The 54,711-nt window shown below is 68.5% G+C and carries 53 protein-coding genes and 3 riboswitches (1 of these 56 only partly in view); of the genes, 22 read left to right on the forward strand and 31 right to left on the reverse strand.

Annotated features, from left to right (window positions below; genetic code table 11):
- Nucleotides 1-368 precede the first annotated feature (368 nt).
- The 4 genes from MFF01_RS14530 to otsB form a co-directional block, all read right to left on the reverse strand.
- Nucleotides 369-812 (reverse strand): UCP034077 family protein, encoded by a 444-nt coding sequence (locus tag MFF01_RS14530; RefSeq protein ID WP_238226527.1) that lies wholly within the window; start codon nt 810-812, stop codon nt 369-371.
- Nucleotides 813-1,020: 208 nt separating this feature from the next.
- Nucleotides 1,021-1,536, reverse strand: a complete 516-nt coding sequence (locus MFF01_RS14535) for a hypothetical protein (RefSeq protein ID WP_238226529.1) — start codon at nt 1,534-1,536, stop codon at nt 1,021-1,023.
- A 6-nt stretch (nt 1,537-1,542) separates the two neighbouring features.
- Nucleotides 1,543-2,553 (reverse strand): glucokinase, encoded by a 1,011-nt coding sequence (locus tag MFF01_RS14540; protein WP_238226532.1) that lies wholly within the window; start codon nt 2,551-2,553, stop codon nt 1,543-1,545.
- A gap of 60 nt (nt 2,554-2,613) precedes the next feature.
- Nucleotides 2,614-3,381, reverse strand: a complete 768-nt coding sequence (gene otsB / locus MFF01_RS14545) for a trehalose-phosphatase (protein WP_373319764.1) — start codon at nt 3,379-3,381, stop codon at nt 2,614-2,616.
- Nucleotides 3,382-3,506: 125 nt separating this feature from the next.
- Between otsB and MFF01_RS14550 the strand changes: the two genes are divergently transcribed.
- The gene (locus MFF01_RS14550) at nt 3,507-4,001 is read left to right on the forward strand and encodes a DUF427 domain-containing protein (protein WP_238226534.1); all 495 of its coding nucleotides are present in this window, start codon (nt 3,507-3,509) and stop codon (nt 3,999-4,001) included.
- 162 nt (nt 4,002-4,163) lie between these two features.
- Nucleotides 4,164-5,390 carry a serine hydrolase domain-containing protein gene (locus MFF01_RS14555; RefSeq protein ID WP_238226536.1) on the forward strand — a complete coding sequence of 409 codons (1,227 nt, stop codon included), beginning with the start codon at nt 4,164-4,166 and terminating at the stop codon, nt 5,388-5,390.
- Nucleotides 5,391-5,482: 92 nt separating this feature from the next.
- Here the strand turns inward: MFF01_RS14555 and MFF01_RS14560 are convergent, their stop codons facing one another.
- The 3 genes from MFF01_RS14560 to MFF01_RS22085 form a co-directional block, all read right to left on the reverse strand.
- Nucleotides 5,483-6,082, reverse strand: a complete 600-nt coding sequence (locus tag MFF01_RS14560) for a DUF2147 domain-containing protein (protein WP_238226538.1) — start codon at nt 6,080-6,082, stop codon at nt 5,483-5,485.
- Nucleotides 6,083-6,413: 331 nt separating this feature from the next.
- Nucleotides 6,414-6,620, reverse strand: coding sequence for a hypothetical protein (locus MFF01_RS14565; RefSeq protein ID WP_238226540.1), 207 nt, complete (start codon nt 6,618-6,620; stop codon nt 6,414-6,416).
- A 179-nt stretch (nt 6,621-6,799) separates the two neighbouring features.
- A riboswitch (cobalamin riboswitch) is annotated at nt 6,800-6,996 on the forward strand.
- Nucleotides 6,991-7,116: a hypothetical protein gene (locus tag MFF01_RS22085; RefSeq protein ID WP_283207196.1), complete on the reverse strand. Its 126-nt coding sequence runs from the start codon at nt 7,114-7,116 to the stop codon at nt 6,991-6,993. Its footprint overlaps the riboswitch before it by 6 nt.
- 195 nt (nt 7,117-7,311) lie before the next feature.
- On the opposite strand from MFF01_RS22085, the gene MFF01_RS14570 reads away from it, so the two are divergent.
- Both MFF01_RS14570 and MFF01_RS14575 read left to right on the forward strand, forming a co-directional pair.
- Entirely contained in the window at nt 7,312-9,489 is a 2,178-nt protein-coding gene (locus MFF01_RS14570; RefSeq protein WP_238226542.1) for a TonB-dependent receptor, read from the forward strand.
- Between the two features lie 4 nt (nt 9,490-9,493).
- A complete protein-coding gene (locus MFF01_RS14575; RefSeq protein WP_238226544.1) occupies nt 9,494-10,933 on the forward strand; it encodes a PepSY-associated transmembrane domain-containing protein in 1,440 nt (479 codons plus the stop codon).
- Here the strand turns inward: MFF01_RS14575 and gyrB are convergent.
- Nucleotides 10,908-13,373 (reverse strand): DNA topoisomerase (ATP-hydrolyzing) subunit B, encoded by a 2,466-nt coding sequence (gyrB, locus tag MFF01_RS14580; protein ID WP_238226545.1) that lies wholly within the window; start codon nt 13,371-13,373, stop codon nt 10,908-10,910. The genes MFF01_RS14575 and gyrB overlap by 26 nt on opposite strands.
- Nucleotides 13,374-13,563: 190 nt before the next feature.
- The gene (locus MFF01_RS14585) at nt 13,564-14,208 is read right to left on the reverse strand and encodes an MBL fold metallo-hydrolase (protein WP_238226547.1); all 645 of its coding nucleotides are present in this window, start codon (nt 14,206-14,208) and stop codon (nt 13,564-13,566) included.
- Nucleotides 14,209-14,527: 319 nt separating this feature from the next.
- Between MFF01_RS14585 and MFF01_RS14590 the strand changes: the two genes are divergently transcribed.
- The 5 genes from MFF01_RS14590 to MFF01_RS14610 all read left to right on the forward strand — a co-directional run bounded on the left by MFF01_RS14590 (nt 14,528) and on the right by MFF01_RS14610 (nt 21,352).
- Nucleotides 14,528-16,162, forward strand: a complete 1,635-nt coding sequence (locus MFF01_RS14590) for an ABC1 kinase family protein (RefSeq protein ID WP_238226549.1) — start codon at nt 14,528-14,530, stop codon at nt 16,160-16,162.
- A gap of 127 nt (nt 16,163-16,289) precedes the next feature.
- Nucleotides 16,290-19,334 (forward strand): penicillin-binding protein 1A, encoded by a 3,045-nt coding sequence (locus tag MFF01_RS14595; RefSeq protein ID WP_238226552.1) that lies wholly within the window; start codon nt 16,290-16,292, stop codon nt 19,332-19,334.
- 143 nt (nt 19,335-19,477) lie between these two features.
- Nucleotides 19,478-20,530 (forward strand): hypothetical protein, encoded by a 1,053-nt coding sequence (locus tag MFF01_RS14600; protein WP_238226555.1) that lies wholly within the window; start codon nt 19,478-19,480, stop codon nt 20,528-20,530.
- 66 nt (nt 20,531-20,596) lie between these two features.
- Complete coding sequence (locus MFF01_RS14605; protein ID WP_238226557.1) at nt 20,597-21,058, forward strand: hypothetical protein; 462 nt, start codon at nt 20,597-20,599, stop codon at nt 21,056-21,058.
- 108 nt (nt 21,059-21,166) lie between these two features.
- On the forward strand, nt 21,167-21,352 hold the full coding sequence (locus MFF01_RS14610; protein WP_238226559.1) for a hypothetical protein: 186 nt from the start codon (nt 21,167-21,169) through the stop codon (nt 21,350-21,352).
- A 41-nt stretch (nt 21,353-21,393) separates the two neighbouring features.
- Here MFF01_RS14610 and MFF01_RS14615 read toward each other — a convergent pair whose 3' ends face one another.
- Complete coding sequence (locus tag MFF01_RS14615) at nt 21,394-21,612, reverse strand: hypothetical protein (protein ID WP_238226561.1); 219 nt, start codon at nt 21,610-21,612, stop codon at nt 21,394-21,396.
- 276 nt (nt 21,613-21,888) lie between these two features.
- On the opposite strand from MFF01_RS14615, the gene MFF01_RS14620 reads away from it, so the two are divergent.
- From MFF01_RS14620 to MFF01_RS14650, 7 genes are all read left to right on the forward strand, one after another.
- On the forward strand, nt 21,889-22,137 hold the full coding sequence (locus MFF01_RS14620; RefSeq protein ID WP_238226562.1) for a hypothetical protein: 249 nt from the start codon (nt 21,889-21,891) through the stop codon (nt 22,135-22,137).
- A gap of 674 nt (nt 22,138-22,811) precedes the next feature.
- Nucleotides 22,812-23,621 carry a Crp/Fnr family transcriptional regulator gene (locus tag MFF01_RS14625; protein ID WP_238226634.1) on the forward strand — a complete coding sequence of 270 codons (810 nt, stop codon included), beginning with the start codon at nt 22,812-22,814 and terminating at the stop codon, nt 23,619-23,621.
- 117 nt (nt 23,622-23,738) lie between these two features.
- On the forward strand, nt 23,739-26,015 hold the full coding sequence (locus MFF01_RS14630) for a PAS domain-containing sensor histidine kinase (protein ID WP_238226564.1): 2,277 nt from the start codon (nt 23,739-23,741) through the stop codon (nt 26,013-26,015).
- A 64-nt stretch (nt 26,016-26,079) separates the two neighbouring features.
- On the forward strand, nt 26,080-26,841 hold the full coding sequence (locus tag MFF01_RS14635) for a heme ABC transporter permease (protein WP_238226566.1): 762 nt from the start codon (nt 26,080-26,082) through the stop codon (nt 26,839-26,841).
- 5 nt (nt 26,842-26,846) lie between these two features.
- A complete protein-coding gene (gene ccmD, locus MFF01_RS14640; RefSeq protein WP_238226569.1) occupies nt 26,847-27,047 on the forward strand; it encodes a heme exporter protein CcmD in 201 nt (66 codons plus the stop codon).
- A complete protein-coding gene (locus tag MFF01_RS14645) occupies nt 27,044-27,640 on the forward strand; it encodes a DsbE family thiol:disulfide interchange protein (protein WP_238226571.1) in 597 nt (198 codons plus the stop codon). Before ccmD ends, MFF01_RS14645 begins: the two co-directional genes overlap by 4 nt.
- Before the next feature lie 549 nt (nt 27,641-28,189).
- The gene (locus MFF01_RS14650) at nt 28,190-28,813 is read left to right on the forward strand and encodes a Crp/Fnr family transcriptional regulator (RefSeq protein ID WP_238226573.1); all 624 of its coding nucleotides are present in this window, start codon (nt 28,190-28,192) and stop codon (nt 28,811-28,813) included.
- A gap of 10 nt (nt 28,814-28,823) precedes the next feature.
- Here the strand turns inward: MFF01_RS14650 and MFF01_RS14655 are convergent, their stop codons facing one another.
- Together MFF01_RS14655 and ftsY are read right to left on the reverse strand one after the other, a co-directional pair.
- The gene (locus MFF01_RS14655; RefSeq protein WP_238226575.1) at nt 28,824-29,435 is read right to left on the reverse strand and encodes a septation protein A; all 612 of its coding nucleotides are present in this window, start codon (nt 29,433-29,435) and stop codon (nt 28,824-28,826) included.
- A 74-nt stretch (nt 29,436-29,509) separates the two neighbouring features.
- Nucleotides 29,510-30,955: a signal recognition particle-docking protein FtsY gene (ftsY, locus tag MFF01_RS14660; protein ID WP_238226577.1), complete on the reverse strand. Its 1,446-nt coding sequence runs from the start codon at nt 30,953-30,955 to the stop codon at nt 29,510-29,512.
- Between the two features lie 199 nt (nt 30,956-31,154).
- Here ftsY and MFF01_RS14665 point away from each other — a divergent pair, with 199 nt between their 5' ends.
- A complete protein-coding gene (locus MFF01_RS14665; RefSeq protein WP_238226579.1) occupies nt 31,155-31,862 on the forward strand; it encodes an RluA family pseudouridine synthase in 708 nt (235 codons plus the stop codon).
- A gap of 57 nt (nt 31,863-31,919) precedes the next feature.
- Here MFF01_RS14665 and mtaB read toward each other — a convergent pair whose 3' ends face one another.
- Together mtaB and dapF are read right to left on the reverse strand one after the other, a co-directional pair.
- Nucleotides 31,920-33,164, reverse strand: coding sequence for a tRNA (N(6)-L-threonylcarbamoyladenosine(37)-C(2))-methylthiotransferase MtaB (gene mtaB / locus MFF01_RS14670; protein ID WP_238226581.1), 1,245 nt, complete (start codon nt 33,162-33,164; stop codon nt 31,920-31,922).
- Entirely contained in the window at nt 33,164-34,051 is an 888-nt protein-coding gene (gene dapF, locus MFF01_RS14675; RefSeq protein ID WP_238226583.1) for a diaminopimelate epimerase, read from the reverse strand. The genes mtaB and dapF overlap by 1 nt, the downstream gene beginning before the upstream one ends.
- A 229-nt stretch (nt 34,052-34,280) precedes the next feature.
- Here dapF and MFF01_RS14680 point away from each other — a divergent pair, with 229 nt between their 5' ends.
- Nucleotides 34,281-34,988 carry a GyrI-like domain-containing protein gene (locus MFF01_RS14680; RefSeq protein WP_238226585.1) on the forward strand — a complete coding sequence of 236 codons (708 nt, stop codon included), beginning with the start codon at nt 34,281-34,283 and terminating at the stop codon, nt 34,986-34,988.
- 7 nt (nt 34,989-34,995) lie between these two features.
- Here the strand turns inward: MFF01_RS14680 and MFF01_RS14685 are convergent, their stop codons facing one another.
- Nucleotides 34,996-35,508, reverse strand: coding sequence for a methylated-DNA--[protein]-cysteine S-methyltransferase (locus tag MFF01_RS14685; RefSeq protein ID WP_238226586.1), 513 nt, complete (start codon nt 35,506-35,508; stop codon nt 34,996-34,998).
- A gap of 423 nt (nt 35,509-35,931) precedes the next feature.
- Between MFF01_RS14685 and MFF01_RS14690 the strand changes: the two genes are divergently transcribed.
- Entirely contained in the window at nt 35,932-37,755 is a 1,824-nt protein-coding gene (locus MFF01_RS14690; protein WP_238226587.1) for an ATP-binding protein, read from the forward strand.
- 2 nt (nt 37,756-37,757) lie between these two features.
- Nucleotides 37,758-39,377 (forward strand): putative bifunctional diguanylate cyclase/phosphodiesterase, encoded by a 1,620-nt coding sequence (locus tag MFF01_RS14695; protein ID WP_238226590.1) that lies wholly within the window; start codon nt 37,758-37,760, stop codon nt 39,375-39,377.
- Nucleotides 39,378-39,525: 148 nt separating this feature from the next.
- Here MFF01_RS14695 and gcvP read toward each other — a convergent pair whose 3' ends face one another.
- The 3 genes from gcvP to gcvT are packed head-to-tail and all read right to left on the reverse strand — an operon-like array spanning nt 39,526 to nt 43,943.
- Nucleotides 39,526-42,372, reverse strand: coding sequence for an aminomethyl-transferring glycine dehydrogenase (gcvP, locus tag MFF01_RS14700; RefSeq protein WP_238226592.1), 2,847 nt, complete (start codon nt 42,370-42,372; stop codon nt 39,526-39,528).
- 22 nt (nt 42,373-42,394) lie between these two features.
- Nucleotides 42,395-42,757 (reverse strand): glycine cleavage system protein GcvH, encoded by a 363-nt coding sequence (gcvH, locus tag MFF01_RS14705; RefSeq protein WP_238226594.1) that lies wholly within the window; start codon nt 42,755-42,757, stop codon nt 42,395-42,397.
- A gap of 52 nt (nt 42,758-42,809) precedes the next feature.
- Nucleotides 42,810-43,943: a glycine cleavage system aminomethyltransferase GcvT gene (gcvT, locus tag MFF01_RS14710; protein WP_238226596.1), complete on the reverse strand. Its 1,134-nt coding sequence runs from the start codon at nt 43,941-43,943 to the stop codon at nt 42,810-42,812.
- A gap of 56 nt (nt 43,944-43,999) precedes the next feature.
- Nucleotides 44,000-44,098, reverse strand: a riboswitch (glycine riboswitch).
- Between the two features lies 1 nt (nt 44,099).
- Nucleotides 44,100-44,200, reverse strand: a riboswitch (glycine riboswitch).
- Between the two features lie 113 nt (nt 44,201-44,313).
- Here gcvT and MFF01_RS14715 point away from each other — a divergent pair.
- Complete coding sequence (locus tag MFF01_RS14715) at nt 44,314-45,087, forward strand: endonuclease III domain-containing protein (protein WP_238226598.1); 774 nt, start codon at nt 44,314-44,316, stop codon at nt 45,085-45,087.
- Between the two features lie 85 nt (nt 45,088-45,172).
- Complete coding sequence (gene trpS / locus MFF01_RS14720; protein WP_238226599.1) at nt 45,173-46,240, forward strand: tryptophan--tRNA ligase; 1,068 nt, start codon at nt 45,173-45,175, stop codon at nt 46,238-46,240.
- Nucleotides 46,241-46,277: 37 nt separating this feature from the next.
- On the opposite strand, the gene MFF01_RS14725 is transcribed toward trpS, so the two are convergent.
- From MFF01_RS14725 to rplF, 13 genes are all read right to left on the reverse strand, one after another.
- The gene (locus MFF01_RS14725) at nt 46,278-46,568 is read right to left on the reverse strand and encodes a hypothetical protein (RefSeq protein WP_238226601.1); all 291 of its coding nucleotides are present in this window, start codon (nt 46,566-46,568) and stop codon (nt 46,278-46,280) included.
- 129 nt (nt 46,569-46,697) lie between these two features.
- Nucleotides 46,698-47,108 carry a 50S ribosomal protein L17 gene (gene rplQ / locus MFF01_RS14730; protein WP_238226603.1) on the reverse strand — a complete coding sequence of 137 codons (411 nt, stop codon included), beginning with the start codon at nt 47,106-47,108 and terminating at the stop codon, nt 46,698-46,700.
- 195 nt (nt 47,109-47,303) lie between these two features.
- Nucleotides 47,304-48,323, reverse strand: a complete 1,020-nt coding sequence (locus MFF01_RS14735) for a DNA-directed RNA polymerase subunit alpha (RefSeq protein ID WP_056171359.1) — start codon at nt 48,321-48,323, stop codon at nt 47,304-47,306.
- Nucleotides 48,324-48,440: 117 nt separating this feature from the next.
- Nucleotides 48,441-49,316: an MBL fold metallo-hydrolase gene (locus tag MFF01_RS14740; protein WP_238226606.1), complete on the reverse strand. Its 876-nt coding sequence runs from the start codon at nt 49,314-49,316 to the stop codon at nt 48,441-48,443.
- 77 nt (nt 49,317-49,393) lie between these two features.
- Entirely contained in the window at nt 49,394-49,783 is a 390-nt protein-coding gene (gene rpsK / locus MFF01_RS14745; protein ID WP_238226608.1) for a 30S ribosomal protein S11, read from the reverse strand.
- A gap of 169 nt (nt 49,784-49,952) precedes the next feature.
- Nucleotides 49,953-50,321 carry a 30S ribosomal protein S13 gene (gene rpsM, locus MFF01_RS14750; protein ID WP_091974213.1) on the reverse strand — a complete coding sequence of 123 codons (369 nt, stop codon included), beginning with the start codon at nt 50,319-50,321 and terminating at the stop codon, nt 49,953-49,955.
- 216 nt (nt 50,322-50,537) lie between these two features.
- A complete protein-coding gene (locus tag MFF01_RS14755; protein WP_238226610.1) occupies nt 50,538-51,140 on the reverse strand; it encodes an adenylate kinase in 603 nt (200 codons plus the stop codon).
- 83 nt (nt 51,141-51,223) lie between these two features.
- Nucleotides 51,224-52,561: a preprotein translocase subunit SecY gene (gene secY / locus MFF01_RS14760; RefSeq protein ID WP_238226612.1), complete on the reverse strand. Its 1,338-nt coding sequence runs from the start codon at nt 52,559-52,561 to the stop codon at nt 51,224-51,226.
- Nucleotides 52,562-52,702: 141 nt separating this feature from the next.
- Nucleotides 52,703-53,206: a 50S ribosomal protein L15 gene (rplO, locus tag MFF01_RS14765; protein ID WP_238226614.1), complete on the reverse strand. Its 504-nt coding sequence runs from the start codon at nt 53,204-53,206 to the stop codon at nt 52,703-52,705.
- Nucleotides 53,207-53,217: 11 nt separating this feature from the next.
- Nucleotides 53,218-53,409 carry a 50S ribosomal protein L30 gene (gene rpmD / locus MFF01_RS14770; RefSeq protein WP_056091618.1) on the reverse strand — a complete coding sequence of 64 codons (192 nt, stop codon included), beginning with the start codon at nt 53,407-53,409 and terminating at the stop codon, nt 53,218-53,220.
- Between the two features lie 11 nt (nt 53,410-53,420).
- Nucleotides 53,421-54,008, reverse strand: coding sequence for a 30S ribosomal protein S5 (gene rpsE, locus MFF01_RS14775; RefSeq protein WP_091974138.1), 588 nt, complete (start codon nt 54,006-54,008; stop codon nt 53,421-53,423).
- A gap of 147 nt (nt 54,009-54,155) precedes the next feature.
- Complete coding sequence (rplR, locus tag MFF01_RS14780) at nt 54,156-54,518, reverse strand: 50S ribosomal protein L18 (RefSeq protein WP_238226616.1); 363 nt, start codon at nt 54,516-54,518, stop codon at nt 54,156-54,158.
- Nucleotides 54,519-54,530: 12 nt separating this feature from the next.
- Nucleotides 54,531-54,711 carry the 3' end of a 50S ribosomal protein L6 gene (gene rplF, locus MFF01_RS14785; RefSeq protein WP_055949306.1) on the reverse strand. It continues 353 nt past the right edge of the window, so only the last 181 of its 534 coding nucleotides appear in the window; its start codon lies beyond the right edge, outside the window; the stop codon is at nt 54,531-54,533.

Below are 54,711 nucleotides of genomic sequence, written 5' to 3' on the forward strand. Positions count from 1 at the left end.
GGAAGGTCGGCGGCCGAAGCGGCGCCGACGAGGAGGGCCGTCGCCGTGCTGGCGAGGAAGAGGGTCTTGAACATGGTGCAGCTGCCGGGAAACGTGTTGCGCACTCTCGGTGCGGTGTGATCTGAAGATAGCAACCCTTGCCCTGGTGCTTCTAGTGTATTTCAGCAACACCCCGATTGGAACGTACACCCGGTGGACAAAGTGGATATTTACTTCTCATTTATTAATTCCACTTCGAGCGAAGCCTCTAACGCGGACCGGGCTATTTGGTTCCATTAAAACAGCCGGCGTTGAAAACACCCTGAGAGGGAGGGCTTCAAACCCGACCCTCAGTGGTCCGCCTCCCCTCTGGCACGCCGAGAGAGCCCTCACCGGGGCGCGAACAGCGTGATGTTGCTGTTGATCTGATAGGCGGCGGAAGGCGGCGTGTTGACGAACCGCAGGCGAATAGGGCTCTCGCCGAGGATTGCCCCGAAGGCGGGGGTGACGGGGATCGGCAGGCAGCGCGACAGCGCCGCCGTGGCGGCGGCCTCGTAGCGCGCGCGGGCGTCGGCGTCGCCCGTCAGCCGGCGGGCGGTGACGAGGGGTGGGCCGCGCAGGGCGCCGGTTCTATCGAGGCCGAAGCGGAAGGCGATCAACGATCCCTCCGTCCCAGGCGGCACCGACCAGCACGCCGCGAGAGTCGCGCGGAACGCCGCCCAGTCATTGACGGTTGGGGCCGACTGGGCGCGGGCCGGCCCGGACGCGCCCAGACCCGCGAGAAGGGCCCCCGCGATGGCGCCGTTCCTCGCCCGCGCGTGTCGTCGCTCCATGCCCAGCATTGTCGATGTCTCTTACAAAGCTCTCGCTCGGCCCTCGCGATTGGAGACTAGGTCGACGGTTACCGGGCGTTTCGTGACGTATTCTGCGCGGATTATGCGCAGCGGTCGCCTGATTTGCGACGGAAATCTTCCAAAAGACACCGCGCACGGCGGGTCGAGGGTCGGCCCGCCGATTCAGGTTTGCTCGCGGCTACCAGGATCACGCCGGGGGCAGGAGGTCGCCCGGAATCCGCCTCGGATCGCCGTAGAGCGCATCCAGGGCGTCGAGCACCGCCCTGCTCCAGCGCCCGGTTCCGTCATCGTCGGGGTGGCCCTGCCCGTAATGGGCGGCCCAGAAGTCGATCTCCTCGTCGCCGAGGTGAATCGTCCCGATCCGCTCGCGGCAGCGCAGGAGGTCGGTGCGCGCCCGCACTTCCACCTCGTCCTCGCGCAGATCGTCCCGCGCCGCCCGCACGGAGACGAGTTGGGTCGCCGAGGAGAGGGTGGCCCGGTCGAAGGCCAGGACGGCGCCCTGGCGGACATCGCCGGCGGCGGGGGCCTCCGCGCCGTCGTCCCAGCGGTCCTGCATCGCCTGGGCGACGCAGGCGGCGTGGGTGCGATCCCGGAAGAAGCGCAGGCTCGGCCGGTCGCCGTCCCCCGTCGGAGCCACGCGGAGCCGGTCGAGTATCCAGGCCTCGACAAGATCGGGCACGATGATCGGGTGGTACAGGCGCATCCGGGGTCAGTCCCCGGCCCAGACCTGCCCGTGATACACGAACACGTCGGGCCGGCTCGCGAGGGCGGCGAGGCCCGACAGGGCTGGATCGTGGATGGCGATGACGCTGGTGGGGATCGCCTCCATCTGCGTGACGAAGGGCGGCTTGTGCTCGAAGGCGGCGCGGAAGGCGCCCTTGTGCAGGACGTCGAGGATCCGGGGCGCGATGCCGCCGCCGATATAGACCCCGCCGGTGGCCAGGAAGGTCAAGGCGAGGTCGCCGCAGACCCGGCCGAGCAGCTTGGCGAAGAGGTCGAGGGCGGCGACGGCATCCGGGTCGGTGCCGTCGAGCCCAGCCTGCGTGACGGCGGCGGGATCGAGCTTCGGCCCCTCCTCGCCCGTCCGGGCCCGGCGCAGGCCCGCGTGCAGGCGCGACAGGCCGGGGCCGGACAGCAGGGCCTCGACGGTGATCCGGCCCTCGATGCGCTCGAGATGCGGCCAGAGGGCGTGCTCCGCGGCGTCGCTCGGGCCGAAATCGACGTGGCCGCTCTCCGTCGAAACGATGGCGAGGCGGTCCCCCACCGGCAGCAGGGCCGCCGCGCCGAACCCCGTGCCGGGGCCCAGCACGAGGCGCGCCCCCTGGTCGCCCTTGATCCCGCCCTCCCGGTGCGGGCCCACCGGTGTCAGCTCGCCGGGGCTGATCTCCGCCGCTCCCGCCGCCACGGGCACGTAATCGTTGACGATCACCGCCCGCGACAGGCCGAAATCCCGGCCGATCTGCGCGCCCTCGATCACCCAGTCGGCATTGGTGAGCCGCACGGCGGGGCCATCGACGCGGGCGGCCACGGCCAGGATCGCTGAGCGCGGCGCCGGGCCGCCGCCCGTGGCGAGGGCCGCCCGAATCGCCGCGCTGGGATCGGGATAACCGGCGGTCTCGACATGGGCGAGGAGGCCGGGCGGCGCGCCCGCCTCGGGCACCAGGGCGAAGCGGGTATTGGTGCCGCCGATATCGCCGACGAGGACCGGATACTCGAACATGGGGGCGCCATCTCCCTGCGCTTGAAAGAGCCGGCTCTCCCGGCGGGCGGTCGTGGGCCGTCAGGCCGGCGGCAGGGCGCCGAGGTCGATGGGCGCCCCGTCGGCCCAGGCGTAGAGCAGGCGGCGCACGTCCTCCGGGTCGCTCAGGCGCCGGGTGGCGATGGTCTCGGCGCCGCCGATGCGGACGCTGACACCGCCGGTCTCGTTGACGACGGCAAAGGCCTTCTCGTCGGTGAGGTCGTCGCCGAGGAAGACCGCCCGGCGGCCGGCATAGGGCGGGGCCTGCGCGAAGGCCCGGATGGCATGGCCCTTGGTGGCCGAGGCCGGCACGATCTCGCCCACCGCCTTGCCGAGCTGGAGCCGGTAGGCCGCGCCGAGGGCGGCCGCCGCCGCCTTGACCGCCTCCTCGGCGCGGAGGGCATCGGCCGGGGTGGCGAGGCGCCAGTGCACGGCCACGGAGGCGCCCTTGTCCTCGATGAGTACGGCATCGAGCCCGGCCACCGCCGTCGTCAGGCCGGCGATGCGGGCGCGCAGGTCGGGATGATCCGCGGCGCCCCCGCCGCTCACCACGCCGTCGACCCGACGCTCGACGCCGTGCAGGCCGGCGATGTCGAACCGGGCGGGCGCGAGGAAATCGTCGATCACCCCGATGGGCCGGCCGGTGACGATGGCGAGCGCCCCGCCCAGGCGGGCGCGCAGGCGCTCCAGGGCACCCGGCAGCGCCGGATCGACCCGGACCTGATCCGGCCGGGGCGCGATCTCCACCAGGGTGCCGTCGAAGTCGAGGTAGAGGGCGAAGTCGGTCGGCTCGGTCACGCTTTCGGTCACGCCAGGCGTCCCTCCATCCCAGTTGGGCCTGCGCTAGCATGACGCGCGCCAGGGGAAAACGGGGCGTAGCCCATGCCCGTGCCCTATCTCGTGCGCTTGACGCCAACGCGAGGAGCGCGCCGCGCATGTGGCCAGACCCCATTCCGCCCGGTCCCGACGAGGAGAGCGTCTGGGCCTATCCCCGCCCGCCCCGCTTGGAGCGCGTCGCCCTGCGGCTGCGGGTGGTATTCGGCGGCGTGACCGTCGCCGACACGGTGGCGGGCTGGCGCGTCCTCGAGACCAGCCATCCGCCGACCTACTACTTTCCGCCGGCCGACGTTCTCCCGGACGTTCTCGGCCCCCCGCGCCGGGCGGGCGTATGCGAATGGAAGGGGCGCGCCGTGCTCCACGACGTCTCGGCCGGCGGCCGCCGGGCCGAGGGGGCGGCCTGGGCCTATCCCGATCCGACGCCGGATTTTCGGGCCCTCGCCGGGTATCTCGCCTTCTACGCCGGGCCGATGGACGCCTGCTTCGTGGGCGACGCCCGCGCCGAGCCGCAGCCCGGCGGGTTCTACGGCGGCTGGATCACGCCCGGTGTCGTCGGCCCGTTCAAGGGTGGTCCCGGCTCCATGGGCTGGTAGATGGACCGGTACGGCGCGGGTTTGCGTCTCCGCCTCGCCCCGCTACATGCCGTCGAGGCTCGAGAGTGCCTCACAAAACGCCCGATCACGGCCGGCTCCCGTTCTGAGCGCGCCAGCGCAGCAGGCGTTGTGTGAGAGACACTGAGATGACGGAGTTTGGGCATGCAGGGTGGGATCGACGTCGAGCCGCGGGCGGTGGGTTTGTGCCCCGAGCGCCTCGGGCGCATCGACGGCTGGATGGAGCGCCTGGTGGCCGACGGCCGCCTCGCCGGCCTCTCGGTGATGGTCGCGCGGGCAGGCAGGACCGCGTATTTCCGCGGCCACGGCCTCGCCGACATCGCCCGGCAAAAGCCGTTCGCGCCCGATACCATCGCGCGCATCTACTCGATGACGAAGCCTCTGACCTCCGTCGCCGTGATGATGCTCTACGAGGAGGGCCGCTTCCAGCTCGACGACCCCATCACCCGCTTCCTGCCGGAATTCTCCGACATGCGGGTGCTCACCGGCGGCAACCGGGTGAAGTTCGAGAGCGAGCCGGCCCGGCGCCTCATCACCATCCGGGACCTCCTCACCCATACGTCCGGCCTCACCTACGGCTTCATGGAGGCGACCCTCGTCGATGCCCTCTATCGCCAGAACGGTATCGATTTCGGCGAGGCCCAGACCGAAAGCCTCGCCGCCGTGGTGGAGCGCCTCGCGCGCCAGCCGCTGCTCGCCCAGCCGGGCAACGAGTGGAACTACAGCGTCGCCACCGACGTCCTCGGACACCTCGTCGCCGTCGTGTCGGGCCAGGACTTCGCGGATTTCATGCGGGACCGCATCCTCGCGCCGCTGGGCATGGTCGATACGGACTTCTTCGTTCCCCCGGAGAAGATCGAGCGGTTCGCGGCCAATTACAGCCTGTTCCGCGAGCGCAGCCTGAAGCTCTACGACGATTGCGTCGGCAGCCGGTTCGCACGTCCGCCCGCAGTGGCCTCGGGCGGCGGCGGCCTCGTCTCCACGGCGGGGGACTACATGCGCTTCTGCCGCTTCCTCCTCGGGCGCGGCGCCCTCGACGGCGTGCGGCTGCTCGGCCGCAAGACCGTCGATCTCATGCTCACGAACCACCTCGACGGCGACCTCGCGGCCATGGGCCAGCCGCGCTTTTCCGAGACGGCCTATACGGGCATCGGGTTCGGGCTCGGCTTCTCGGTGATGCTCGATCCGGCCCGCGCCCAGATCGTCGGCACGCCGGGCGAGGCCGCCTGGGGCGGGCTCGCCAGCACCGCCTTCTGGGTCGATCCGGCCGAAGACCTCGCCGTTGTGCTGCTCGCCCAGCTCATCCCGTCCTCGGCCCTGCCGATCCGCCGCGAGTTGCGGGTGCTGACCTACGCCGCCCTCGTGGATTGAGAGGGCGCTGCGAAGGGGCCGCCGACACGAAGAAGCCGGCCCCGCGTGGCGAGGCCGGCTTGGTTCGACGTCGATTGCGGACCGCGCGTGGCTTATTCAGCGGCGGGGGCCGCCGCCGGCTTGTCTGCGCCGGGCTTGGCCCCGGCCGGCTTGGCGGGGGCGGCCTTCGGGGTCCATTCGGGGTCGGAGCGGGGGCCGCCGGGCTGGTTCGTCGCGGCCGTGAGCTGGCCCGGGGCGACGTCGGTGACCTTGCTCCAGGTCTGCGATCCGCACAGGAAGCCGAGCATGCAGCCGCGCACGGACAGTTCCGTGGGCTGCTCGCTCCACATGGTCACGTCGTAGAACTTGCCCTCGTCGGCATTGTAGATCTTGCCGGCGTAGCGGGCATCGGCATCGGGCTTCAGGCCCATGATGAGCTGGTGGCCGAGCGACGGACGCGCCTGCTTCTTCGGATCGGGGTTCTTGAAGTCGACCCGGGGCTGGCCCTTGTCGTTCAGCGGCACCTTCAGCCAAACGACGTAGCCGCACAGATTGGTGTTCTGCGGCCCGCACTTCTCGACACGGATGCGCGCGCGGCCATCCTCCGTCAGGTAGGTCCCGGTCGCATCGTTGGGCGTGGCCGCCTGGGCGAGGCCGGGCAGCGCGGCCAGGGTGAGGCCCGCGAGCGCGGCAACGGTCGAACGGTCGATCATGTCTCAGGCATCCTCAATACAAACTGCCGGCGCCGCGCCGTTCCGCCGGGGGCGCTTCGCGGAGCACCGCCGGGCCGCACGGGGCCATCACCCCGTGTCGTGATGGCCCGCCATCGGATGCGAAGGTGACCGGATCATGACCAGTCGCCAGAAACCGGCCTCCCCGGGGGACGCTGCGTCGGTGCGGCGGCCCGGAACGCGAAAAGCCGGTGCGCAGGCACCGGCTTCTCGATCCATGGAATGGGCGCGCTGCGCGTCTTTCGCGACACGTCCGTTGGTCCGCCGGGCTCGCAGCGCGCACCGGCCGGACCGGGTATGCCGCGAGACCCCCTTACTCGGCGGCGGTCATCTCGGTGGTGAAGTGGCCGCACCAATCCTTGGAGGCCACCACCGGCCACAGGCCCGGAGACTTCGGCTCGGGCTGGCTCACGGGCGGGTTGAAGCGGCACAGTCCCTCGTCGCCGGACGCGGTGCCGCCGTTGATCTTGTGGTCGTCGAAGAAGCGGCAGCTCTCGCAGGCAACGGTGCTGGTGGTCATGGGTGTCTCCAGGTCGGTGGGCAGGTTCGCTGCCCGTGCCGTTCTTAATTAGAATAACTCCAATCAGGCGTCAAGCCGGTGCGTTTGCCGAGCCGCGTCTGGTGTTGCGGCGATACCGCTTCCAAAAGCTTCCTGCGTCCCGCCCGCCGCCTCGCGTTGACCGGGAGCCCGTTCACGGCCTAGCTTCGACGGGACGGTTCCTCCCCGGAGGATCAAAAGGGAACGCGGTGAGGGTTCATGCCCGAGGCCGCGGCTGCCCCCGCAACTGTAAGCGGCGAGCCCATCATCAACACGTCACTGGGTCTTCGGATCTGGGAAGACGATGAGAGGGCGGTGACCCGCGAGCCAGGAGACCTGCCGTCAGTCGTGGTCACACGCGAAACGCATCGGGCGGGGTGTCCTGGTGGGTGTCGAGGCGTTCGCGTGTCGCGAACGGATCGGCCCTGTTCGCGGTGACGTGCCACATCGCGCTGTCGCGCGCCCGCCGTCTCCGCATGTGCCTGCTCCTGCCATCGCCTCGACCGCTCGCCCCCGGGAAACACGTGCCGCTTCAAAGCGGCCGTCGAATTCCTGTGTCGCGGCGTAAGCGGGCCGAGGCGGAGCAAGGCGATTGTTATATTATAACATTCGCTTTAGGTGTCGCGGAGACGTCGTTGCGAACGGCGCGCGCCCTTGGATCGTCTCCCATCGCATGCCTTCCCGTTCGAACTCCGTCCGCTCCTCGCTCCGTTCCGGGCACGGCGCCCTCGGCGCCGGCTTGCTTCTCGCTCTGGTTCCCCGCTTCGCCACGGCGCAGGACTCCGCCGTCACCCTCGAGACCCTGTCGGTGGCGGGCTCCGGCGTCGCGCCCGTCGGCCTCAACCTGCGCACCGTGGATCGCGGCGCCAGCCGCCTCGGTCTCACCCCCCTGGAGACGCCGGCCAGCGTCGACGTGATCGCGGGCGAGACGGCGCGCCGGCGTGGGCAGAACACCGTCGTCGAGGCCGTGACCGAGAACGCCACGGGCATCACCACCGTGGCGTCCCCCGGCAACGGCAACGGCGCCTTTACGGCGCGCGGCTTCGCCGGCCCGAACTCGATCCAGCAGCTCTACGACGGCACCCGCCTCTATGTCGGCGCCGGCACCGTCACCTTCCCGTTCGACACCTGGAACGTCGAGCGCATCGAGGTTCTGCGCGGTCCGGCGTCGGTGCTCTATGGGGACGGGGCCATCGGCGGCGTCGTCAACGTGGTGACGAAGAAGCCGGTCTTCACGCCCATCAACGAGGCCCGCGCGGCTCTAGGCTCGGACGGCCTCGCCCGCCTCGCCCTCGATTCCGGCGGCCCCATCGGCGAGGCCCTGGCCTATCGGTTCAACATCAGCGGCAACCGCTCCAGCGGGTGGATGCAGCCCGAGGGCGATTTCCGCAATCTCGCGGTCTCCGGCGCCCTGACCCTGCAGGCGACCCCCGACCTCGCCTTCACCCTGAGCCACGACCTCGGCTACCAGGAGCCCGCCCGCTACTGGGGCACGCCGCTGGTCGATGGGCGCATCCTCGAATCCATCCGGTTCAACAATTACAACGTCCGCGACGCGAAGATCGTCTGGACGGACAACTGGACCCAGCTCAAGACCGAGTGGAATCCCAGCGCCGACATCACCGTGCGCAACACCGCCTATCGGCTCCAGAGCCGGCGCCAGTGGCTCGACGTCGAGCAATACGCCTTCAACCGCTCCACCGGCCGCATCGACCGCTCGGATTACATTGAGATCTACCACCAGCAGGAGCAGGTCGGGAACCGCCTCGACGCCACGGTCCGGGGCAGCGTGTTCGGGTTCCGCAACGAGTTTCTGGCCGGGTTCGACGTGAACCACATCGCCTTCCGGCACACCAATAACTTCTCGTCCGAGGGCGCGAATCTCGTCACCAGCGTCGATCCGTTCGTCTACGATCCCGGCCTGTTCCCCGCCAACGGCCGCGCCTCCCCGGCCTATGCGACGAGCACCAACCAGGCCTCGGTCTTCGCCGAGAACCGCCTGATCCTGACCGATCAGCTCTCCCTGCTCACGGGCGCGCGCTTCGACGCCCCGACCCTGAACCGGCGCAACCTCGTCACCGGCGCCACCTTCGACCGGGATTTCCAGGCCCTGAGCTACCGTTTCGGCGCCGTCTACGCCCCGAATCCGGACCTGTCGCTCTACGCGCAATACGCCACCGCCACCGATCCGGTGGGGAGCCTCATCACCCTGTCGCAGAGCCTGGCGAACTTCCGGTTGTCCACCGGCGAGCAGGTCGAAATCGGCGCCAAGGGCATCGCCTTCGGGGGGCTCGCCGAGTGGACGCTCGCCGGATACCGCATCGTCAAGGACAACCTCATCTCGACAGTGCCCGGCCAGCCCACCGTCTCGACGCAGGTCGGGCGGCAATCGTCGCTGGGCATCGAGGCCGCAATCTCCCTGCACCTGTTCGAGGCCTGGCGGGTCGATGCCAACGTCGCCCTGCTGCATGCGCAATACGACGACTTCAATCAGACCGTCGCGGGAGCGGTGGTGTCCTATGCCGGGCGCCAACCCATGGACGTGCCCGAGCGCGTGGCCAATCTCTGGGTGAACTGGACCTTCGCTCCCGCGTGGGAGGCCCGCATCGGCGTGCAATATGTCGGCGAGACCTTCAGCGACTTCGGCAACACCGCCCGGCGACCCGACTACACCCTGCTCAATGCCGGGCTCGACTATCAGGTGGGGCCCGCCTCGCGCCTGTCGCTGCGTGCTTACAACCTCGCCGACACGGTCTATGCCATCAGCGGCAATGCCGTGAACGGGGTCGGCACCAACTGGCTGCTCGGCCGGCCGCGCTCATTCGAGGTCGCCTACGCTGTGAGCTTCTGACGGCATGCGCCGTCTGCCGAAACCTCTGAAGCGGTGGCTGATCCTCGGCCACCGCTGGCTCGGCATCGTCACGGGCCTGTTCTTCGCCACCTGGGTCCTGTCGGGCCTCGTGATGATGTACGTCCCCTTCCCCGCCCTCACGGAGGCGGCGCGCCTCGCCGGCCTGTCCCCCATCGCCTGGGAACGGGTGCGGCTTGGCCCCGACGCGGCACTGGCCCCCCTCGGGCTGTCGCGCCTGCCGCCGGCCCTCGCCCTGGGCATGCGCGGCGCGGCACCGGTCTATCGGATCACCCTGGATACGGGCGAGCACCGCACCGTCTCGGCCGAGACCGGCTCGGTGCTCGGCCCCGTTTCGGCGGACGAGGCCGTGGCCCTGGTCCGCGCGCGGGGCGGGATCGGTCCCACCCCCAGCGTGACCCAGGTGTTTCGCGACCAATGGACGGTGACGGCGCGCTACGATCCCCTGCGCCCGTTCCACGTCGTCGCCCTCGACGACCCCGCCGGCACCGAACTGTACGTCTCGGCCGTGACCGGCGCCGTCGCCCTGGAGACGACGCGGTCCGCGCGCGGCTGGAACTGGCTCGGGTCGATCCCCCACTGGATCTACCTCACGCCCCTGCGGGCCCGGGCCGAATTGTGGCGCGACGTGGTCCTGTGGATCTCCGGCGTCGCGGTGGCGGGAGCGGTGAGCGGTCTCGTCCTCGGGATCTGGCGCCTGCGCCTGCGCCGGCCCTATGCCTCGGGCGTTTCGCCGTATCGGGGCATGGCGCGCTGGCACCATGGGTTCGGCGTCGTCGGCGGCCTGACCCTCCTCACCTTCGTGGCGAGCGGCTGGCTGTCGATGAACCCGAACCATTGGTTCACGGGCTCCGCCCCGACGCCCGCCCTACGGGCGGCCCTCTCGGGTGAGGCCTCCCTGCCGGCCCCCGACGCCCTGCCCGGGCTCGCGACACCGGGCGTCGTCGAGGTCCGGTTCCTCGCCCTCGGCGGGCGGGTCCATGCGGTGAGCGTCGATGCGGAGGGGCGGCGCCGGGTCGAGCCCCCCGTGACACCGGAGGCCCTGCGGGCGGCGGCCGGGCGCCTCATGCCCAGTCACGGTGCCGAGGTCGAGACGCTCACGGCCTACGACGCCTACTGGTATCCCCACCATGAGACCCGCACGCTGCCGGTGATCCGGGTCCGGTTCGACGATCCGGCGGCGACCTCGGCCTATCTTGACCCGCAGACGGGCGAGATCCTGATGCGTCTCGACCGAAGCGGCCGGCTGAATCGCTGGCTGTTCTCCGCCCCCCACCGCTTCGACTTCGCGATGCTGATCCGTCACCGCCCGGCCTGGGACCTCCTGATGTGGAGCCTGAACGGCCTCGGCGCCGGCATCGCGCTCACGGGGATCGTGCTCGGCTGGCGGCGCCTGCGCCTCACACGTCGAGGTTGGCGACGCTGAGGGCGTTGTCCTGGATGAACTCGCGGCGCGGCTCCACCACGTCGCCCATGAGCTTCACGAACAGGTCGTCGGCGTCCTGAGTATCCTTGACCTTCACCTGCAAGAGCGAGCGCACCTCGCGGTCGAGGGTGGTCTCCCAGAGCTGCTGGGCCGTCATCTCGCCGAGGCCCTTGTAGCGCTGGAGCTGGAGGCCCTTGCGGCCGAACGCCATCACCGCCTCGAACAGGCCGACGGGGCCGTGCAGGGTCGTCTCGTCGCCCTTGCGGGCGTAGGTCACGGGTTCGTGGTAGATCTCGCGCAGGGCCTCGGCCCGGTCGGCGAGGCGGGTCGCCTCCTGGGAGGCGAGGAGGCCCGCATCCAGGGTCGCGACTTGGCGCACGCCGCGTAAGGTGCGGCTCATGATGTAGCCGCCCTCGCTCACCGCACCTTCCCAGCCCTGCTCGATGTCGTCGGCGATCCGGTCGAGGCGCCGGGCGGTGCGGTCGGCCAGCACCTCGGCTTCCGCCGCGTTCTCGTCGACGTTGACCCGGAAGGCGCCGGCGATCATCGCCTGCTCGACGACGGCCCGGTCGTAGCGGGTGTGGAGCGCCTGCATCAGGCCGCGGAACTGCCGCGCTTCCTCGACCAGCGCCTTCAGCTGCGCGCCGCCGAACTCGGTGCCGGAGGCCAGCCGCAGCACCGCCCCGTCGACGCCCGCATCGATGAGGTAATCCTCCAAGGCGCGCTCGTCCTTGAGGTAGAGGTCGCGCTTGCCCTTCGAGGCTTTGTAGAGGGGCGGCTGGGCGATGTAGAGGTGCCCGCGCTCGATCACCTCCGGCATCTGCCGGTAGAAGAAGGTGAGGAGCAGGGTGCGAATGTGCGAACCGTCGACATCCGCGTCGGTCATGATGATGATGCGGTGATACCGCAGCTTCTCGGGATTGAAGCCTTCGCGGTCCGTGGACGAGCGGCCGATGCCGGCCCCCAGCGCCGTGATCAGGGTGCCGATCTGGTCCGACGACAGCATCCGGTCGGCGCGAACCCGCTCGACGTTGAGGATTTTTCCACGCAGGGGAAGCACCGCCTGGAAGGTCCGGTCGCGGCCCTGCTTGGCCGAGCCGCCGGCGGAGTCGCCCTCCACCAGGAGGATCTCGCATTTCGACGGGTCACGCTCCTGGCAATCGGCGAGCTTGCCCGGCAGGGAGGCGATGTCGAGGACGCCCTTGCGCGTCACCGTCTCGCGGGCCTTGCGCGCCGCCTCGCGGGCGGACGCCGCCAGGATCACCTTGCCCATGACGGATTTCGCCTGGGTCGGGTTCTCCTCGAGCCAGTTCGAGAGGCCCTCGTTGAGGACGTTCTCCACCGCCGGGCGCACGGCGGCCGTCACGAGCTTGTCCTTCGTCTGCGACGAGAAGCTGGGTTCGGGCACCTGCACCGAGATCACGGCCGTGAGGCCCTCGCGGCAATCCTCGCCCGTGAGCGTCACCTTCTCGCGCTTGGCGATGCCGGAGGATTCCGCGTAGCCGGTGACCTGACGGGTGAGCGCCGCGCGAAAGCCCGCCAGATGGGTGCCGCCCTCACGCTGGGGGATGTTGTTGGTGAACGGCAGCACGGTCTCGTTGAACGAGTCGTTCCACCAGAACGCCACCTCGACGCGGATCCCGTCGCGCTCAGAGCGAACCATGATGGGTTTCGCCATGCCATCGATGGGTTTGCGCGAGCGGTCGAGATAGCGCACGAACGCCTCGACGCCGCCCTCGTAGTAGAGTTCCTCGCGCTTGTGCTCGGCATGACGCGCGTCGGTGAGGACGATCCGGACGCCGGAATTGAGGAAGGCGAGCTCGCGCAGGCGCTTCTCCAGGGTAGCGTAGTCGAATTCGATGCTCGTGAAGGTCTCGGTGGAGGCCAGGAACGACACCTCGGTGCCGCGCCGCCCGTTGCCCTCGCCCACGACCACGAGGGGCGAGACCGCGTCGCCGTGACGGAACTCCATGGCGTGCTCCATGCCGCCCCGCCAGATGCGCAGGCGCAGCCACTGCGACAGGGCGTTGACCACGGAGACGCCGACGCCGTGCAGGCCGCCGGAGACCTTGTAGGAGTTCTGGTCGAACTTCCCCCCGGCATGGAGCTGGGTCATGATGACCTCGGCCGCCGAGATGCCCTCCTCCTTGTGGATGTCCGTGGGGATGCCGCGCCCGTTGTCCGAAACCGTGACCGAGCCGTCGGCGTTGAGGGTCACGGAGACGAGGTCCGCGTGGCCCGCGAGCGCCTCGTCGATGGCGTTGTCCACCACCTCGTAGACCATGTGGTGCAGGCCGGAGCCGTCGTCAGTGTTGCCGATATACATGCCCGGCCGCTTGCGCACGGCGTCGAGACCCTTGAGGACCCGGATGGACTCCGCGCCGTAGGCATCGGCGGCGCGATTGTGGGTGGCATCGGAGCTATGGGACGAGTCGGACATTGAGTTCCTCGGGCAGGCGGGTCGTCACGTGATCCTTCGTGCCCCGGCTCGAGCCATGGACACGCCTGCGGTGGGGCATGCACCCGATATAGGCGCTTTGCCTTGAGAATGCATTGCTTTCCCTGGCCCGGACGGGAGCGCGGCGGCGTCCGTCCACGGTCGCGTGCAGCGATTGAGTCCGCGTGTCGATTCAATCCTGCAGGAAGGGATTGGACAGGCGTTCCTCGCCGAGCGTGCTCGTCGGGCCATGGCCGGGGATGAAGGCGATGTCGTCGCCGAGCGGCAGCACCTTCTCCTTGATGGCACGGATGAGCTGGTCGTGGTTGCCGCCCGGCAGGTCCGTGCGGCCCACGGAGCCCTTGAACACCACGTCGCCCACGAGGGCGAAGCGCGCGTCCCGGCTCACGAACACCACGCTGCCCGGCGAGTGGCCGGGCGCATGGAGGATGTCGAAGGCGAGATCCCCCACCGTGACGGCGTCGCCCTCCACGAGCCAGCGGTCGGGCGTCACCGCTCGCGCCCCGTCGAGGCCGTAATTGGCCCCCGTCTCCGGCAGGCTGTCGAGGAGGTAGCGGTCGGCCTCGTGCGGACCCTCGATCGGGACGCCGAGACGTTCGCGCAGTTCATCCGCCCCCCCGGCATGATCGATATGCCCGTGGGTGAGCAGGATCTTCTCGATGGTGATGCCCTGCGCCTGGATCGCCGCCTCGATCCGGTCGAGGTCGCCGCCCGGGTCGACAACGGCGCCGACCTTGGTCTCGTCGGACCAGATCAGGGTGCAATTCTGCTGGAAGGGGGTCACCGGAATGATTCCGGCGCGGGGCGTGCCTGACATCGCTGTTCTCGTGGCATGCGCCCGGAGGGCGCGGGTCTGATGAATGCGCCCGGAGGGCGCGGGTCTGATGAATGCGCCCGGAGGGCGCGGGTCTGATGAATGCGCCCGGAGGGCGCGGGTCTCGTGCGTGCGCCCCCCGAGGGCGCGGGAAGCGCCGTGTCTAGCGCGAGACGGCGTAGGGTGCGAATCCGCCGCGTCGTCCGGGGCTCCTCCGTCAAACTTCGGCCTCGCCGTGGGACTACCCGAACCGGATCGCGCCCGGTTTCGTTGTCGGGGCGCCACCCTCCCCTTACTTTCCCCAGCCGGGTCTCACGCGCACATGCTGAAAACCGCCTTCGTCGCCGCGCGCGACCGGCAACGCCTCGGCGAGATCGCCGCCGTGCTCATCGGCTATGGGGTCACCAAGGTCGTCGAGCGCCTCGGCATCGCCCAGGTGGCGCGCCTCGCCAAGCGGCGAACGCCCCGGGTCGACATCACCCGCCTGTCGCAGCCCCAGCGCGTGCGCCGGGCCATCGAGGCCCTGGGGCCGACCTTCGTCAAGCTCGGCCAGATCCTGGCGAGCCGGCCCGATCTCCTCACCCCGGAATGGACCGAGGAACTGGAGAAGCTCCACAGCCAGGTCTCGCCGATCCCCTGGGAGCGCATCCGGCCGCAGCTCGAGGAGGATCTGGGCGCCCCCGCCGACGAGGTCTTCGCCGAGTTCGACACGGTTCCGCTCGCCGCCGCCTCCATCGCCCAGGTCTACCGGGCGCGCCTGCATTCAGGCGAGGAGGTGGTGGTGAAGGTCCTGCGTCCCGGCCTGCGCAAGATCATCGAGGCGGACCTGCGTCTCCTCGGCCACGCCACCCGGATCGTCGTCACCGAGTGGCCGGAATTCGGCCGCTATCAGCCGCAGGAGCAGATGCGGCATCTTGCCAGCGGCCTCTACGGCGAGCTCGACCTCATCAACGAGGCCCGCAACTGCGAGACCATCGCGGCGATCTTCTCCGACCGCGACGACATCGTGGTGCCGAAGATCCACTGGGAATGGACCTCCGAGCGCGTCCTCGTGCAGGAATTCATCCACGGCATCCCGCCCAACGACCATCCCCGCCTCGACGCCGCCGGGATCGACAAGGTGCGCCTCGCCCAGAAGGGTACCGACGCCTTCCTGCAGATGGCCCTCATCGAAGGTGTGTTCCACGCCGATCCTCACCCGGGCAACATGCTGGTCATGTCCGGTGACCGGATCGGCTTCATCGATTTCGGCATCATCGGCCGCTTGTCGGAGCGCCGGCGCAACCAGCTCCTCATGCTCATCGGCTCCATGCTCAAGGAGGATGCCGACGGGCTCATGGCCGTGCTCCTCGACTGGACCGGATCGAGCAACCCCGATCTCACCAAGCTCGAAGCCTCGTCTCAGGCCTTCATCGCCCGCCACACCGGCGCGACCCTCGATTTCGGGGCGCTGCTCACGGACTTCATGACCATGGCCCGCGAGAACGATCTCGCCATGCCCACCGACCTCGCGATCCTGTTCAAGGGACTGGTGACGGCCGACGGGGTGATGCGCCAGCTCGACCCGAACTTCGACCTGTTCTCGGCCGCCGGCCCCACGGTGAAGCGCAAGCTCGCCTCGCAGTTCTCCATCAAGGGCCTGACCCGCAAGGTCGAGGCCGTGGGCGCGGGTCTGTTCGGCGCGGCTTCCGAACTGCCGACCCTCATCCACCTCATGCTGGTGCGGCTGAAGCAGGGTCGCGTCACCGTCGAGATCGAACTCAAGGGCATCGAGAAGCTCACCCGCGGCATCGAGCGGGCCGCCGCCCGCATCGCCGTGGCCCTCATCGTCGCGGCCTTCGCGACGCAGCTGGCGCCGCGCTTCATGGATCTCGGCACTCCGGCCTTCATCACCGTGGGGGCGATGGTGTGCGTGATCGGGATCGGCTGGCTCGTGCTCCTCGGGCGCAACAAGTAAAGCGCTCCGGCGCCTTCGACGCCGGCACGCAAGCGTCACCTTAAATCAGCCGCGTTGTGCGGCGCATCCTTGGGCTCCTCTGCGCGCCGACCGGGTGCGCCCGAAAACCCCGCTGTTGCCGGCTTTCATGAACATCATCCTGATCAAGCTGTTCGCGACGGCCCTGACCCTCAGTCAGGTCACGACGCGGCCGGATGCGGTGAAGACGCAGTTCGATCCCGTGGCGGACCGGCCCCAAGTCGTGCAGATCCTGCGCGATGGCTGCGCCCACATGCGCAAGGCCTTCGACATCGAGGACATCAACCTCGACGAACTCATCTCCACGGCGATGGAGGACCCCACCGCCATCGCGGGGGCGGGCGCGCCGAAACTCCTGCACGGCCTCGACATCGGCGAACTCAACGTGAGCTACCGCCAGTTCTGCAAGGGCGAGAACCCGGCCAATTCCCCCTTCGACGCCGGCGAGGTCATCGCCTTCTACAACAAGGCCGTCCTCGACCTGCCCTCGGCCGAGGCCCTGAAGGAGCGGAAACTCCCAGGCGCCAGCGTCATCCTCGACGGGGCGGGCAAGCGCTACGCCGAGGCGTTCGAGGCCAATGGCCGGCGCCTCAGCGTGCCCATCGCCGAGGTGCCCACGATGGTTCAGAAGGCCTTCGTGGCGGCGGAGGACAAGCGCTTCGAGACCCATCACGGCATCGACGAGCGCGGCGTGATCCGCGCCTTCATCGGCAACCTCGCCGCGCCCGGCCGCCCGGCCGGCGGCTCGACCATCACCCAGCAGGTCGTGAAGAACCTGTCGGTGGGCGACGACGTCACCTACGAGCGCAAGATCCGCGAGATGATCGTGGCCTCCCGCCTGGAGCGCATCCTCGCCAAGCCGCAGATCCTCGAACTCTACCTCAACGGCATCTATCTCGGACGCGGCGCCTACGGCATCGAGATGGCCGCACGCAGCTACTTCGGCAAATCGGTGGGCCAGCTCACCGTGCCCGAGGCCGCGCTCCTGGCCGGCATGCCCAAGGGGCCGAACTTCTATAGCCCGGACAAGTATCCCGACCGCGCCAGGGAACGGCGCGCCTACGTCCTCGCCCGGATGAAGGAGGAGGGCGTCATCACCGAGGCCCAGCTGACGCAGGCCGCCAACGCGCCCCTGGGGCTCGTCACCCTCGAGGCGTCGCGGCGCGATTCGGGGTTTTACTTCGTCGATCACCTCACCCGCGAGGCCCGCACCTTCGCGGGCATCGACTCCCTGACCTCGGCCTCGCACGTGGTGCGCTCCACCATCAATGCGGGCCTCCAGACCGCCACGGAAACGGCACTTCAGGACGGGCTCGCCAATTACGAGCGCGCCACCGGGCGCCAGCGCTACGAGGGACCGGAGCTCAACCTCGCCGAGGCCGTGCGCAAGCTCGACGGTGCGGCCCCCGCCCCCGAGGGCTCGTCCCTCGCCGTGCCCCTCCTCGTTGGCGGCGAGACCAAGGCCGTTGAAGCGCCCGCGGGCACGAAGGCCGAGCGCAGGGCGGCACGGGCCGCGGCGGCGGCTGCCGCCAAAGCCACGCCCCCGAAGCCGGCGGGCCCCAAGCCCACCTGGCAGCGCGCCCTGGAGAACGCCCGCCCCGTCCTCTACGACGTGCACTGGCCGCTGGCCGTGGTGCTCGATCCCGGTCGCGGCGGCACGGCGAAGGCGGGGCTGGCCGATGGCCGCACGATCAGCCTGGAGCCCGGACCGGCGCGGGGGCGTCTCGCTCTCTACGACGTGGTGCGGGTGAAGCTGCGCGATCCCGCCGCCAAGACGCCGCGCGCCGATCTGCGGGTGCGCCCGAGCGTCCAGGGCGCGGCCCTGGTGCTGGAGAATCGCACGGGGCGCATCCTCGCCATGGCGGGCGGCTTCTCCTACCCGTTGAGCCAGCTCAACCGGGTGACCCAGACCGTGCGCCAGCCGGGCTCGACCCTGAAGCCCGTGACGTATCTCGCCGCCCTCAACGCGGGCCTGCAGCCCAACACCCTGGTGATGGATGCCGCCGTTACCCTGCCGCCCATCGGCGGCGTCGGCGATTCCTGGTCGCCGAAGAACTACGACGGCGGCGGGGCCGGGGCCACGACCCTGCGGCGTGGCCTAGAATTCTCGAAGAACCTCGTCACGGCGCGCCTGCTCCAGGGCGGTATCGCGGACAAGGCGCCCGCGAGCCTGCAGAAGGTCTGCGATCTCGCTCTCGAAGCCCAGCTCTACGCCGAGTGCGAGCGCTACTATCCGTTCGTGCTTGGCGCCCAGCCCGTGCGAATGGTGGATCTCGCCGCGTTCTACGCCGCCATCGCCAACGAAGGCGCCCGGCCCGCCCCCTACGCCCTCGAATCGGTGGAGCGCGACGGCAAGAGCCTCTACGTCCACACCCCGCGCGAGCCCGTGCGCATCGGCTCGGCCGACCGGGTGGCGTTCTATCAGCTGAAGACCATGCTCCAGGGCGTGACCCAGCACGGCACCGCCGCCGCGCTCAGCCGCTTCTCGTCCGCCATCGCCGGCAAGACCGGCACCTCGGAGAACGAGAACGACGCCTGGTTCGCCGGCTTCACCAACGAGATCACCATCGTGGTCTGGGTCGGCTACGACAACGCCGACGGCACCCGCAAGACCCTCGGGCGCGGCCAGACCGGCGGCCACCTCGCGGTTCCCATCGCGGGCACGATCCTCCAGGCGGCCTGGGCCAACGGCGTGCCGCGTACGAACCTCGCCCCGCCCTCGGCCGAGGCCCGGCCGTACCTCACCGACCTGCCCATCGACTCCCGCAGCGGCGAGCGGGTCTCGGGCGGCGGCGTCCTCGAGCATTTCCGCCTCGCCAACGGGCGCGTGGCCGACACCCAGTACAAGCTCCTCCCCCGCGAGACCCGGACCGCCCTGCGCCCCGATGCGGAGGACGGCGACCTCGGCGGCGCGGAAGACGGGGCGGATGTGGCCGGCGACCTCTTCGGCAATCGGCCGAGCCGGGGCACGGAACGCGACTTCCTCGACCCGTTCGGCGAGGAACGGAGCCGCGCCCCGAGCCGCCGGGCCCAGCGCGATCCCGATCCGATCTGGCCCGGCACCCAGCGCTCGCCCTTCGGCGATGACGAAGCCTATGCCCGCCCGCGCCGCCGCGATCCCGACTACCTGTTCGGCGACGACCCGCGCTACTGAACCGGCCGTCCGACCTGCACCCCTCCCCCCGGGAAGGCGCGGATCCCTGCGCGCGCCCCCCGATCGCGGTTCCCGCATCGCGCCGGGATCCGGTTCTCCCCTGGGGGGCGGAGCGATGCCCGCTTCCCCGACCAAAGGCTCCGATGTCGATGCTCCTTCCCGCGCCCCTTCGCCTTGCCGCCCTTCTTGCCCTCACCCTGCCCGTACACGCGCAGGAAGGCATGAAGCAGCAGCCCGCGACCCCCGAGCGGATCAAGGACGTGCCCTCCATCGAGGCCGTGGGTCTCGCCGGCCTCAAGCCCGGCACCATCCTGTTCACGGATCACCGCGACGAACCGGCCAAGCCCGAGAACGGCCTCGTGCCCTACCTCGACTGGGGCCGGGTCCGCCCGGCCGAGCGGGCGGCCCTCGCCCCCTACCCCACCTACGCCGAGCCCGATTACATGCAGACCCTCAACGGCGTGACGAAGCGCCGGCACGAGACCTTGAAGGTCTACGTGGCGCAGGGGCGCTTCGTGGTGCCGAAGCCCGCCGAATCCATCGATCTGGCGTCCTACGCCACCCTCGGCTTCGTGGCGAAGATGGATCCGGTCATTAAGCACAAGACCCTGAACCCGGCCGACGTGACGCCGACGAAGGATCCGGCCGCCGCCTTCGCCAAGCGCCCCGACCGGCCCTGGTGCGACGCCGGCACCACCTGCATCGAGTCGCGCTACGACCTCGAGGGCAAGCTGCCGCTGGGCGTGAAGCTCGCCAACAAGCTCGAGGACGGCGCATCGAAGAAGATCGCCGAGTTCGTCTCTTTCCAGAGCGAGCTGCGCACGCTTCCCCCCGCCGAGACTGCCGCCCTGGCGGCGCTCACGAAGATCGATGCGCCGGTGACGGGCGGCCTCGAACAGACGATCTTCTGGGTCAACCAGATCCTGCGCTTCGGCAAGTTCCTCGCCGTGTTCCAGCCGATGCCGGGGGACCCGGGAAAGACCGTGGTCACCACCTACATGGCGCTCGCCATCAAGGCCGATGTCCTCGACCGCAAGCAGGAATATGCCCGCGTGCCCGTGCTCAGGAACCTGCTGCCGGCCCAGGTGCTCATGGGCAACTCGTCGTTCAACACCGGGACCTCGATCAGCGCCGGCCTACCGACCTACGCCCGCAACCGCATGGCCGCCTTCGCGGACGCCCTCGCCAAGAACTGAAATTAACCTCAGGTTGATTTTTTGCCTCTCGTTCGCGATCTTGCGTGCGAGCGGGAGACAAGAATCATGGTGACGGTTCGTGAGGATACGGAAGGCAAAATCCGGGATCTGCCCATCGCGGACGAGCTGAAGCGATTGCTGGAACAGGCGGCCGACCGAGCGGGTATCGCCGTGGTGCGGGTCACCTCCGGCGGCCAAGCGCCCAAGGGGTCGGGCGGTAAGCGCACTGGCTCGACCCGCCACGACAAGGGCCGCGCCGCCGACCTCGAACTCCTCGCGGACGGCAAGCATGCCCTCGATTTCACCGATGTCGGCGACCGCCCGCGGGTTGAAGCCTTCGTGACGGCGGCGGCCGCCCTCGGCGCCAACGGGATTGGGGCGGGCTTTGACTACATGGGTCCCCGAACCCTGCATGTGGGATTCGGCACCTCGCCGCAGGATCACACCCGATTGGTCTGGGGGGCGGGCGGGCGATCCGCCAACGCGCCGAAATGGCTGAGGAATGCCGCCGAGAAGGGATGGGCCTAGCCAGTCGGACGTTTCGTCGTCGCCGCCCGCGATGGTGTGCGCCTGCGGGGCGGACCGGGCCTGGAGTTCCCCCACTTTCGGACGGTTGCGGCGGGCACGGAAGTCACCGTGCTGGCCCTCGACGGCGTGCATCGGGACTGGGCGCGGGTCGATCTCAACCACGACGCCCTCATCGACGGACATCTGCATGCGGCTTTCCTCGTGCCTGCCACCCGTCCGATGGGAATCGATCCGGACGGGTCCGCGCTCGATGCGGACGAAGGGGTCGAGGAGCCAGAAGAGGCTGACGCCTGAGGATCGCCCCGTTCCCAGCGCGAGCCGGGACGCGTCCGGCCTCAGTTGCCGCGGCTCGAGATCGAGGGCAGCGAGGGCTGGGTGTAGAGGCGGTTGACGTCGCGGCGGGTCTGGGTGCCGTTGGTGTCCGACGAGCGGCGGTAGTTGCTCGTGTCGAAGGTCTCGGCGATGCCGCTGCGGGCGTTCGGGCCCTCGGCACTGTTGCAGGCGCACAGGCCGGCCACAAGAAGGGTCGAGAGGGCGAGGGAGCGGAGGCGCATCGGTCTGTCCTACGGTAGGGAACCGGCGGAGGTGGGCCTTCCGCGCGCCCGGCGTCAAGCGCAGGGTGCGTAAACTTTCGTGGGTCCGTGCCTCCCGACACGGGGCGACGGCTGCGAAAGGATAACGAACCGTCGCCGCCGCGCCGCAGAGTCGGGACGTGGCGCCACGGAAATGCTCACCACGCCACGCGTTGGGACCCGGACAACCCCGCCGATCGCGGGAAAATCCCGTCCGGCCTCCTGGCGCCCGGCCGCCAACCACGCAAACATCGCGGCATGAGTAACGTCATCCCCTTCCGTCGCCGCCCCTCCCCGCCCGCTCCGGCGGTGTACAATGTGGTGGCCGTCGCCGACGACCTCTTCGCGGTCCTCGAGCATCTTCAAGCCGTGGGCGCCCATGCGGCGGCCATGGACCGTCCCCGGCGCGAGGTCGAGGGCACCGTCCGCAATCTCCTCGACGCCGTGACGGCCGTCGAGCGCGCCCTCGACTGCCTCGGCGAGGGCGACGAAGCGGGCCAGGCCTGAGCGTTCCTCTTGGAGCGCTCAGGCCTCGGACGGTACCGGCTTTCGAGCCTGACGGCGCGGCGGAAGTTTCGCGGGACATACGCGATTCGGTTTCGCACGGGTGCGTCCCGGTTCTGCGACAAGAACCCGTGAAGCGACGCGGATCTCGGCGGGCACGACATCCTCCGGTCGACGTATGTCTGCCGCGAGGGCCGCACGACCCTTTCGATCCCGGCCGGGTCCCGGTCCGAGCGCGGCGGCGAAACGGCGTTTCATGGGCGGAGTTTGAAGCACGCGGCGCACGGTGGGTGGCGGTTTTCGGCGTGCCAAACCGGCTCGGACCGCGCCCGATCCGAGCGTTCTCGACCGAGACGACCTGCAGCCGCCCTGCGCCTGGCCGAGCGAATCAGCGATGCGGTGCTGCCATGAGACAAGCTGTCGAGCGACGTTTTCCTGCAACGCCGATGTACGTCTTCGTACGATGATTTCGACGGTGGGCCTGTCGAGTCGTCGATGACAAACGAACACTGTCGCATCGACGCGCCCAACCGACGTTTTCCGAAGCAACGGGTGAGGATTCACGCCTCCCCACATCAAAACGACAAAATCTATCGCAATTCGTCTACTAGTAGACAGACGCCCCGTAGGGCTGTGCGATAGGGGCGGCAAGACAGACCGTGAACGCAGCTCATGCCATGCCCTCGCCCGCTGACCCGCTCTTCCAGGACAACCTGCTTCTCAGGGCCTTGAAGACCGAGGATCGCGCCCTGCTGGCTCCGCATCTCGAAAGGTCCATCCACCAGCGGGGTGAGACCCTGTTCGCGGCCGGCTCCGACGTGACTGCCATCGCGTTCCCGTGCGGCCAGACCGTGGCGACTCTCATCGTCGCCATGCGGGATGGGCGCAGCGCCGAGACCGCCACCATCGGCCGCGAGGGCGCCGTCGGCGGTGTGGTGAGTCGGGGCTACCTTCCCGCCTCCACGCACGCCGTGGTCCAGATCGGCGGCCCGATCCTGCGGATGGACGCCGTGCGCTTTCAGGAGGCGAAGCGCCGGTCGGAAAGCCTGCGCAACCTGTTCTCCCGCTACGGCGACTGCCTGCTCGCGCAGATCCTGCAATCCGTGGCCTGCAACGCGCTCCACCCCATCGAGACGCGCTGCCTGCGCTGGCTCATGACGCTTCAGGACCGGACCGGCAGCGAAACCTTGCCGGTCACGCACGAGTTGCTCGCAGCGATGCTCGGCGTACAGCGCACCTACTTGACGCGGGTCCTGCGCACCCTGCAGCGGCAGGGGCTGATCGATGTCGGGCGTGGCCGGATCACGATCCGGGATCGTACCCGGGTCGAGGCCGCCGCCTGCGAGTGCCACGGTGTGGTCCGGCACCATTACGAGACGGTGCTGGGGGCGGGCTACGACGGGGCCGGCCACCTCGTGCGCATCGACCCCCCCGACGAGGAGGTGGATACGACGGAGCGGTCCCAGCCGCGGCGCGCGCTGGCCTGACGGCCGCCGAGCCTCCTTCGACACGCCCGATCCCGACCCGGACGCCGCCGCCTCGCCGATGCCGAACTCCGCCAAACCTGTGCCGATCCGAAGCTTGGCGATTCTCCGGATTCAGCCATGACGGCCGCCATGCCTGCAAGCGACGGGAGGCTTCCCGACGTCGCGGACAGCGCCGTGCTGCTGCGCCTGGCCGTCGAGGCCACGGGCATCGGCATCTTCGATTACGACTCCGCCACCGCGAAGCTGCGCTGGGACGCCCGCACCCGTGCCCTCTTCGGCGTGGCGCCCGACGCGGCGATCACCTACGCGGACACCTTTCTGTACGCGCTTCATCCCGAGGATCGCGAACGGGTCGACGCCCTCCTGCACGCGGCCCTGGACCCGGCCGGGGCCGGCGTGTTCGACTGCGAGTACCGCGTCGTCCCGGCCGGCGGAGGCCCCGTGCGCTGGCTCGCGTCGCGGGGCCGGCTCCTCGTCGGAGAGGACGGGGCGTGCCGGCTGGCCGGCACCGTCCGCGACGTGACGCAGGCCAAGCAGGCCGAGATCGCCCTGCAGGCCACGCAGGAGCGCTACCGCCTCGTCGCCCGGGCGACCAACGACGCCATCTGGGACTGGGACCTCACCACCGACACCGTCCTGTGGAACGAGGCGCTGGCCACCGCCTACGGCTGGACGCCGGACCGCGTCGTGCCGAACGGAGCGTGGTGGGTCGAGCGCATCCATCCGGGCGACCGGGCGGGCGTCGAGGCCGACATCCACGCGGTGATCGCGGGCGAAGCCGACGACTGGGTTCACGAATACCGCTTTCGGCGCGCCGACGGCACCTACGCCGAGGTGCTCGATCGCGGCTACATGGTCCGCGACGCCGCTGGCGCCCCCCTGCGGATGATCGGCGCCATGCTCGACGTCACCGCGCGCAACCGTGCCTCCGCCCAATTCCGCGCGGTGTTCCAGGGGGCCAATGTCGGCATCGTCCAGTTCGATCCGCGTCTGGTCCGGCCCCTCGCGGTCAATGCCAAGCTGTGCGAGATCTGGGGCGCGCCGGAATCCGAGATCCTCGCCCATTCCCTGGCCCGGTGGACGCCCCCCGAGGACGACGCCGAGCGCGCGGATCTGCATCGGCGCCTCGCCGAGGGCGAGCCCATGCAGGTGCGCCTGGAGAAGCGCTACCGTCGCCTCGACGGCCGCATCATCTGGGCTCGGGTCAACCTCGTGTCGCAGGCCCTGGGCGACAGCGTCCACGCCACCGCGATGATCGAGGACATCACCAACGAGAAGCTCGCCGATGCCCGGCGCGACGCCCTGATCGCCCTGAGCGATCGCCTGCGCGATCTCGACACCACCGCTGCCGTGGCGGCGGCGGCGGCTGAGAGCCTCGGGCGCACCCTCGGGGTGTCCCGCGCCGGCTACGCCCTCGTCGATCCCACCGGCGGCCTCTCGGCCGTCGCGCCGGACTGGACCGACGCCGGCTCCGGTTCCGCCTCGCTCGCCGTGACGCGGACCCTGGCCACCATCGCGGCGAGCGTCGCCCGCCTGCGGCGGGGCGAGACCCTGGCGGTGGCCGACATCGCCGCGACGCCCGAGCGCGTCGACGACGCGGCCGGCTATGCCCGGATCGGCATGCGCTCCGTGGTCAAGGTGCCGATCCTCCAGCGCGGGCGCCTCGTCGGCATCCTGTACGTCCTCAATGCGACCCCCCACGACTGGACGCCGGAGGAGATTGCCTTCGCCCGCGAGGTCGCCGCGCGTGCCTGGGGCGGGCTCGTCCGGATCGAGGCCAGCGAGCAGCAACGCATCCTCAACCGCGAACTGAGTCACCGGCTCAAGAACACCCTCGCGGTGGTTCAGGCCATCGCCTCGCAGACCCTGCGCAACGTCACCGACATCGAGGCCGCCAAGGAGGCCCTCGCCGCTCGCCTCATCGCCCTCGGTAAGGCCCACGACATCCTGCTCTCCGGCGAGAGCGAGGGCGCGGATTTCGAGGCGGTGCTCGCCAGCGCCCTCGCCATCCACGACGATCGCCAGCCCGATCGCTTCCGCATCTCCGGGCCGCCCATCGAACTCGGTGCCAAGGCGGCCCTGTCGCTCGCCCTGATGCTGCACGAACTGGCGACCAACGCGGTCAAGTACGGTGCTCTGTCGGTGCCGACCGGCCACGTCACCGTGGCATGGGACGTCGTCCCCGAGGCGGGCGAGCCCACCGTGCGCCTGACCTGGTCCGAGGCGGGAGGCCCGCGGGTCGTGCCGCCCGCGCGAAGGGGATTCGGTTCGCGTCTGATCGAGCGCGGCCTCGTGGGGGCCGTCGGCGGCGTCGTCAGCCTCGATTTCGAGCCCACCGGCCTCGTCTGCCGTCTCGTCGCTCCCCTGTCGGGCTTCGGAACCGGGAGCGTATAAGGGAAGCGCTTGCGCGCAACGCCCGCATTGCCGCCGCACCGCACCCTGGGTTAAATCTCGGCCCATGTGGACACGCTTCGCCCATCCCGGCCATTTCATGCGGTGGACCGGTCCCCTGATGCCCTGGCTCGCCGGGCTTTCGGGACTGCTCCTGGCGCTGGGGCTCTATCTCACCTGGTTCACGGTGCCGCCCGATTATCAGCAGGGCGAGACCGTCCGGATCATGTACATCCACGTGCCGGCGGCCTGGCTCGGGGTGTTCTTCTACGGCGCCATGGCGGTCTCGGCCATCGGCACCCTGGTCTGGCGCCATCCCCTGGCGGATGTCGCTCAACGGGCCGCCGCCCCCATCGGTGCGGCCTTCACCCTCATCTGCCTCGTCACCGGCTCCCTCTGGGGCAAGCCGATGTGGGGCACCTACTGGGTGTGGGACGCGCGCCTGACCTCCATGCTCGTGCTGTTCCTCATCTATTGCGGCATCATCGCCCTGTGGCGCACCATCGAGGACCCGAACCGGGCCGCGCGCGCCATCGCGATCCTGACCCTCGTGGGAGCCGTGAACCTGCCGATCATCAAGTTCTCGGTGAACTGGTGGTCGACCCTGCACCAGCCGGCCTCGATCATGCGCATGGGTGGGTCGTCCATCGACCCGTCCATGCTCTATCCGCTCCTCGAGATGATCCTCGCCTTCACCCTGCTCGGGGTCACCCTGCATCTCAACGCCATGCGGACGGAGATCCTGCGTCGCCGGGTACGGACGCTGACGATCCGCGAGGCCGAACGCCTCGATACCGGTGCTTCCCTCGGGGCGGTCCAGGGCCTGTGACGATCATGACCGGACCGCATGCGGGCTTCATCCTCGGTGCCTACGCCTTCACGGCCCTCGTCATCGCCGGCCTGATCTGGCAGGCCGTGCGCGACCGGCGGGAGCAGACACGCGCCCTCGCCGCGTTGCAGGAGACGGCACCGTCCGTGGCCCCGCCGGGCTCGCGCCCGGCCCCGGCACGGTCTCCGGCGGGAGCCGGCGCGTGAGCTCCTCGTCCGAGCCGGCCCGGCGTTCGCTCCTCCTCGTCGTCCCCCTCGTCGCCTTCGTGGCCCTGGCCGGCCTGTTCTTCGTGCGCCTGCGTTCGGGGGCCGATCCTTCCGCCGTCCCCTCCGTGATGATCGGGCGACCGGTCCCGGCCTTCTCCCTCGCGGCCCTGCCCGGCCTTACGACAGGCGACGCCCTCCCCTTGCCCGGCCTCTCCAGTGCCGACCTCAAGGGCCGGGTCACCCTCGTCAACTTCTGGGCCTCGTGGTGCGCGCCGTGCCAGATCGAGCATCCCCAGCTCATGCGGCTCACCCGTGAGCCCGGCGTGACCGTCGTGGGCATCGCCTACAAGGACGCACCCGAGAATGCCCGGCGTTTCCTCGCCCGCAACGGCGTGCCGTTCCGGGCGTTGGGCATGGATTCCACCGGCCGCACCGCCATCGATTTCGGGGTCTACGGCGTGCCCGAGAGTTTCATCGTCGGGCCCGACGGCGTGATCCGCGACAAGCTCGTCGGCATCGTCACCCCGGAGAATTATCAGGGCGTGCTCGACAAGATCCGCGCTGCCGGCACCGTGGCCAGCGCCGCGCCGTAGGGAGCGGCTTGGGGCGCGTCCGTTCGGTTACCGAACTTCGATGGCCATGCGAAACCGCGACGTTCCCGCGACACCGGCCGATCTCGATCGCGGCCCGCAACTGGTATGCCGCAGCCCCCCGGGAGCAGCGCTGGGTCCGAAGGGATGCTGGACGGGGATCCGCATTGGCCCAGTGGAAATGTCTCGGCCTGCGATCGATCCGCCACATACGTCTGCCCGCAGGCGCTACCTGATGTCGATGTGTTGTTATTGGGTATATCTTAGCGATGAAATCTCATCTGCGGATCGTTTTCCTTTGGGTTCGAATGAAAATACTTTAATGTACGATAACGTACTTATAGGTACAAAGATATTATATTAACATTCATGTTTTCCGGTGGTATAGGTACTTGACCGCCTACTGATGACAATCGGCTTCAGGTATCGAGTGTCAGTTGATCATGCCTGTAAGTTGACAGAGCTGTGACGTCGTCCATCGTTCAACATGAAGTTCGCAACCGACTCTTGGGGATGCTACCACCCGATGAGTTTGCACGTCTTCAACCAGAAATGGAACGCTGCTCGTTCGAGCAGGGCCTCGTTCTGGAAATGCCGGGCACGGCGATCACGAAAGTCTGCTTCCCCGAACCGGGGATGATCTCGGTCATGGCCCGCACGCCCGTCGGGGTGCAGGCCGAGGTGGGCATCATCGGGCCCGAGGGCATGACCGGCCTTCCCTTGCTGCATGGCCTCGACAGCTGGCCGCACGCCACCATCGTCCAGATTCCCTGTCGCGCCCTGTGTATCGAGGCGACGGCGTTCCGGGCGGTGCTCGCCGAATGCAGACCCCTGCACGAGCGCCTGCTGCGCTACGCCCAGGTCTTCTCGGTCCAGCTGGCGCAGGGCAGCCTCTGCAATGCCCGCTTCACCATCGAGCAGCGCCTCGCTCGCTGGTTGCTCATGTGCCACGATCGGACGGATCGCGAGGATCTGCCGCTGACGCACGAGCTCCTGTCGACGATGCTCGGCGTGCGCCGGGCCGGGATCACCACGGCCCTGCGCATGCTCAACGATTCCGGGGCGGTCAAGAGCCGGCGCGGTGGCATCGGCATCCGTGACCGGTCGCGGATGCTCGCCATCGCGGGGGACGCCTACGGCGTGCCGGAAGACGAGTACACGCGCGTACTCGCCTGATCGGACGCGCTCACGCGGCGCCCGGATCCTTGCGCTCATGGCGCAGGAGGAGCGGCGTCTGCGCCAGGGCGAACAGGATCGTGAGCGGCATGATGCCGAACACCTTGAAGCTCACCCAAAAATCCTCCGTCTGTGTGCGCCACACCACCTCGTTGATCGCCGCCAGGACGAGGAAGAAGAGGCCCCAGCGGAAGGTCAGCTTGCGCCACCCCTCGTCCGTGAGGGCGAACATACTGTCGAGCACCACCGAGAGCAGGGACTTGCCGAAGGCGAGGCCGCCCAGCAGCACGAGGCCGAACAGGGTGTTCACGATGGTGGGCTTCATCATGATGAACGTCTTGTCCTGCAGGGCCAGAGTCAGGCCGCCGAACACCACCACCACCACGCCCGACACCAGGGGCATGATGGGCAGGCGTCGCACCAGAGCGAAATGGATGGCCAGCGCCACCACCGTGGCGGCGATGAACACGCCGGTGGCGACGAACAACTTCTGATCGGCCGACACTCCGAAGCGCTCGGCATAGGCATTGCCGAGGAAGAAGATCACCAGCGGCCCGAGTTCGAGGACGAGCTTGAGCGGGGGCGGGAGGTGGCGGCGCGGGGGAACGGCTTCGATCTGCATGGGGTCCGTCATAATGGGCCGCGCGTGGCGTGTCGCGGCTTTCGAGGGAGCGGTCCTTTCCGACGCATGCGCGCTTATCCCTTGTCCAACCCCGCGATGGCGCGGGCGAAGTCGCGGGCCTCGAACGGCTCCAGATCCTCGACGCCCTCGCCCACGCCGATGAAATGCACCGGCAGGCCGAACCGGGCCGCGAGCGCCACCAGGATTCCGCCGCGGGCCGTACCGTCGAGCTTTGTCATCACGAGGCCGGTGACCTGGGCGGCCTTCGAGAACAGCTCGACTTGGCTAAGGGCATTCTGGCCGACGGTGGCGTCGAGGACGAGGAGGACGGCGTGGGGGGCCTCTGCGTCGATCTTGCGGATCACCCGCAGGATCTTCTCCAGCTCGGCCATGAGCCCGGCCTTGTTCTGGAGGCGCCCGGCCGTGTCGATGAGCAGCACGTCGGTGCCGGCGTTCCGGGCCGCCTCGTAGGCGTCGAAGGCGAGGCCCGCTGCGTCGGCGCCCTGGGCGCGGGCGATGACGGGCGTGCCCGTGCGCTGTCCCCAGACCTTGAGCTGCTCGATGGCCGCTGCCCGGAAGGTGTCGCCCGCCGCCAGCATCAGGGAATGCCCGTCCGCCTTCAGCTTCATGGCGAGCTTGCCGATGGTGGTGGTCTTTCCCGCGCCGTTGACGCCGATCATCAGGATGACGAACGGCTTCTTCGCGGTGTCGATGACGAAGGGAACGGCCACCGGCGCCAGCGCCCGCTCGACTTCCGTCGCCAGGATCTCCCGCACGGCATCGGGGGAGATGCCCTTCTCGTAGCGGCCCTTGCCCACGGCCTCCGAGATGCGCGTGGCGGTTTCGACGCCGAAATCGGCCTGGATCAGGGCGTCTTCCAGCTCCTCCAGGGTGTCGGCGTCGAGCTTGCGCTTGGTGAACAGGCCCGTGACCCGCTCGGTCAGCGCCGAGGAAGTGCGTTTCATCCCCCCCGTGAGGCGGCTCCACCAGCCGCGCTTCTCACCCTCGGATTCGGCCTCCGGCTCCGGCATGAAGATCTGGGCCGGCTCCGAAGCCAGTTCCGGTTCCGGCTCGGGCGCCGCGTCGGGTGCCTCTCTAGGAGCCTCTTGGGGCGCGAAGGCCTGTGTCGTCGTGTCGGCCGGTTCCGCGCCGCGGTCGGGGGCGTCGCCCGCCGTCCCGGCCGGCGGACGTTCCTCGGCACCCGCGATGGGCTGCAAGTCGGCGCCCTCGATCTCGTCGGGGACCGTGTTCTTGTTCGAACCGTCTTCGGCGGGTTCGCTGGCCGGCAGGGGAATGTGCGAGACGTCGTCGGCCGCCGTCGCGAAATCAGGCTGGCCTTCCGAGGGCGATGCCGGGGACGCGACGGGCTCGAGATCCGGTCGGAGGACCGGTTCGGGCGCCGGGGGCGGCGCGGGCTTCGGATCGGGCGCCTGGACGGGGACCGGCTCCGGCGGCCAGGCCTCTTCCTTCTTGCCGAACATCCGCCGCAGCAACCAGCCCGGCCTCTTGTCTTCGCTCATTCCCGCTCGCTTCCTCGGCCTCGGGGCCATGGTTCGATCCGTGTCGGACACCCTAAAGCAGGTTGCGCCGAGGCGGTCACCGGTTTTGCGTCGAGAACGCCCGACACATCAAGGCATTGCGCCGTCCGCAGCCGCCTCGCCGCCCCTGTCCTGGCCGAACCGGTTTCCACTTTCCCGCGTCATGCGTTAGCCCAGGGCCATGGTCCCGAACGATGCCCCCGCCACAGACATAGGCACGCGCCTCCTCTACCGCGATGCCCTCGTTCTCGTCATCGACAAGCCGGCGGGCTTGGCCGTCCATCCCGGCCCGAAGGGCGGCGAGACCCTCACCGACCATCTCGACGCCTTACGGTTCGGCCTGCCCCGCCGCCCGGAGGCGGCCCATCGCCTCGACCGCGACACCTCGGGCTGCCTCGCCCTGGGGCGCCACGCCAAGGCGCTCGCCCGGTTGAACAAGCTGTTCGCCGCGAGCGGCAGCGTCGGCAAGACCTATTGGGCCCTGGTCGAGGGCGGCCCCGAGGCCGACGCTGGCAGCATCGATCTGCCGCTGGCCCGCCGTTCGGACGATCCCCGCTCGTGGTGGATGAAGGCGGACCCCTCGGGCGACCCGTCCCTCACCCATTGGCGGGTCCTCGGGCGCGGCGGCGGCCTCACCTGGCTGGCGCTCACCCCGGTCACCGGGCGCACGCACCAGCTGCGCGTCCATTGCGCCGCCTCGGGCTTTCCGATCCTGGGCGACCCGATCTACGGTTCGGGCCAGCGCGGCGCGACCCCGAGCCTGCAACTCCACGCCCGCGCGCTCAGCCTGCCGCTCTACCCGAAGAAGCCGCCCATCGTCGTCGAGGCCCCGGCGCCGGAGCATATGCGGGCGGGTCTTCTGGGATGCGGATATGAGGCCGCCGGATAGAAGGCCCCAGGGCTCTGCCCTGGACCCGCGAAGGGATGATCCCTTCGGACCCGATTTTCAGGCGGCGATCAGGGCCGTTCCGTCGTGGCCGGTGATGGTCACGTCCCGAAATTCCCCGGCTGGAACATCTCCGGCGAGCCGCACCGGGGTGAACCCCTCCGTGCGCCCGATCCCGCCGCGCTCGGTCAGCACCCGGTGACGACGCCCGACTTGCGCTGCGAGATGTGCCGCGAGCGCCGCTGCGCCCGCTTCGCGCAACCGCGCGGCCCGCGCCCGCACCACGTCGCCCGGCACCGGCGGCATCCGCGCGGCCGGCGTGCCGGGGCGGGGTGAGTACGGAAACACGTGGAGATGGGTGAGGCCGCATTCGGCCACGAGGTCGAGGGAGCGGGCGAACTGCGCCTCGGTCTCCGTCGGAAATCCGGCGATGAGATCGGCGCCGAACACCACCTCCGGCCGCAGGCGGCGCACCGCGGCGCAGAACCGGATCGCGTCGGCGCGCCCGTGGCGGCGCTTCATCCGCTTGAGGACGAGGTCGTCGCCGGCCTGGAGGGAGAGGTGGAGATGCGGCATCAGCCGCGCCGCGCCGGCAATCGCCTCCATCAGGGCGTCGTCGACCTCGATGGAGTCGATCGACGACAGGCGTAGGCGGGCGAGATCTGGGACATGGGTGAGGATCGCCTGCACCAGCTGCCCGAGGCTCGACGGCGAATCCGAAAAATCGCGGCCGTAGGCCGTGAGGTCGACCCCGGTGAGGACCACCTCGCGCCCCCCATGGTCGACGATCCGCCGGACCTGATCGAGCACCTCCGCCTGCGTCACCGAGCGCGAATTGCCGCGCCCGAACGGGATGACGCAGAAGGTGCAGCGGTGGTCGCAGCCGTTCTGCACGGGCACGAAGGCGCGGGTGTGCCCCGCCAGGGCGGTGATCCGTCCGGGGGCGGCCGTGCGCACGGCCATGATGTCGTCCACCGCCACGCGCTCGGGGGCGACGGGAGCGGGCTCCCAGGTGTCGGCCCGCGTTTTGGCGTCGTTGCCGACGAGACGGGCGACCTCCGGCATGGCGGCGTAGAGATCGGTCTCGACCTGCGCACCGCAGCCGGTGACGACGATGCGCGCCGCCGGGCGCTCGCGGGCGAGCCTGCGGATCGCCTTGCGAGCCTGGCGCCCGGCCTCCTGCGTCACCGCGCAGGTGTTGACGATGACGAGGTCGTCCTGGGCATGGGGCTCGGCATGGCCGCGCATCACCTCCGCCTCCACGGTGTTGAGGCGGCAGCCGAAGGTGAGCGTCTCCACCGCCATCAGGCGGTCTCGTCGAAGAGGGCGGGCGCGAAGGTCCCGTCCCATTCCAGCGCCACGGGGCCGGTCATGAGGACGTGGTCGTCGGCGCGCCACTCGATGACGAGATCGCCGCCCGGCAGGCTCACGGTGGCCCCCCGGCCGATCAGGCGCCGGCGCGAGGCCGCCACCACGGTGGCGCAGGCGGCGGTGCCGCAGGCCAGGGTCAGGCCCGCGCCCCGCTCCCACACCCGCAGGGTGATCCTGTCGGGGCCGGTCACCCGGGCCAGCGAGATGTTGGCCCGGTCGGGAAAGACGGGGTGGTGCTCCAGCATCGGGCCGATACGGGCGAGGTCGTAGGTGTCGGGGTCGCGGTCCACGAAGAAGATCGCGTGCGGGTTGCCCATGTTCACCACGGCGGGCGAATGCAGGATCGGCGCGTCGATGGGGCCGATCTGGAGTTCGATGCGCCGCGTGTCCTGGACCGGCTCGGCCAGGGGGATCTCGTCCCAGGCGAGCCGGGGCCGGCCCATGTCGACGGTGAAGGCGCGCTCGGCCAGGCGCTTGACGCTCACGAGGCCGCCCCGCGTCTCGAGGGTGAGGCGGCCGCTCTCGGCGGGGCGCGCCATGGCGGGATCGTCGAGCATGGCGTAGGCGACACAGCGCGTACCGTTGCCGCAGGCCCCGGCCTCCGAGCCATCGGTGTTGTAGATGCGCAAGGCGGCGTCCGTGTCGGGCGTGCTTGCGTCGTGGATCACCATGAGCTGATCGAAGGCGGAAGCCGGATGCCGCGCGATGGCCCGGGCTTCCGCGGCCGCGACCCGGATGTCGGTGCCGCGCAGGTCCAGCACCACGATGGCGTTGCCGGCGCCGTGCATCTTCAGGAAGCGTCGGTGGGCGAGTGCGCTCATGTCTCTCGTGGCGGCTGTTCCGGCGGAAAGGTCTTGGGGCCCGCATATAAGTCAAAGTCCCTGCCCGCGCACGCGGGCGTGCCGGGGGGCTGCGTTGCAGAAGCGCCGCGCCCGGTCACGTTCGTGCGTCCCGGCACGCGATCCGCCTCGCAGGCCGCCGCCTTCGTCACTACGTTGACGTCCCATGCCCCGGCCTCCTGAAGGGGCCGCGATCCTCCGGAGCGCCGTCGTGACCCGCTTTCGCCTGCCGCTGCTCGCCGGATGCTTCATCTCCTTCGCCCTGGCTCCCCTCGCCCGTGCGCAGGAGCCGGTGCCGCCGGCGGTGGCCAATCCCCTTCCCACCACCACGACGCCGGGGCCGGCCGATGCGGGGCCGCCCTCCGTTCCGGTGCCGGCCCAGGCGGGCGCTGCGCCGTCCCCGACGCCCGCGGCTTCTGCGCGAAAGACCCTGGTGGAGACACCGGGCGACGCCAACGACGTCGACGCCGTGTCCCTGCCGGCCAAACCCGCCGCGATCCTCGCCGGACGGGCGAAGTGGGAGGACGCCGTGCCGAGTCTGAAGGCCGCGTTCCAGCGCATCGAGGCGGACCTGGCCAAGGCCGGGATCATGCCGACCGGCCGGCCCCTCGCGGTTTTCGCTAAGACCGACGACGACGGCTTCCAGTACGACGCGATGATTCCTATCGCGGCGATGCCGGACCCCAAGCCCGCCGAAACCGACGGACTGCGCTTCGGCACCACGCCGAGCGGCAAGGCCCTGCGCTTCCCGCACCGGGGCTCCTACGACGAGATCGACGGCACCTACGAGACGCTGACCGCCTACCTCGACGCCAAGGACGTGGTGGTGCAGGACCGGTTCATCGAGGAATACGTCACCGACCTCAACGACAGGGCCGACGAGAAGCTCGACGTGAACATCTACGCCCTGCCGAAGTAGGCGCGCGTCACAGGAGGGCGAGCTGCGCCTGCGAAGCGGCGTCCAGCCCCCGCTCCAGCGCCAGCAGGAAACGTTTGGTCTCGACGCCGCCGGCAAAACCCGTGAGGGCGCCGCTGGCCCCGATCACCCGGTGGCAGGGCACGACGATGGGAAGCGGGTTGTCGCCATTGGCCGCCCCCACGGCGCGGCTGGCGCCTGGGCGACCGATGCGGCGAGCGAGTTCGCCGTAGGAGATGGTCCGGCCTGGCGGAATTCGAATGAGTTCCGCCCAGACCATGTGCTGGAACGGCGTGCCGCGCGGATCGAGATCGAGGTCGAACCGGGTGAGGCGGCCGTCGAAATAGGCCCCGAGCTGCGCCCTTGCGTCGACGAAGGCCGCATCATCCCGAAGCCAATCCGGCTTCGGCGTCACGGCGCCCTTGCCGGCGGGTAAGCCGATGCAGGCCAATCGCTCCCCCGCCCCTGCGAGGACGAGGGGTCCGATGGGACTCGCCTGGACCGTGTAACGGGTTTCGCGCATGGCCGCTCCGCATGGTTGAGAACCGCCGATCGATACCTTTATCGCGGGATCGCTTCGGGACGGCCATGGAACAGTGGCCCCCGACGAGCCCGGGAAGATTCAGGACTGCGTCAGCTTGTTCGACGCGTCACCGTGCGGGAGTGAGCGCTTTTGAACGGACTACGTCGACTGCCCCAGATCAAGTCATGCCGTCGTGCGACGTAGAGTGGCCGTATCTTTTCGAGGTTCCAGGCTCTCGGTGCGATCAGGCGAAGGGGTACCCGAGAGGATGGGTGCGGAATAGATCGATTTCGTTAAGAGTAAAGACCGGTCATCGCCATTTTTCGACCTCGCGGGAACATCGACGAAGCCATTTTTTAAGTACCTCTCCCTCATAAACCTATGAAATCAATGGTTGTGTCGATGTCGCGGGGGAGTGCTGTCATGATCGATGCGGAGGGACGCGGGAACGATTTTGACGCGACGGGTCAGATCGGATCCGTCACCTCGATCGAGGGGTCGAAGGTCAGACTCGAGCTCCTGTGCCACGACGGACGCCCGGATGTCCGCGTCACGGTCGGAAATTTCGTTCGGATCCAGGCTGGAAGTGCCGTCCTGATCGGGATCATCACCACCCTCGCATCCGATGGCGGTCGTACCCGTGAGCCCGGCGCGCATGCCAATCTGGATCTTCTCGGCGAGATCCTGGTGGAGGATGAGACGCCGCTGTTCCGCCGCGGCGTCGCCTCTTATCCCGCCATCGGCGATGCGGTTCGCCTGCTGTCGGCGGCCGATTTGCGCATCGTCTATCAGGTGTCCGCCTCGAACACGGCCGCCGTGGGCAATCTGTACCAGGAGCCTGATACGCCGGCCTGCATCAAGGTCGACGACCTGTTGACCAAGCACTTCGCGGTTCTCGGGACGACGGGCGTCGGCAAGTCCAGTGGCGTCGCCGTGATCGTCGATCAGGTCCTGCGCGTCCAGCCTACCCTGCGGGTCTTCCTCCTCGACGTCCACAACGAGTACGCATCCTGCTTCGGCGAACGCGCGAACGTCATCCACCCGCGCAATCTTAAGCTTCCGTTCTGGCTGTTCAATCTCGAGGAGATCTCGGACGTCATCTATGGCGGTCGTCCGCCGGTCGATGAGGAGATCGAGATCCTCAACGAGGTCATCCCGCTCGCGAAGAGCAAGTATGTTCAGTACAGGGAGGCGAACGACAGGCAGGTCGCCCGACGGACGAGCGGAAAGAGCACCGGGTTCACGGTCGATACTCCGGTGCCATACCTGCTCCAGGACCTCGTGGCGCTGATCGACGAGCGGATGGGACGCTTGGAGAATCGGGTCGCGCGGATGCACTATCACCGTCTGATCGCCCGGATCGAAGCGGTGCGCAGCGATCCGCGTTACGGGTTCATGTTCGAGAATGCCAATGTCGGCGGCGACGTGATGGGCGAAATCCTCGCCTATCTGTTCCGCCTCAATCCGGACGGCCAGCCCATCACCATCATGCAATTGGCTGGTTTGCCGATGGAGGTGGTCGACGCCGTGGTATGCGTCCTCAGTCGGCTGGCGTTCGAGTTCGGGATCTGGAGCGAAGGCGCGATCCGCCTCCTGTTCGTGTGCGAGGAAGCCCATCGTTACGCTTCAGCGGATCGGTCCGTCGGGTTCACGCCGACACGCCGCGCCCTGTCGCGCATCGCGCGCGAAGGACGCAAGCACGGGGTCTATCTCGGCTTGGTCACCCAACGCCCGGCCGAACTCGATCCGACGATCATCTCGCAGTGCAGCACGCTGTTCGCGATGCGCATGACCAACGAGCGCGATCAGGAGTTCCTCGCGGCAGCGGTCTCGGACGCCTTCAACCTCCTCACCTTCGTCCCGTCGCTCGGAACGGGCGAGGTGATTGCGTTCGGCGAAGGTGTGCCGATGCCGGTGCGCATGAAATTTCTTCCACTTCCTCCTGATCGGCAGCCGCGCAACGATATGAGCGGACGTGCTCCCGATGCCGCCGAAGCGGTGGCAGGGGCCGCCTTCGTGGGCGCCGTGGTCGAACGCTGGCGCGGCGCGACCATGAACAAATCCGCCGGACTGGTGCAAGAGGGGGCCGGACTGGCCCGTCAGGCCCGTGATCCCGCTCCGGAGGGGGGCAACGACTCGGCCCTCGATCAGGTGCACCGTCGACTGCTCCGGCGTCCCTTGGAGGCCGGCGATTCGCCGGCCGATACCGGCCTTCGACCTGCAAAGCCCCTGTGGCAGCAGGGTTGAGTATGAGCGGACCCGATCTCATCAGCCAGCGGCAAGTCCTCCTCGAGGCGACGATCCAGACGCTTCCGGTCGGGATCCTGGTCCACGACGATCAGGGATATTGCATCCTTGCGAATGCGGCCGCGCGCGCTCTTGGGTCGGAGTCCATTCATGACCTCGCGGCCGCCGCCGTCGATCGTCCGGACACCGTCATCACGGGGGACCTCGAGGGACGGACCCTCGAAGTCCAAGCCCGCACGGTGACCACGGAACGCGAGAGCTACACGCTGACGAGCATCGCCGACGTGACCCGTCATCACGCCGTTCAACGCCAGCTCATCGCCCAAGCGTTCATCGATCCCCTCACGGACCTTCCCAACCGAACGATGTTCGAGCAGAGCATCGAGGATCTGATCGCCAATGCGCGGGCCGACGATCGCTTCGCTCTGGCGTTCATCGATTTGGACAACTTCAAGCATATCAATGACTATTACAGTCATGCGGCAGGGGACGCGTTGCTGCAGAAAGTCGCCGATCGGATTCGCAACACATTGCGGCCGAGCGACATGCTGGCACGCCTCGGTGGCGATGAATTCGTCCTCCTCCTGAACCCGATCCCGGACCGGGACAGCACATTGGCTGCAGTCTACGACATCTCGGAGCGCCTGAAGCGGCCCTACTTCATCGATGGGTACGAGATCTTCGCCTCGGCCTCGATCGGCCTGAGTCTCTACCCGGATCACGGAACCACCTACGAGCTCATGCGCCGTCAGGCCGACAGCGCGATGTACCGCGTCAAGGGGAGCGTCAAAGGCGGGGTCAGCGTCTTCGAGGAGACGATGAGCCGGGCGGCCACGGACCGCATGGCGGTGGAGCAACGTCTGCGCCTCGCCATCCGCGACCGCTGCTTCTGCTGCGCCTTCCAGCCGAAGGTCGACATGCGCACCCAGGCCGTCCTGGGGGTGGAGGTTCTGCTGCGGTGGCGGGATGAACTCGGGATCATTCATGCTCCGGGCGGCTTCATCGAGCTCGCCATCGAGCTTGGTCTCATCAACGACATCGCGATGCAGGTCTTGCTCGATACGATTCAGGCCATCCCCGATCTCGACGAGGCCTTCGGGTCCGATATCAGCGTGAGCGTCAATATCGCCGCCAAGCAGGCGTGCGATGTCCCGTTCATGACGGCGTTCTGTAAGGCGCTCGGGGAGACCGGTATCGCGAAACGCTTCGTCCTCGAGCTCACCGAGGAGGCGTTCTTCACGAAAGGCAGTTTTCAGCGGGAGGTCTTGCCCCTCATCCGGGACGTTGGAGCGAAGGTCTCCATCGACGATTTCGGGGTCGGCTATTCGTCGCTGGCCGCCTTGGCGGAGATCACCGCCGACGAACTGAAGATCGACCGGTCCTTCGTCACGGACATCCACAAACGGCCGCGCAGCCAGATCGTCCTGAAGGCCATCGAGTCCCTCGGCCTGGCCCTCGACATGTCGATCGTTGCCGAAGGCGTCGAAACCTTCGAGGAGGTGGCCTACCTGCTCGGGGCAACCCAGATCCGCTGTGCGCAGGGGTATTACTTTTCAAAGCCCATGCTGCTCGATGAAATCCGCTCGGAGTTCGGGCGGTCGTCCGACAAAAGGTACGCCTGACCAGGCGCACCGGCCGATTGGCCGCCGCCGCCGCCGCCGCCGGGCTGCGATGAACCGAAAACGGCGCAACGCGGCGGGGGCCAGGGGCGTCCGTTCGAGATGCCTCGGCTCCCGCCCCGGACGAGAGGGGGCGGTCGCGTTGTCGTCCCTATTCCGCCGCCTCGTTGTAGGCATCGAGGGGCGGGCACGAGCACACGAGGTTGCGGTCGCCGTAGGCGTTGTCGACCCGGTTGATGGGCGGCCAGTACTTGTCCATCCCGAGGCTGCCGGCCGGGAAGCAGGCGGCGTCGCGGGAATAGGGCCGCTCCCACGGGCCGATGAGGTCGCGAACCGTGTGGGGGGCGTGCTTCAGGGGATTGTCGGCCCGGTCCATCCGGCCCTCCTCGATGGCGCGGATCTCCTCGCGGATCGTCAGCATCGCGTCGCAGAACCGGTCGATCTCGCCTTTGGTCTCGGATTCGGTCGGCTCGATCATCAAAGTTCCGGCCACGGGCCAGCTCATGGTCGGCGGGTGGAAGCCGCAATCGATGAGGCGCTTGGAGACGTCCTCGACGGTGACCCCGGCGCTCTTCTGGAACGGGCGCAGGTCGATGATGCATTCGTGGGCCACCCGGCCGTGCGCGCCGGAATAGAGCACCGGATAGGCATCTTTGAGCCGGGCGGCGATGTAGTTCGCGTTGAGGATGGCGATGCGGGTCGCCTGCGTCAGGCCGCGCCCGCCCATGAGCAGGCAGTAGCTCCACGAGATCGGCAGGATCGAGGCCGAGCCGTAGGGCGCGGCCGACACCGCGCCCTCCCCGCCGGTCTCGGGGTGCCCCGGCAGGAACGGGATGAGGTGCGCCTTCACGCCGATGGGCCCCATGCCCGGCCCGCCGCCGCCGTGGGGAATGCAGAAGGTCTTGTGCAGGTTGAGGTGGCTGACATCGGCGCCGATGTCGCCGGGGCGGGCAAGGCCCACCATGGCGTTGAGATTGGCCCCGTCGAGGTACACCTGGCCGCCGTGGAAATGCACGATGGCGCAGAGTTCGCGCACCCTGGCCTCGAACACCCCGTGGGTCGACGGATAGGTGATCATGCAGGCCGCGAGCTTCTCCGAGTGCAGCTCCGCCTTCCTGCGGAAGTCCTCGACGTCGATGTTGCCGTTGGCGTCGGCCCCCACCACCACGACGCTCATGCCGCACATCTGCGCCGAGGCCGGGTTGGTGCCGTGGGCCGAGGACGGGATGAGGCAGACGGTGCGGTGCCCGTCCCCCCGGGACAGGTGGTAGGCCCGGATGGCGAGGAGCCCGGCATATTCGCCCTGTGCCCCGGAATTCGGCTGCATCGAAATCGCGTCGTAGCCGGTGATGGCGCAGAGCTTGTTCGAGAAATCCGCCAGGAGCTCGTGATAGCCCGCCGCCTGATCCGCCGGCACGAACGGGTGGAGTTCCGAGAATTCCGGCCAGGAGATCGGCAGCATCTCGGCGGTGGCGTTGAGCTTCATGGTGCAGGAGCCGAGCGGGATCATCGCCCGGTCCAGGGCCAGATCGCGGTCCGCGAGGCGGCGCATGTAGCGCGTCATCTCGCTCTCGGCCCGGTTCATGTGGAAGATCGGGTGGGTGAGGTACTCCGAGGTGCGGACCGACGCCTCCGGCAGGCGCGGAGCGGGCCAGGCCTCGTCGTAGGCGAGGTGGTCGCCGCCGAAGGCGCGCCAAACGGCCTGGACGATGTCGGGCCGTGTGCGCTCGTCCACGGTGATGCCGATGCGGTCGTCGCCGACCTTGCGCAGGTTGATGCCGTTGGCCACGGCGTTGCGGAGGATCAGGCCCTGGAACGCCCCGACCCGGACGGTAACGGTGTCGAAGAAATGCGCCGATTCCACCGCGAAGCCGAGGCTTTCCAGACCCTGCGCCACCCGCACGGCGTCGCGGTGGACGCGGGCGGCGATGGCCTTCAGGCCTCGGGGACCGTGGAACACCGCGTACATGCCGGCGATGACCGCGAGCAGCACCTGGGCGGTGCAGATGTTCGAAGTCGCCTTTTCGCGGCGGATATGCTGCTCGCGGGTCTGGAGTGCGAGGCGATAGGCGCGGTTGCCGCGCGCATCCACCGAGACGCCGACGAGGCGCCCCGGCAGTGTGCGCTTGTGGGCGTCGCGGGTGGCGAGGTAGGCGGCGTGCGGGCCGCCATAGCCCATGGGCACGCCGTAGCGCTGCATCGAGCCCACGGCGATGTCGGCCCCCATCTCGCCCGGGGGCTTGAGGAGCGTGAGCGCCAGGGGGTCGGCCGCCATCACCGCCACGGCGCCGGCCGCGTGGAGGCGGGCGATGCTGTCCGAAAAGTCGTTGATGGCGCCGCAGACGCCCGGATACTGAAAGATCGCCCCGAACACCGCCGCCGGATCGAGGTCGGTCGCCCGATCGCCGACCACGATGGTCCAGCCCAGCGGCGCGGCGCGGGTCTTCAGCACCGCGATGGTCTGGGGCAGGCACTCGGCGTCGACGAAGAAGCTGTCCCTGCCATTCGTCGCGATGCGGGCGGCCATGCTCATGGCCTCGGCCGCGGCCGTCGCCTCGTCGAGGAGCGAGGCGTTGGCGATGTCGAGGCCGGTGAGGTCGCAGACCAGGGTCTGGAAGTTCAGGAGCGCTTCAAGCCGACCCTGGCTGATCTCAGGCTGGTAGGGCGAGTAGGCCGTGTACCAGGCCGGGTTCTCGAAGATGTTGCGCTGGATCACCGGCGGCATCGTGGTGCCGTGGTAGCCCTGGCCGATGAGCGAAACGAGGAGCCGGTTCTTGTCGGCGATGCCGCGCATGTGCTCCAGCACCCGGCGCTCCGTCATCGACACTCCGAAATCGAGGCGCTCGGCCTGTCGAATGCTCGCCGGTAGTGTCTCGTCCACGAGGCCGTGCAGGCTCTTGGCCCCCACCACGGCGAGCATGGCCTCGATCTCCTGCGTCGTCGGACCGATGTGGCGGCGGTTGGCGAAGTCATAAGGGTCGTAGCGGTCGGTCATCATAATGGGACGTCCTCCGGCGGGGCTATTTCGGGAAGGCCGCGTAGGCGGCCTCGTCCATGAGGTCGTCGAGGGCCGACGGATCGTCGAGGCGGATGCGGTAGAGCCAGCCGGCGCCCTGTGGGTCGCTGCCGACGCTGGAGGGATCGGCGACCGCCGCGTCGTTGACCTCCGTGACCTCGCCCGAGACCGGCGCGTAGACGTCGGAGGCGGCTTTGACCGATTCCACCACGGCCGCCGCCTCGCCCTTCACGAGGCGGGCGCCGACCTTCGGCAGCTCGATGAAGACGAGGTCGCCGAGTTGCTCAGCCGCGTGAGTGGTGATGCCCACCGTGGCGACGTCGCCCTCGCGGGCCAGCCATTCGTGCTCGTCGGTGAATCGCAGCATGGATCGCTCCTGTGAGTCAGGTTTGGACGGTCTGGAAAGAGAAGGCGCGGGTTCAGGCGCGCTTGAAGCCGGCCGGCACGAAGGGCAGGCCGTTCACCACCATCGGCAGACGCCGGCCGCGCACCTCGGCGAACACCCGGGTGCCGGGCTCCGTCAGCGCCACGGGCAGATAGCCCATGGCGACGGGCGCCTGCAGGCTCGGCCCGAATCCGCCCGAGGTGATCCGGCCGATGGCGTCCCCCGCCGCCTCTTCGGCGAACAGGAGGGCACCCGCGCGCACGGGTGCGGCGCCCTCCGTGCGCAGGCCGACGCGCCTGCGGGTGGGCCCGGCGGCGAGGGCCGCGAGGATCGCCGCTGCGCCCGGAAACCCCCCCTCCCGCGCCCCGCCCCGGCGGCGCACGGCGGGAATCGACCAGCCGAGGCCGGCCTCGACGGGATCGGTGCCGGCATCGATGTCCGCCCCATGCAGGCACAGGCCGGCTTCGAGGCGCAGGGAATCGCGGGCGCCGAGGCCGACGAGGCGAACACTCACGTCGGCCAGCAGGGCTTCGGCCAGGCCTTCGGCCCGGTCCTCGGGCACCGAGATCTCGAACCCGTCCTCGCCGGTGTAGCCCGAGCGCGTGACGAGGGCGGACGTCCCGGCGAGTTCGATGGTGCGCACGTCCATGAACCGCATGGCCGCGACCTCCGGGGCAAGGCGGGCGAGAGCCGTTTCCGCGCCTGGCCCCTGCAGGGCGAGGAGGGCGCGGGGCAGCACCGCGATCTCGCAGATCCCAGTGAGATGGGCGCGTAGATACGCCTCGTCGGCGAGCTTGTTGGCGGCGTTGACGACGAGGACGAGGGTGTCGCCGCAATGCGCCACCATGAGGTCGTCGCGGATGCCGCCGGTCTCGTCGAGGAGGAGGCCGTAGCGCTGACGGCCGGGTTGGAGCCCGAGCACATCGATAGGCAGCAGGGTCTCCAAGGCGCGGGCCGCGTCCACGAGGTTGCCCGTGCGGGGTATGAGCTGGATCTGACCCATATGCGACACGTCGAACAGCCCGGCCTGGGCGCGCGTGTGCAGGTGCTCCCTCAGGAGGCCTTCAGGATACTGGACCGGCATGGCATAGCCGGCGAACGGCACCATGCGGGCGCCATGGCGCAAATGCAGGGCGTGGAGCGGCGTGCGAAGGGTGTCGAACGGCATCGGATCATCCCACGGCAGAACGGCCCCGGACCCTCGTGCGAGTGGTCCGGTTGCCCCCATCTGTCGCGGTTACCTGAGAGCTTCTCCCGTGCGCAGAAGATGCGACGCGGGATTTCTCCTTCGGTGGGCGTCGTCGGACGCCTCTCTCCAGATTGTCGAAACGATACGGTGATTGTGCCTGAGAGTTTCCGGGGGTGGTTGCTCCGTCGGCGCCATGATCGAAAAGGAATCGACCTGGGCTCTCCCGTATCGCCATTGCTGACGAGAGCAAGGTTACATGCCGCGCCGGGCCAGGCAAGCCGCGATCTGACAAACGGGGAGCTTTCGTCACGGCCGGGAACCGGTGGGAATCCTCGGCGATTCCCGTCCCATGGCCATTGCATCCGGACACGATCTCGCCGGTCCCCGCCCCGCCCGCAGGCGCTCCGCGATCCCCGTGGGAGATCCCGGCCTCGACGCGAAAGCCCGCGAGATCCACCGGCGCCTGTGCCCCGTCTACGGATGTCCGATCCCGTATTTTCACAGCCTCGACCCGTTGAGCGAGCTCGTCTCCTCGCTGCTGTCGCACCGGACACGCAACGCGGACTCGGGCCGGGCGTTCAAAGCCCTGCGGGCGCGCTATCCCGACTGGGCCGCGATGCTGGCGGCCCCCGTGCCGGAGATCGAAGCCGCCATCGCCGGGGTGACCTGGCCGGAACTCAAGGCGCCGCGCATCCAGGCCATCCTGCGGGCCGTCGCCGAGCGGCACGGCAGCCTGTCCCTCGATTTCCTGGCCGGGATGGATGTCGATTCGGCCCGCGCCTGGCTGGAGGCGATTCCCGGGGTTGGGCCGAAGACCAGCGCCGCCGTGCTGTCGTTCAGCGTCCTGCGGATGCCGGCCCTGCCCGTGGACAGCCATCACCACCGCGTCGCCCAGCGCACCGGCCTGATCGGCGCGAAGGTCGATGTCGGGCCGTCGCACCCGATCCTGCGGGCGCAGCTGCCCGCCGATTGGAGTGCCCAGGCCCTCTACGACAACCACGAGATTCTGATGCTGCACGGGCAGGCCGTCTGCCACCACCGCAATCCGGCCTGCGGCGCTTGCGTCCTCCTCGATCTCTGCCCCACCGGTCAGGCGCGTCGGACAGAGGGCGCGACCGCTTGACCGGCTCAGACGCGCCGTCCAGAACCCGGCCCGTGCGACGCTGGTTGAGCGCTTCGACACGATGGCCGACGAAGGACGACACGCGATGACCGCGTTCAAGGAACTGGTGTTCTCGGGCGTCCAGCCCACGGGGAACCTGCACCTCGGCAACTATCTCGGCGCCATCAAGCGCTTCGTGGACATGCAGGCGCGGGATGCGCAGTGCCTCTACTGCGTCGTCGATATGCACGCGATCACCCTGTGGCAGGACCCGGCCGCGCTCAAAGGTCAGATCCGTGAAGTCACGGCCGCGTTCCTCGCCGCCGGCATCGACCCGAAGCGAAGCATCGTCTTCAACCAGTCCCAGGTGCCGCAGCACGCCGAACTCGCCTGGATCTTCAACTGCGTCGCCCGTCTCGGCTGGCTCAACCGCATGACCCAGTTCAAGGACAAGGCCGGCAAGGACCGCGAGAACGCGAGCATCGGGCTCTACGCCTATCCGGTGCTCATGGCCGCCGACATCCTGGCCTACCGCGCCACCCACGTGCCCGTGGGCGAGGACCAGAAGCAGCACCTCGAACTGACCCGCGATATCGCCCAGAAGTTCAACAACGATTTTTCCGAGTCGATCTCGGCGCACGGACACGATGCGGGGTCCGGCTTCTTCCCCATCACCGAGCCGCTCATCGGCGGGCCGGCCGCGCGCGTCATGTCCCTACGCGACGGTACCAAGAAGATGTCGAAGTCGGACGCTTCCGACAATTCCCGCATCAACCTCACGGACGAGGCCGATACCATCGCGGCCAAGGTCCGAAAGGCGAAGACCGACCCGGACGCCCTCCCCTCGGAAGTGGCCGGGCTCGCCGGGCGGCCGGAGGCCGACAACCTCGTGGGCATCTTCGCCGCCCTTAAGGACGTGTCGCGGGACGAAGTGCTGCGGGACTATGGCGGCGCGCAGTTCTCGGCCTTCAAGAGCGCCCTGGTCGAACTCGCCGTCGAAACCCTGGCGCCCCTCGGGTCCGAGATGAAGCGCCTCGTCTCGGACCCGGTCGAGATCGATGCGATCCTGGCCGATGGCGCCGAACGCGCCGAGGCCATCGCGGCGCCGACCCTCGATGCCGTGAAGGACATCGTCGGCTTCGTCCGCCGCGGGCCGCGCCTGCGCATGGTCTGATCGCGTCGCCCCGCCACCCTGGCGGGGCCTCGCACGCCTATTCCGCCTCGGACGGCGGCTTGTTGACGGCGACGCACATCTTCACCGCCTCCTCGAGCTTGATGTCGCGCGGGTTGCCGATGTTCGCCGTCTCTTCCAGGCACTTGATGAAGTAGTTGCGATCGAGGCCCGGCGAGAGGCTGGAGAACGCCTTGCCCATGCGGGTGGCGAAATCGATCTTCTCCTCCATCGTCGCACGAGGCCAGCGCGCGACCTTGTCGTCCATGGTCAACTTGGCGGCCTCGGCTTGGCTCGAAGCCAGGACGGAGGCGAATAAGAAGAGCTTCATAAGTTTGTTCATGGTCGAGCAGTTTCCACCCGTTGTCTGCGAGGGGAATGGTAGCGCAGGCCCAGCTCCGGAAAAGAAAAAGGCGGCCCGAAAGGCCGCCTTTTTCAATTGAACGAGCTTAGAAAGCTCTCAGGCAGCGTCGTCCACCTGGGCCGGACCGGAATCCTTGCCGCGGGCATCGACGTCGCGGTCGACGAACTCGATGACGGCCAGCGGGGCGTTGTCGCCGTAGCGGAAGCCGGCCTTCATGATACGGCAATAGCCACCAGGACGGGCGTTGTAGCGCGGGCCGATGACGGTGAAGAGCTTGCGGACCATGTCCTGGTCGCGGATCTGCGACATGGCGAGGCGGCGCGCATGCAGCGAATCGGTCTTGCCGAGTGTGATGAGCTTCTCGATGACCGGACGCAGATCCTTGGCCTTCGGCAGGGTGGTGATGATCTGCTCGTGCTTGATCAGCGCGGCGGACATGTTGGCGAACATTGCCTTGCGGTGCTCGGTGGTGCGGTTGAACCGACGACCGCGAAATCCATGACGCATGGTGGCTTTTCCTTATATGATGGCCGCCGTGCCACGGTACGGCCAAGTGCCCCACCATCGGGGCTGTTCATTCCGCATGACCCCGCGGCGGGATTCTTTTGGGAGCCCGCATCACACGGACTCCCGATGGATCGGCCAAACAACCGGCGCCGAGATGCACCGCCAAGTTCAGCCCAAGGCGGCTTCGCCTCCGCCTCAGTAGTGCTCTTCGAAGCGCTTGGCGAGATCCTCGATGTTCTCCGGCGGCCAGCCGGGGATGTCCATGCCGAGGTGGAGGCCCATGGCGGCGAGCACTTCCTTGATCTCGTTGAGCGACTTGCGGCCGAAGTTCGGGGTACGCAGCATCTCGCCCTCGGACTTCTGGATGAGGTCGCCGATGTAGACGATGTTGTCGTTCTTCAGGCAGTTCGCAGAACGAACGGAGAGCTCGAGCTCGTCGACCTTCTTGAGCAGGGCCGGGTTGAAGGGGAGCTGCGGCGCGAGCGGCTGCGCCTCCTCCTTGCGGGGCTCCTCGAAGTTCACGAACACCTGGAGCTGGTCCTGGATGATGCGGGCGGCGTAGGCCAGCGCATCTTCCGGCGTGACCGCACCGTTGGTCTCGATGGTCATGGTCAGCTTGTCCTTGTCGAGATCCTGACCCTCGCGGGTGGTCTCGATGCGGTAGCTGACCTTGGTCACGGGCGAGAACAGGGCGTCGACGGGGATCAGGCCGATGGGCGCATCCTCGGGACGGTTGCGCTCGGCCGGAACGTAGCCCTTGCCCGTCGCGACGGTGAATTCCATCCGGATCTCGGCGCCGTCGTCGAGGGTGCAGATGACGAGGTCCGGGTTGAGGATCTGAACGTCGCCGACGGTGCCGATGTCACCGGCGGTGACGAGGCCCGGGCCGGTCTTGCGCAGGGTAAGACGCTTGGGGGCCTCGGTCTGCGACCGGATGGCGATGGTCTTGATGTTGAGGACGATGTCGGTGACGTCCTCGCGCACGCCCGGGATCGACGAGAATTCGTGCAGCACGCCGTCGATCTGGACGGAGGTCACGGCCGCACCCTGAAGCGAGGAGAGCAGCACGCGGCGGAGCGAGTTGCCGAGCGTGGTGCCGAAGCCGCGCTCCAGGGGCTCGGCAACGACGGTGGCGACCCGCTTGGGGTCGTGACCGGTCGAGACCTGGAGCTTGTTCGGCTTGATGAGCTCTTGCCAGTTCTTCTGAATGACCACGATGCTACCTCTCGCAAGATCGGCGCGGCCCACGGGGGCGGTCCACGCTCGGATCCCCGTTGCTGCGCCTCAGCGGGAATCCTCAAGAATGATGTCGTCCGCGTCGGAGCGAACGGTCTAAGCGGCCGCGACCCAGAGTTCGGGGACGAAGCTGTATCCGGCACCATCCCGGGCGACGTAGCCCAGGGCCGGGAATTCGAGGTGGGCACCAGCGATGAAGGTCCGATCCGACGCGACCTCGTCGAGGATGCGGCGGCGGACCTGGCGCGCTGCCTCCGCGTCGACATCGAAGACGAGCCCGGCTTCGGGCCGCTTGAACTGGATCGCCGGCAGGTGGACGATGTCGGCCCACATCAGGAGAGAACGGTCACCGGAGACGATCCGGTAGCCTGAATGTCCCGGCGTATGGCCCGGCAGCGGCACCTGGGTGATGCCCGGCGCGACCTCGCCACCCGTCACAATGCGCGTCCGGTCGGCATACGGCGCCGTGGCCTTGGCGGCATTCTCGAAATAGGGCTTGGCGGCCTCGGGCGCCCGGGAGAGGGCGCCATCGCCGAGCCAGTGAGCGGCCTCGTCGGTATGCACCACGAGTTCGGCATTCGGAAACGCAGCGGACCCGTCAGCCGTGATGAGGCCGCCGGCATGGTCGGGATGAAGATGGGTGAGAAGAACCGTTCCGATCTCCTCGGCCCGCACACCAGCGGCCGCCAGGGCTGCCGGAAGACGTCCAAGCGTCGGCCCGCCGAACCCGCCCATACCCGTGTCGATGAGCAGCGGCTCACGGCCAGGGCCGGTGACGAGGAAGGCGTTCAGGGTGATCCGGGGATCGCGCGCGCGAAAGCCGGCGGCTTGAAGCGCGCCGGCCTCGTCCTTCTCGATGCCGACCACGAGATCGAGGGAACCCGGAAGGTACCCATCGTTCATCACCGTGACCGTCAGGTCACCCAAGGTCCACCGCAGCACACCGGGAAGCGGCTTCGAACCGTTCGACACGCACGTCTCCGTTACACTCGTACCCACCCGGCCGGGCGGGTCCAACTGAACCACCCGGCCGGTCTCGCTCAGATTCTTTAGACGCGACGACGCTTGCGCGGACGGCACCCGTTGTGCGGGATCGACGTCACGTCGCGGATCGACGTTACCGTAAAACCAGCAGCCTGAAGGGCGCGCAGAGCGGATTCGCGGCCGGAACCGGGGCCCGACACCTCGACCTCAAGGGTCCGCATGCCGTGCTCGGCAGCCTTGCGGGCCGCGTCCTCGGCGGCGACCTGGGCGGCGTAAGGGGTCGACTTACGCGAACCCTTAAAGCCCATGGCGCCGGCGGACGACCACGAAATGGTGTTGCCCTGGGCGTCCGTGATGGTGATCATCGTGTTGTTGAACGACGCGTTCACGTGCGCGACGCCCGAAACGATGTTCTTGCGTTCGCGGCGGCGAATGCGAGTTGCTTCCTTGGCCATCTGTTCTCTCGTCCTTCAAACGCGCCCGTCATGCCAGGCGCTCGGGATTCTTTTCGGGATTTGGCGCCGTGTCCTTGGATGCGGTCGCCTTCACGCCGGGCCCCGAAGCGGGACACCCGGAACGACGGTGGGAGGCCAAACGAAGCACGGCCTCCCGAATGCAGAAAATTTACTTCTTCTTGCCGGCGATCGGCTTGGACTTGCCCTTGCGGGTGCGCGCATTGGTGTGCGTGCGCTGACCACGGACCGGCAGGTTGCGGCGGTGGCGCAGGCCACGGTAGCAGCCCAGATCCATTAGGCGCTTGATGTTCATCGAGACTTCACGACGCAGATCACCCTCGACGAGGTAATCGCGATCGATGGTCTCACGGATCGAGAGCACCTCGGCATCGGTGAGCTGGTTCACGCGGCGCTCGGCGGGAATGCCGACCTTCTCGGCGATCTCGCCGGCCTTCTTGGGGCCGATGCCGTGGATGTACTGAAGCGCGATGACGACGCGCTTGTTGGTCGGGATGTTAACGCCAGCGATACGAGCCAAGGTCTTCTCCATCTGGGCTGACGGACCCGATCGGTCCGGCCCGGGTTGTCATGATACGCGTCCGGTGGAGACCGGCCCCTGCGTACCGTTCAAAACGACAAATCGGCCCGAGGCAGCCTCGACGAGGCGGCCTGGACCCTGTTCGCGTGAACGAAGACCGGCCCACTAGCGCGGACCGGTCAATCTGTCAACTCGATTGCAAGGTTTCGATCGGGCTCAGGACGTGGCCGTCTCGACGTGCCGCTCCAGGGTCGCCATGAGTTCCCCGGTCACGACGTCGATGGGCTTCATGCCGTCGAGGGTCTCCAACATGCCGAGGCTCGCGTAGTAGGCCGAGAGCGGTGCCGTCTGCGTGCGGTATGCTTCAAGACGAGTCTTGAAAACCTCGGGCGTATCGTCCTTACGCACGGGCTCGCCACGGGCCGCGGTTTCCGAGGCACGCTTGGCGATGCGCCCGACCAGGGCGTCCTCGTCCACGGCGAGCTCAACAACGGTATCGAGCTTCAGCTTCTTTTCCTCGAGCATCCGGTCGAGGGCGGCAGCCTGCTCGACGGTGCGGGGAAAGCCATCGAGGATGAAGCCGTTGCGGGCGTCGGGCTCCTCGATCCGGTCGGCCACGATCCCGACGACCACCTCGTTGGGAACGAGGCCGCCGCTTTCCATGATCGCCTTGGCCTGTAGGCCGACGGGTGTCTCGGCGGCCACGGCGGCACGCAGCATGTCGCCGGTCGAGAGCTGCGGAATGCCGAACCGTTCGACGATGCGGGTGGATTGGGTTCCCTTACCCGCTCCCGGCGGTCCGAGCAGAATGATCCGCATGGCGTCGTTTCCTCAGGTCCGTTCTTCTGGGGGCCGGCGGCCCGGATTGGGGCGCCGAGACTCGTCGGCCGGTCGGTCCAGTGTCAGCGGCGCCGGGTGGCGCCGCGCAGCTTGGCCTTCTTGACGAGGCCTTCGTATTGATGCGCCATCAGGTGACCGTGGATCTGCGCCACCGTGTCCATCGTCACCGATACGACGATGAGGAGCGAGGTGCCGCCGAACCCGATACTCGCCGAAGAGTACGATGCCAGGATTTCCGGCACCAGACAGACGAAGGTCAAATACACTGCGCCGATGAGGGTGATGCGGGTCAGCACCTTGTCGATGAAGGCGGCGGTGCGCTCACCGGGCCGAATACCCGGGATGAATCCGCCATGCTTCTTGAGGTTGTCGGCGGTCTCTTCCGGGTTGAACACCACCGCGGTGTAGAAGAACGCAAAGAAGATGATCAGCGCCGCATAGAGCACCATGTAGAGCGGCCGGCCGTGGCCGATGTAGGTCGTGATCGTCGCCAGGATGCCGGTGCCGCCGTTGTTGGCCGAGAAGCTCGCCACGGTGGCGGGCAGGAGCAACAGCGACGAGGCGAAGATCGGCGGAATGACGCCGGCGGTGTTGAGCTTCAAAGGCAGGAACGAGGTCTGGCCCTCGTACATCTTATTGCCGACCTGGCGCTTCGGGTAATTGATCAGGAGTCGGCGTTGGGCGCGCTCCATGAACACGATGAAGTACACCAGGGCGACGGCGGCGACACCCATGCCGAGAATCACGGCCGACGACAGCGCGCCCGTGCGGCTGAGTTCCAATGCGCCGACGATGGCGACCGGAAGATGCGCAACGATGCCGGCGAAAATGATGAGCGACGATCCGTTGCCGATGCCGCGCGAGGTGATCTGCTCACCGATCCACATGAGGAACAGTGTGCCGCCGGTCAGGGTGATCACGGTGGAGAGAATGAAGAACGGCCCGGGCTCAATGGCCGCGCTCGAGCTTTGAAGGCCGAAGGCGATGCCCCAGCTCTGCACCAGGGCGAGCACCACCGTGAGGTAACGGGTGTACTGATTGATGACCTTGCGGCCGGACTCGCCTTCCTTCTTCAGGGCCTCAAGGCTCGGGATCACCGAGGTGAGGAGCTGAATGATGATCGAGGCCGAGATGTACGGCATGATGTTGAGGGCGAAGATCGCCATGCGCTCGACGGCACCGCCGGAGAACATGTTGAACAGCCCCAGCACACCGCCGGCCTGCTGCTGGAAATTCCGCGCGAACTGCTCCGGGTCGATGCCGGGAATCGGAATATATGTGCCGAGCCGGAAGACGATCAGCGCACCCAGGGTGAACCAGATCCGCTTCTTGAGCTCGTCGGCCTTGGCGATGGCCCCGAAGTTGAGGTTCGCGGCTAGCTGCTCGGCGGCTGAGGCCATGGCACCGGTTCCTGAGATCGAATTTTTACGGGAGCGCAGAGATCTCCGCGACGGAGAGCTCCCCGATAAACGAGAACGGCGGCCACGCGCGAGGTCGCACGGGCCGCCGCTCAGAGGTTCGACTTAAAGTCGGACGCGAGGCTACGCAACCACGCGAGCGGGCTTGCCACGGGTGGAGACGCCATCGCCGTAGGTAACGGTGACGGTGCCGCCGACCTTCTCAACAGCCTCGACGGCCGACTTGGAGGCGCGCGTCACCTCGAAGGACACCTTGGCGGTCAGCTCACCGACGCCGAGGAGCTTGACGCCGTCGCGGGCACGGGCGCAGACGCCGGCCGCGATCAGGGTCTCGATGGTCACGGTCGCACCGGCCTCGAGGCGACCGGCATCGATCGCCTGCTGCACACGGCCGAGGTTCACCTCGTTGAGGTCCGTAGAGTACAGATTGTTGAAGCCGCGCTTGGGCAGGCGGCGATGCAGCGGCATCTGACCGCCCTCGAAGCCCTTGATCGAGACGCCGGTGCGGGCCTTCTGACCCTTCACGCCGCGTCCGGCAGTCTTGCCCTTGCCGGAGCCGATGCCCCGGCCGACGCGCATCCGGTTCTTGGTTGCGCCGGCGTTGTCGTGGAGTTCGTTCAGTTTCATGATGCCCTCCCTCAGGCCGCGTCGCCAAGGACGCGCACGAGGTGCTGCACCTTGCGGATCATGCCGCGCACGGAGGGGGTATCCTCCAGCTCGGAAACCCGATGCAGCTTGTTGAGCTTAAGGCCGATCAGCGTTGCGCGCTGGTCACCCTCGCGGCGGATCGGCGAACCGATCTGCTCGATACGGACGGTCTTCTGTGCCATCGGACCCTCCCTTAAGCCACAGCTGCTTCGGACAGGTCGGACGGATCGGCATCGCGGCGACGAGCCTGAAGCGCCGAAACCTTGAGACCGCGACGGGCCGCGACGGCGCGCGGGCTGTCTTCGTTCTTCAGCGCGTCAAAGGTGGCGCGCACGAGGTTGTACGGGTTCGAGGAGCCGAGCGACTTCGCAACGACGTCCTGCATGCCCAAAGTCTCGAAAACGGCACGCATCGGGCCGCCGGCGATGATGCCGGTACCCTGGGGGGCGGCGCGCAGGATCACCTTGCCGGCGCCGTGACGTCCGTGGACGTCGTGGTGCAGGGTACGACCCTCGCGCAGCGCAACGCGAACGAGACCGCGCTTTGCGGCTTCCGTGGCCTTGCGAATGGCTTCCGGCACTTCGCGAGCCTTACCGTGGCCGAAGCCGACGCGGCCCTTCTGATCGCCGACGACGACGAGGGCGGCAAAGCCGAAGCGACGGCCACCCTTCACCACCTTGGCGACGCGATTGATGTGGACGAGCTTGTCCACGAACTCGCTGTCGCGCTCCTCGCGCTCTTCGCGACGGCCGCGGCCACCGCCTTCACGTTCACGTGCCATACTGATCTTCCATCTCACTGGCGCGGGTGGCGGGCCCGCTCGCTTGACTGTTTCGGTCCGGAGGACGGGACGAACCCGCCCTCCCCCGCCAAATTGGATCGTGCCACCGCCGGTCGCAGGGACCGGCAGCTCCCCTCAGGGAAAGGCTTAGAATTCGAGGCCACCCTCGCGAGCGGCGTCGGCGAGCGCCTTGACGCGCCCGTGGTAAAGGTAGCCCGAGCGATCGAAGATCACCTGGGTGACACCGGCCGCTTTGGCTCGCTCGGCGACGAGCTTGCCGACGACCTGAGCCGCCGCCACGTCGGCGCCGGTCTTGAGATCGCTGCGCACATCCTTGTCGAGGGACGAAGCCGAAGCGAGGGTCTTGCCCTGCGCGTCGTCGATGACCTGAACGTAGATCTGCTTGGAAGAGCGGAACACCGAGAGCCGGGGCCGCCCGTTGGCCGCCGCCCGCAGCGCGCGGCGCACACGCGCCTTGCGGCGGCTGAGTGCATCGATTTTGCGTGACATGTTGGCCGGCCCTTACTTCTTCTTGCCTTCCTTACGGAAGATGAACTCGCCCGCGTACTTCACGCCCTTGCCCTTGTAAGGCTCGGGACCGCGATAGTCACGGATCTCGGCGGCCACCTGGCCGACCACCTGCCGGTCGATGCCGGAGATGACGATCTCGGTGGGCTTCGGCACCGCGATCGTGATCCCCGCG

The sequence above is a fragment of the Methylobacterium adhaesivum genome (assembly GCF_022179065.1).
Taxonomy (GTDB): Bacteria; Pseudomonadota; Alphaproteobacteria; order Rhizobiales; family Beijerinckiaceae; genus Methylobacterium; species Methylobacterium adhaesivum.

What these genes read in the sequence shown, in the direction of transcription:
- MFF01_RS14530 (WP_238226527.1), bottom strand. Translation starts at nt 812, where the DNA reads ATGGAGCGACGACACGCGCGGGCGAGGAACGGCGCCATCGCGGGGGCC.
- MFF01_RS14535 (WP_238226529.1), bottom strand. Translation starts at nt 1,536, where the DNA reads ATGCGCCTGTACCACCCGATCATCGTGCCCGATCTTGTCGAGGCCTGG.
- MFF01_RS14540 (WP_238226532.1), bottom strand. Translation starts at nt 2,553, where the DNA reads ATGTTCGAGTATCCGGTCCTCGTCGGCGATATCGGCGGCACCAATACC.
- MFF01_RS14550 (WP_238226534.1), top strand. Translation starts at nt 3,507, where the DNA reads ATGTGGCCAGACCCCATTCCGCCCGGTCCCGACGAGGAGAGCGTCTGG.
- MFF01_RS14555 (WP_238226536.1), top strand. Translation starts at nt 4,164, where the DNA reads ATGCAGGGTGGGATCGACGTCGAGCCGCGGGCGGTGGGTTTGTGCCCC.
- MFF01_RS14560 (WP_238226538.1), bottom strand. Translation starts at nt 6,082, where the DNA reads ATGATCGACCGTTCGACCGTTGCCGCGCTCGCGGGCCTCACCCTGGCC.
- MFF01_RS14565 (WP_238226540.1), bottom strand. Translation starts at nt 6,620, where the DNA reads ATGACCACCAGCACCGTTGCCTGCGAGAGCTGCCGCTTCTTCGACGAC.
- MFF01_RS22085 (WP_283207196.1), bottom strand. Translation starts at nt 7,116, where the DNA reads ATGCGGAGACGGCGGGCGCGCGACAGCGCGATGTGGCACGTCACCGCG.
- MFF01_RS14570 (WP_238226542.1), top strand. Translation starts at nt 7,312, where the DNA reads ATGCCTTCCCGTTCGAACTCCGTCCGCTCCTCGCTCCGTTCCGGGCAC.
- MFF01_RS14575 (WP_238226544.1), top strand. Translation starts at nt 9,494, where the DNA reads ATGCGCCGTCTGCCGAAACCTCTGAAGCGGTGGCTGATCCTCGGCCAC.
- gyrB (WP_238226545.1), bottom strand. Translation starts at nt 13,373, where the DNA reads ATGTCCGACTCGTCCCATAGCTCCGATGCCACCCACAATCGCGCCGCC.
- MFF01_RS14585 (WP_238226547.1), bottom strand. Translation starts at nt 14,208, where the DNA reads ATGTCAGGCACGCCCCGCGCCGGAATCATTCCGGTGACCCCCTTCCAG.
- MFF01_RS14590 (WP_238226549.1), top strand. Translation starts at nt 14,528, where the DNA reads ATGCTGAAAACCGCCTTCGTCGCCGCGCGCGACCGGCAACGCCTCGGC.
- MFF01_RS14595 (WP_238226552.1), top strand. Translation starts at nt 16,290, where the DNA reads ATGAACATCATCCTGATCAAGCTGTTCGCGACGGCCCTGACCCTCAGT.
- MFF01_RS14600 (WP_238226555.1), top strand. Translation starts at nt 19,478, where the DNA reads ATGTCGATGCTCCTTCCCGCGCCCCTTCGCCTTGCCGCCCTTCTTGCC.
- MFF01_RS14605 (WP_238226557.1), top strand. Translation starts at nt 20,597, where the DNA reads ATGGTGACGGTTCGTGAGGATACGGAAGGCAAAATCCGGGATCTGCCC.
- MFF01_RS14615 (WP_238226561.1), bottom strand. Translation starts at nt 21,612, where the DNA reads ATGCGCCTCCGCTCCCTCGCCCTCTCGACCCTTCTTGTGGCCGGCCTG.
- MFF01_RS14620 (WP_238226562.1), top strand. Translation starts at nt 21,889, where the DNA reads ATGAGTAACGTCATCCCCTTCCGTCGCCGCCCCTCCCCGCCCGCTCCG.
- MFF01_RS14625 (WP_238226634.1), top strand. Translation starts at nt 22,812, where the DNA reads ATGCCCTCGCCCGCTGACCCGCTCTTCCAGGACAACCTGCTTCTCAGG.
- MFF01_RS14630 (WP_238226564.1), top strand. Translation starts at nt 23,739, where the DNA reads ATGACGGCCGCCATGCCTGCAAGCGACGGGAGGCTTCCCGACGTCGCG.
- MFF01_RS14635 (WP_238226566.1), top strand. Translation starts at nt 26,080, where the DNA reads ATGTGGACACGCTTCGCCCATCCCGGCCATTTCATGCGGTGGACCGGT.
- ccmD (WP_238226569.1), top strand. Translation starts at nt 26,847, where the DNA reads ATGACCGGACCGCATGCGGGCTTCATCCTCGGTGCCTACGCCTTCACG.
- MFF01_RS14650 (WP_238226573.1), top strand. Translation starts at nt 28,190, where the DNA reads ATGGAACGCTGCTCGTTCGAGCAGGGCCTCGTTCTGGAAATGCCGGGC.
- MFF01_RS14655 (WP_238226575.1), bottom strand. Translation starts at nt 29,435, where the DNA reads ATGCAGATCGAAGCCGTTCCCCCGCGCCGCCACCTCCCGCCCCCGCTC.
- ftsY (WP_238226577.1), bottom strand. Translation starts at nt 30,955, where the DNA reads ATGAGCGAAGACAAGAGGCCGGGCTGGTTGCTGCGGCGGATGTTCGGC.
- MFF01_RS14665 (WP_238226579.1), top strand. Translation starts at nt 31,155, where the DNA reads ATGGTCCCGAACGATGCCCCCGCCACAGACATAGGCACGCGCCTCCTC.
- mtaB (WP_238226581.1), bottom strand. Translation starts at nt 33,164, where the DNA reads ATGGCGGTGGAGACGCTCACCTTCGGCTGCCGCCTCAACACCGTGGAG.
- dapF (WP_238226583.1), bottom strand. Translation starts at nt 34,051, where the DNA reads ATGAGCGCACTCGCCCACCGACGCTTCCTGAAGATGCACGGCGCCGGC.
- MFF01_RS14685 (WP_238226586.1), bottom strand. Translation starts at nt 35,508, where the DNA reads ATGCGCGAAACCCGTTACACGGTCCAGGCGAGTCCCATCGGACCCCTC.
- MFF01_RS14690 (WP_238226587.1), top strand. Translation starts at nt 35,932, where the DNA reads ATGATCGATGCGGAGGGACGCGGGAACGATTTTGACGCGACGGGTCAG.
- MFF01_RS14695 (WP_238226590.1), top strand. Translation starts at nt 37,758, where the DNA reads ATGAGCGGACCCGATCTCATCAGCCAGCGGCAAGTCCTCCTCGAGGCG.
- gcvP (WP_238226592.1), bottom strand. Translation starts at nt 42,372, where the DNA reads ATGATGACCGACCGCTACGACCCTTATGACTTCGCCAACCGCCGCCAC.
- gcvH (WP_238226594.1), bottom strand. Translation starts at nt 42,757, where the DNA reads ATGCTGCGATTCACCGACGAGCACGAATGGCTGGCCCGCGAGGGCGAC.
- gcvT (WP_238226596.1), bottom strand. Translation starts at nt 43,943, where the DNA reads ATGCCGTTCGACACCCTTCGCACGCCGCTCCACGCCCTGCATTTGCGC.
- MFF01_RS14715 (WP_238226598.1), top strand. Translation starts at nt 44,314, where the DNA reads ATGGCCATTGCATCCGGACACGATCTCGCCGGTCCCCGCCCCGCCCGC.
- trpS (WP_238226599.1), top strand. Translation starts at nt 45,173, where the DNA reads ATGACCGCGTTCAAGGAACTGGTGTTCTCGGGCGTCCAGCCCACGGGG.
- MFF01_RS14725 (WP_238226601.1), bottom strand. Translation starts at nt 46,568, where the DNA reads ATGAAGCTCTTCTTATTCGCCTCCGTCCTGGCTTCGAGCCAAGCCGAG.
- rplQ (WP_238226603.1), bottom strand. Translation starts at nt 47,108, where the DNA reads ATGCGTCATGGATTTCGCGGTCGTCGGTTCAACCGCACCACCGAGCAC.
- rpsK (WP_238226608.1), bottom strand. Translation starts at nt 49,783, where the DNA reads ATGGCCAAGGAAGCAACTCGCATTCGCCGCCGCGAACGCAAGAACATC.
- MFF01_RS14755 (WP_238226610.1), bottom strand. Translation starts at nt 51,140, where the DNA reads ATGCGGATCATTCTGCTCGGACCGCCGGGAGCGGGTAAGGGAACCCAA.
- secY (WP_238226612.1), bottom strand. Translation starts at nt 52,561, where the DNA reads ATGGCCTCAGCCGCCGAGCAGCTAGCCGCGAACCTCAACTTCGGGGCC.
- rplO (WP_238226614.1), bottom strand. Translation starts at nt 53,206, where the DNA reads ATGAAACTGAACGAACTCCACGACAACGCCGGCGCAACCAAGAACCGG.
- rpmD (WP_056091618.1), bottom strand. Translation starts at nt 53,409, where the DNA reads ATGGCACAGAAGACCGTCCGTATCGAGCAGATCGGTTCGCCGATCCGC.
- rpsE (WP_091974138.1), bottom strand. Translation starts at nt 54,008, where the DNA reads ATGGCACGTGAACGTGAAGGCGGTGGCCGCGGCCGTCGCGAAGAGCGC.
- rplR (WP_238226616.1), bottom strand. Translation starts at nt 54,518, where the DNA reads ATGTCACGCAAAATCGATGCACTCAGCCGCCGCAAGGCGCGTGTGCGC.